This window comes from Actinomadura sp. 6K520, assembly GCF_004349245.1.
In the GTDB taxonomy this organism is placed as follows: Bacteria; Actinomycetota; Actinomycetes; order Streptosporangiales; family Streptosporangiaceae; genus Spirillospora.
In genome coordinates this window covers 1-57,671 of the sequence record NZ_SMLC01000018.1, presented here as the reverse complement: position 1 = coordinate 57,671, position 57,671 = coordinate 1, and the positions used below count along the sequence as shown (strand labels likewise).

Here is a 57,671-nt window from a genome sequence, read left to right as displayed (position 1 = left end):
ACAGGACCTCGCCGGGCTGACCCTCCAGCGTGTACGCCTGAAGCGACAGTTGGGAGTCCTTCATGATGCCGACGACGATGCCCTTGCCGGTGAACACCGCCGCGGTGCCGCCCTTGGGAAGGGTCATGAGGGCCTGGCTCACCCTCAGGTCACCCCCGGCACCACCCGTGTCGAGGGTGCGGACCTCGTGCTTGGTCTCCTTGACGCGCCCGCCCACCGACCGGACAGGGCTCCAGACGAACGAGAGCGTCGCGCCAGACCACGCGAGGCTTCCGATTCGGCCGGGCGACTTCGTCGTCCACACCTTGCGGGCACCGTCCGGGACGGACACGACGTCCACTCGGGCACGCATGCCCTTGTAGGTGACGTAGGCGATCCGGTTGCCGTTCGGGTTCACCGCGAGTTGCGACCACTCGGTGGACGCGCCGGGGACGCTGAACTTCGGGACGTCCTTGAGCCTCGGGACGTCCCCGATGCCACTCGGGCGCCCGTATTCGTCCAGGAAGAGGTGTTGGAACGTCACGTCGCGGCCGGCGTAGGACGCGACGACGTACGCGCCGTTGCGGGTCGCGGCGACGCGGTGGAAGCGGCGTCCGGGCGGCGCGGCGACACGCACGCCGACTTCGCGGCCGGTCTCGATCTCCCGGACGACGAGCGCGGCACCGGACTCGGTCACGCCGACGACGAAGCGCGCCGGGGTCTGCGCGACCTCCGACGACGCCTTGGCCTCACGCTCCTTCTTCGCGGCGCGCTGGTGGCTGCGCACCACGTCCACGCCCGCGCCGATGACCAGCGCCGTGGCGGCGGCGACGCCGATCGGGACGAGTCCCTTCCACGAGCCGAGGCTCGTCCCGGGGGGTGGATCCTCGCGCCTGTCGCTCATGGGGTCGACCCGCACCTGCCCTTCCGTTGCCCGTGCCCGTCGTTTCTACCTCATGGAGTCGCCGCTTCGCAGTGAAGTCGCGGGCGGCGTCAGCCGAGCGCCGCCCGCGCGGCGTCGACCAGGGAAGCACGATACGACGCGCCGAAGAGCGCCACGTGCACGAGGAGGGGATGCAGCTGGTGCAGCGGGACCCGTGCGCGCCAGCCGTCCGCCGGCGGCGCGGCCTCGTCGTAGGCGGCGAGGACGCGTTCCAGGTGCGGCGTCCCGAACAGCGCCATCATCGCCAGGTCGGTCTCGCGGTGGCCGCCGTGCGCCGCCGGATCGATGAGCATCGCCCGGTCGCCGGTCCACAGGACGTTGCCCGACCACAGATCGCCGTGGATGCGGCTCGGCGGCTCCGGCGGCCCGGCGAGCGCCTCGATGTCCGCCATCACCCGCTCGACCAGGCGGACGTCGCCCGCCGATAGGTGCCGGGCGCCAAGGCGGAGGAACGGTTCGAGCCGGCGCTCGGCGTACCAGCGGGGCCAGTCGCGGTCATCGGGCGTGTTGTCGAGGGGAAGGTCGGCGATGTAGCCGTCCCAGGACGCCCCGTAGGCCCGCGGGCGGGCGCCGGTGTGCAGGGCGGCCAGTTCGCGGCCGAGGCGCTCGGCGGTGGCGGGGGACGGCGGCGCGGACGGCAGCCACGGCAGGACGAGCATGCGGTCGTCCGCCGCGACGACCTCGGGGACGGGCGTCCCGGGGCCCGCCTCCCCCAGCCACCGCAGCCCGGCGGCCTCCGCTGCGAAGACACCATCCTGATCATCGGCGGCTTTCACGAAGACTTCGCGGCCGTCGGCCAAGGACGCGCGGTGCAGCGTCCAGGAGTGGCTGGACCCCAGGTCGGTCAGGTCGTCGACCGGCGTTCCGAGCAGCAGCTCAAGCGCGTCCCGCACCCGGCTCAGCCTCCTTGAGCGCGGCGCGGATCTCCTCCAGGAGGCCCGGCATGGCCGCCTCCACCTGCTCCAGGACGAGGTCGAAGTCGTCGCGGCCGCCGTAGTAGGGGTCGGGGACGTCGAGGTCGTGATCCGCGTCCGGGTCGAACTCGCGCAGCAGCCGTATCCTGCCGCGCGCCTCCCCGTCCGGCGCCATCGCCCGCAGCGCGCGCCGGTGGCCCTCGTCCAGCGCGACGATCAGGTCGTAGCGGTCGAACCAGCCGGCCTCGAACTGGCGGGCGATGTGCGCGGACCGGTATCCCGCCCTCGTCAGCGCGGCGACGGTCCGCTCGTCGGCGTCGCTGCCCACGTGCCAGTTCCCGGTGCCCGAACTGTCCACCTCGACGTCCAGCCCCTCCTCCTCGACGTGATGGCGAAGAACCCACTCGGCCATCGGCGAGCGGCAGATGTTGCCGGTGCAGACGAACGTGACTCGGTACGACATGCCTTCATCATGCCGGAGGCTTCCAAACCCGAGCCCCCGCATGCCCCAGGACCGAGGACGCGTCCTTACAAAGAACGCGGCCCCCGGCCACGTGGGCTGGGGGCCGCGTCCCTGGGGTGGGTCTCGGGCCAGAAGGTCAGCGGACGGCGTTCAGCGCGTCCACGATGCCGTTGCCGAAGAACCCGTTCCTCTCCTTCGAGCCTTCACAGGTCTGGGTCGAGGTCCGCTTCACCCATTCGTCACCCGACCGGGCGTACCAGACGTACTCCACCGTCCGGGGGCTCGGGCAGGGCTTGGCGGTGGCGGTGCCGCGCAGTACGTGCTCGACATGGCGCGGGCTGAGGGTGAGGCCACCGTTGCGACGGTCCCGGTGACCGTACTTGCTGACGATGAGCGCGGCGACGCCGACGGCGTGCGGCGCCGCCATCGAGGTGCCCTGGATGGACTGGTAGTAGGCGCAGTCGTCGCCCTTGCAGCTCTGGACGATGTACGGCACGTTGGGCGTCCCGTCGGCGTCCAGCTCGCCGCGGGCCTTCGCGAGCCGCTCGGGGTAGGCGGCCCAGATGCCGGCGCGGTCGTCCGGACGCTGGTCGGCGGTGTCGACCTTGTCGCCGCCGGGCGCGGCGACCGCGACGTAGCCGTCGCCGAAGCTGCTGAAGTACGACTTGCGGCCGCTCGGGCCGGTCGACGACACCGGGATGACGTGGTCGCCCTCGGACGGCATCGACACGCACTCCGGCGGGATCGTCCGCTCGTACGGCTCCTCGCCCGGCACGGACGGGAAGTCGGGGCTGCCGGTGTCGGTGTTCGTCTTCGTGTAGTCGACGAAGTCGTTCCCGGCCGCGGCGACCAGCGTGACGCCGCGCTCCTGCGCGAAGTTCAGCGCCCGCTGCGTCGCCTTGATGATGGTGCTCTGCTCAAGCTGGTTCTCGGGGCTGTCGGCCGGGTTGCCGACGCAGTTCCAGAGCCACGGGTCGATGTAGTAGCTCATGTTGACCACGTCGATGCCGGTCTTGCCCGCGTAGGTGAGGCCGTCGACGGTCGGCTGCAGGAAGAAGTAGCCGGAGTCCTGGCCGACGCGGAGGTTGACGAGCGACACGTTCGGCGCGACGCCCGCCATGCCGAGCCCGTTGCGGGGCGAGGCGATCGTGGACGCGACGTGCGTCCCGTGGTCGTTGTCGTCCCAGTCGTTGGGGTCGACGCACGACGTGAACTCGCAGGGCCCGTCGAGCTCCTCGCCGTTCCCGTCCGTCGGGATGTCGCGGGTGAAGTTGCGGCTGAGCTTCCGGTTGAAGTTCGGCTTGATGTCCGGGTGGTCACCGTCGACGCCCGTGTCGAGGACGCCGACCAGGACGCGCTTGTCGCCCGGCTCCTTCTTGTACGAGCCGTCCGCCGTCGCGTGAATCTGCTTCATGTCCCACTGCAGATCGGCCAGCGGCTCGGTGTCCTTCGACGGCTTGCCCTTGAGGGAGACCGTGGGTTTGGTGCCGACGGTCTCCTCGACCTTCTCGGCCTTCTTCTTCGGCGCCTTCGGCGCCTTTCCGATGATCCGGTTGTGCGCGACGCCCTCCAGCTCCCTTTCGCGCATCGCGGCACGAATGAACTGCGGATTCTTCGAACGGACGGTCGCGACGCCCACATCACGGTTCTCGTGGACGACCTTGCCTCCGGCCTCCTTCACCGCGTGACGCGCTTTGCCGGGATGCACGCCCTCCCTGTAGAGGACGACGTACTCCGACTCCTCGCCGTTCGCGTGTCCCGGATTCGGGGCCGCGGACGCGGGGAACGCGAGGGCCGTCACTGTGGTGACGGCACACGCGGCGGAAATCAACGCTCGCCGCAAAGCAGAACCTCCTAGGCCGTTGGGGGGATAGCCCGGTTCGGTCAATGATCAGCTCAGCGACGTTACTCGTGTGCCCGTTGAGAGCTGCGTACGGAAATGTAACGAATGGGAGCAGTTTTGGTAAGGCCCAGTCATCCGGTGCGCAGCGCGAGGGTGAGCGCTTCGACGGCCAGCAGCGGATTGACGTTCGCGTCCAGCCGCTCCCGGCACATCATGATGGCGTCGAGGCGTTTGAGCGTGTCCTCCGGGCGGCCGTGCCGCGCGGCCGTCCGCAGCTCCGGGGCCAGCTCGGTGTTGACGAGCTCGGCGCCCGCGCCGAGCTGGAGCGTCAGCACGTCCCGGTAGTAGGACGCCAGGTCGAGCAGCGTCCGGTCGAGGGCGTCGCGTTTGATCCGCGTCGCGCGGGACTTCTGCCGGTCCTCCAGCTCCTTGAGCGCCCCGGCCGTCCCCCTCGGCATCCGTCCCTTGGCGCTCTCCCCGAGGGCCTGCCGCAGCGCGGACGTCTCGGCCCCGTCCAGCTCCTCCGAGTGCGCCTTCGCCTCCGCCTCGGCCGCCTTGACCAGCGCCTCCGCCGCCGCGACCGCGGGACCGACCGACGTCAGCCGGCGCGGCACCTCCAGCACCGCGGCGCGGCGCCGCCGCGCGTCCGGGTCGGTCGCCAGCCGCCGCGCCCGGCCGATGTGCCCCTGCGCCGCCCGCGCCACGATGCCGGCGGTGTCGCGGTCCACGCCGTCCCGCAGGACGAGGACGTCCGCCACGGCGTCGACCGGCGGCGTCCGCAGCGTCACCAGCCGGCACCGCGACCTGATCGTCACCAGCAGGTCGTCCGGGGACGGGGTGCACAGCAGCCACACCGTCCGCGCGGGCGGCTCCTCCACCGCCTTCAGCAGGGCGTTCGCCGCCGACTCCGTGGCGCGGTCGGCGTCCTCGAACAGCACGATCTGCCAGCGTCCCATGCTCGGCGACGACGCGGCCCGCAGCACCAGCGCGCGGGTCTCCTTCACGCCGTACGACAGCCCCTGCGGGCGGACGACCTCCACGTCCGCATGCGTCCCCTGGAGGACCTGGTGGCAGGACGCGCAGTGCCCGCAGCCCCGCGGCGTCTCCTGGCACTGCAGCGCCGCGGCGAACGCCCGCGCCGCAGTGACGCGGCCCGAGCCGGGCGGCCCGGTGAACAGCCACGCGTGCGCCAGGCCGCCCGATCCGCCCGCGGCGGCCGACAGCTCCGCGACGGCGGGCTCCTGCCCCACCAGGTCATCCCAGACGCTCATGGCAAGAGGCTAACCGTGCCGCGGGAGTCAGAAGTCCCTGATGACCGGGAAGGTGCTCGTGGCGTCCTCGGTCCCGGCGGGGACGGGGTCGGGGAGGATCTCGCGGATGCGGTACTGGATCTCGCGGCTCAGCTCCGCCTGAGGGCGGCTCGCGTCCAGGATCAGGTACCGGTCCGGGTCGGCCTCCGCCAGGGCGCGGAACCCGGCGCGGACCCGCTCGTGGAACTCCTGCGACTCCGACTCGATGCGGTCGGCGGGCGCGGACAGCCGGCCGAGGCCCGTCTGCGGCGGCACCTCCAGCAGGACGGTCAGGTCCGGGACGAGCCCGCCGGTCGCCCAGGCGTTGACGCGGGCGATGTCCTCGACCGCCTGCTGGCGCCCGAACCCCTGGTAGGCGAGGGACGAGTCGACGTACCGGTCGCTGACCACGATCACGCCGCGCTCGATCGCCGGCTTGATCACGTTGGCGACGTGGTCGGCGCGGTCGGCCGCGTACAGCAGGCTCTCGGCGCGGTCGGACAGGCCCGTGGTGTCGCGGTCGAGCAGCATCGCGCGCAGCCGCATACCGATCTTGGTGGCGCCGGGCTCGTGCGTCGTGACGACGTCGTAGCCGTGGTCGCGCAGCCAGATCGCGGCGAGCCGCGCCTGGGTGGTCTTCCCGGCGCCCTCCCCGCCCTCGAACGCGACGAACACGCCGCGCTCGCGCCGGACGGGCTGCTGCTGCGCCGCGGCGGCGGCCTGCTCCGGCGGCGTGTAGATCTCGCCGTGCAGGGCGGCGCGCAGGTCGGGGCCGAGGGGGATGCCGCGCCGGTCGTCCAGCCGCCGGTACGCGACCGCGCCGAGCAGCAGGGCGACGACGGCCGCGGCGAGCAGCGCGGCACCGGACCCGTCGACGTCGTAGACGGCGCCGCCGAACTCGATGCGGTGCGAGCCGACCACCCCGGCGAGCAGCGGGACGGCGGCGAACGCGACCACGGTGGTCACCAGGACGACCGCGCGCAGGTAGGCGGACGGGCGGGTGTCCTCCGGGGCCTCCGCGTCGGCGGCGCCCTCGCCGACCGCGGCGGTGCCGGTCGACCAGGCGGCCCCCGCGAACACCCCGAGGAAACCGGTCACGAACACGACGACGACGAGGTTCTGCACGAGGGCGATCACGACGAGCGCGAGCGCGGCGGCGATGACCGCGAGGCCGTTCAGCCGCCGACGGCTGAACGGGACGAGGGCGCGGGGCCCGAGGAACAGCCCGAAGCCGAGCCCGAGCGCGAGACCGGCGAGGACGCTGCCGTAGCCCGCGTCGCCGCCGCCCAGCTCCCCGGTGTGCACGCGGGCGACGGCGACGACGGCCCCGGCGGTCAGGGACGCGGCGGCGACGGCGAGGCCGAGCCCGCGGGCGGTGGCCGTCCCGGGGCCCTGGAACAGCGACTTCAGCGGCGCCGGGACCGGATGCGGCAGCTCCGCGGGAATCTCCCGGATCATGGCGACGGCCGCGGCCGAGGCGAGGAACACCGCGGCGGTCACGTACAGGGCGAGATCGGCGCGGGAGCCGCGGCCGAGCGTCCCGTCCGCGACCAGCGCGAGGACGGCGAACAGCGGCGCGGCGACCAGGGCCGGGCCGAACAGGGCGCGGGTCACCCACCGGCGGGCGCCGGGACGCAGGTCGTCCTGCGGGACCATCGCGGGCAGCGACACGCGCGCCGTGGGCGTCCACAGCAGGTTCAGGCAGGAGACGAGGAACGCGGCGGCCAGCGTCCACGGCAGCAGGTCCAGCAGCGGCACCGTCACGATGATCACCAGCCGCAGCGCGTCGGCGATGATCAGCATGAGCCGGCGGTCGGCGCGGGCGGCGAGCGCGGCGCCGACCGGGGCGAGCAGCAGCGCCGGCAGCAGCAGCAAGGCCAGCACGCCGCCCACCGCCTGCGCGCGGGTGGCGGCGTCCTCGTCGCGGGTCAGCGCCGCGGCCATCGCGGTCAGCGCCGGGACGGCGAGCCACAGGCCGAGGGCCGACAGCGACAGCGCGAACCGCAGCCGTCGGAACGGCCCGCCCGCAGAAGGTGACGAATGTGACGAAACGCCCGGCGGCTGGGACGCTGCGGGGTACGGCCGGGGTGCGCCCGTTCTGGTCATGTCGGTCAGGGTATCGGCGTAGATGTCCCTAGGAGCCGGACTTTGCGGAGGTTCGGCGACGCGTTGTGGTCTTCTTCGCGGTCTTCTTCTTCCCACCGCTCGCCGCGACCTTCTCCCGCCGCTCCGCGAGCAGTTCCGCGGCCCGCTGGATGGTGATCGACTCGACCTCGTCGCCCTTGCGGAGGCTCGCGTTCGTCTCGCCGTCGGTGACGTACGGGCCGAACCTGCCCTCCTTCACCACGACCGGCTTCTCGCTGGCCGGGTCGGTGCCCAGCTCCCGCAGCGGCGCGGCGGCCGCCGCCCGGCGCCCCCGCTGCTTCGGCTGCGCGAACAGCTCCTTCGCCTGCTCCAGCGTGACCGTGAACAGCTCCTCTTCCGAGCCGAGCGAACGGCTGTCGGTGCCCTTCTTGATGTACGGGCCGAACCGCCCGTTCTGCGCCGTCACCGGCTCGCCGTCCAGCTCGCCGAGCGTGCGCGGCAGCGACAGCAGCTTCAGCGCGTCGTCCAGCGTGATCGTGTCGAGCGACATCGACTTGAACAGCGAGCTCGTGCGCGGCTTGGCGGCGTCGGCCTTCTTCGTCCGCTTCTTCTTCTCCCCCTCGGCGGGCGGTGCCGGCTCCGGCAGCGTCTCCGTGACGTACGGGCCGAAGCGCCCGGACTTGGCCACGATCGTGTGCCCGGTCTCCGGGTCGGTGCCGAGCTCCCGGTCGCCGGACGGCTGCGCGAACAGCTCCTCGGCCTTCTCGGCGGTCAGCTCGTCCGGCGCGATGTCGTCGGGGATGTTGACGCGCTCGCCGTCCCGGTCCAGGTAGGGGCCGTACCGGCCGACCCGCACCATGATGTCCGTGCCCTTGATCGGGAAGGAGCTGACGCCCTTGGCGTCGATGTCGCTGATGTCGCTGACGAGCTCCTTCAGCCCTTCCTCGGAGTTGTCGCCGTCACCGAAGTAGAACCGGGTCAGCCAGCGGACGCGCTCGGCCTCACCGCGGGCGATCTCGTCGAGACCGTCCTCCATGTGGGCGGTGAAGTCGTAGTCGACGAGGTTGCCGAAGTGCTGCTCCAGCAGGTTCACCACGGCGAACGCCAGGAACGACGGGACCAGCGCGGTGCCCTTCTTGAACACGTACTCGCGGCCCAGGATCGTGCCGATGATCGCGGCGTAGGTCGACGGGCGGCCGATCTCCCGCTCTTCCAGCTCCTTGACCAGGCTGGCCTCGGTGTAGCGGGCCGGCGGGCGGGTCGAGTGGCCCTCCGCGTCCACGGCGGCCGCGGTCAGCGGGTCGCCCTCCGCCAGGTTCGGCAGCCGCCGCTCCTGGTCGTCGCGGTCGGTGGCCGGGTCGTCCGCGCTCTCCACGTACGCCTTGAGGAAGCCGTAGAACGTGATCGTCTTACCGGTGGCGCTGAACTCGGCGCGCTCGTTCCGCGTCGACAGCCCGGTGACGCGGATCGTCACCGACTGGCCGGCGGCGTCCTTCATCTGGGACGCGATCGTCCGCTTCCAGATCAGCTCGTACAGCCGGAACTGGTCACCGGACAGGCCGGTCTCCGCCGGGGTGCGGAACGTCTCGCCCGCCGGGCGGATCGCCTCGTGCGCCTCCTGCGCGTTCTTCACCTTGGAGGCGTACACGCGCGGCTTGTCCGGGACGTACTCGCCGCCGAACAGCGCCGCCGCCTGCCGCCGCGCCGCCGTGATCGCCGTCTCGGACAGCGTGATCGAGTCGGTTCGCATGTAGGTGATGAAGCCGTTCTCGTACAGCTTCTGCGCCACCGACATCGTGTACTTCGCGGAGAAGTTCAGCTTGCGGCTGGCCTCCTGCTGGAGGGTGGTCGTCCGAAACGGGGGATACGGCTTGCGCGTGTACGGCTTCGGCTCGACGGACCGGACCTCGTACGGCCGGCCCCGCAGCCGCTCCGCCAGGCCGCGGGCGGCGGCCTCGTCCAGGTGCAGCGCGTCCCGCGTCTTCAGGGTGCCGTCGGACGCGAAGTCGCGGCCCTGCGCCACCCGCTTGCCGTCCACGGACACGAGCCCGGCCTTGAACACCTTCGGCTCTTCGTCCTTGCCGGTGTCGAACTGTCCCGCGATGTCCCAGTAGTGGGCGGGGACGAACGCGATCCGCTCCCGCTCCCGCTCCACGACCAGCCGCGTCGCCACCGACTGCACCCGGCCCGCCGACAGCTTCGGCATGACCTTCTTCCACAGGACGGGGCTGACCTCGTACCCGTAGAGGCGGTCCAGGATGCGGCGCGTCTCCTGCGCGTCCACCAGCCGCAGGTTCAGCGCACGCGGGTTCTCGGCGGCCTGCTGGATCGCGTCCTTGGTGATCTCGTTGAAGACCATCCGGTGCACGGGGACCTTCGGCTTGAGCACCTCCTGGAGGTGCCAGGCGATCGCCTCGCCCTCCCGGTCCTCGTCCGTCGCGAGGTAGAGCTCGTCGGCCTCGGCGAGCAGCTTCTTCAGCTTCTGGACCTGCTGCCGCTTGTCGGCGTTCACGACGTACAGCGGTTCGAACCCGTGCTCGACGTTCACGCCGAGCTTGGCCCACGGCTCGCCCTTGTACTTGGCCGGCACCTCCGAGGCGCTTCCCGGGAGGTCCCGGATATGGCCGATACTGGACTCCACGATGTAGCCACGACCCAGATACCCGGCGATCGTCTTCGCCTTCGCAGGCGACTCGACGATCACCAGGCGGGTACCGGCGCCGTTGCCCCGGCCACTGTTCGCGGTGCCGTTGTTGGCTGGCACAGTCGCTCCAACCTCGCTGTCTTGGTCCTCTAACACAAGCTCTTTCTTACCGGGCTTGGTACAACGTCGCAGGACGGCACGTTCATGCCCGCGGTCCGCTTCCGCCGCCTCACCACCGTCATTCCGCCCCGGGACGGGATTCTCATCGCCGCGCGCCCCAGACAGGATGACATGCCGCCGGACGCCGCGCGGACCGGGTCGCCACGGTACGGCGCCCCATCCCGGTAGACCAAGTCATAATGGTCCCAATGGCGGAGTACACCTACCTCGTCCTGTCACTGCCCCGCGGAACGACACGCGACACCGCGCGGCAGATCCTGACCGAGCACGCGGAGCGCGGCGGCTGGGAGATCGATCGGCTGCGCCTCTACCCGGACGGCCGCCGCCGTGTTCAGCTCCGCCGCAAGGTCATCCGCGCCGTCCGCACGTTCTGAACCGTTCCCGCCGGTCCGTCCGGAGCGTAGCACTACGTACGTTGCGAATGACGCAACGTAAACATAATTCCTGGTGAGAAGGCTTCGCCCGCCCCGGGCCGCGCCATCCGGGACGGGCGAAGCGTCTCTCACCACCGCATGGTGCGGCGGCTTCGGCTCAGCGTCGGCCGAGCCTGAGCCTGCGGGTCAGCCCCAGCGCCCCGGCCACGAAGGCCAGCAGCGACGCGGCACCGAACGTCCACGTCGCCCCCGGCGCGGCCCCGGTCCCGGCCCCGTCGGCGGACGCGATCGCCCGCTCGGCCGAGACGTACTTCACCGGCCCGATCCCGGCCGGCAGCCCGACACCGCCGTCCCCGGGCAGGCCCGCGTCGCCCGCACTCGGCAGGGTGTCGGTCAGCGGGAGGGTGGGCGGCGTGGTCGTCCGGTAGCCGGCGTGGTCTCCGTAGCCGGCGTGGCCGCCGTGGCACAGGGAGGATGCCTGGCCGGCCGGCGCGGCGGCGTTGCCGCACACGTTCGCGGGGGCCTTGGCCGGTGCGTGGGCCTGGTTGCCGCCGAGGATCCCGCCCGTTCCGGACGTGTACAGGCCGCCGCCCGACGGGCTGCGCACGTGGGAGCCGCCCGCGCAGAACGCGCCCGCCTGCCCGACGATCGCGGCGGCGTTGCCGCAGGCGGTCAGGGGGACGCTGACCGGGGCGTTGGCCTGGTTGCCCGCGATGACGCCGAGAGCGCCGTCGGTGACCTGGCGGCCCGTCCGGTGACCGCCGTTGCGGACGGACGCGCCGCCCGCGCAGGCCGCCGCGGCGTTGCCGACCGCGTTGCCGCAGATGTCGACGGGGACGGAGATCGGCAGGTTCGCCTGGTTGCCGCTGCCGACGCCGAGAACGCCGGACGTCTCCTGCCCCGAGCCCGTGTGCCCGCCGTTCTTCACCTTGGCGCCGCCCTCGCAGCCGGCGACCGCGGCACCGGCGATCGCCACCGCGTTGCCGCACACGTTGACCGGGAGGGAGATCGGCGCGTTCACCTGGTTGCCCGCCAGGACGCCGCCCGACCCGCCGGTGACCTGGTCGCCGCTTCCGCCGTCCTCGACCTTCGCGCCGCCCTTGCAGCCCGCGTCCGCGTGTCCGAGCACGGCGGCGCCGTTGCCGCAGACGTTCACGGGAAGGGAGATGGGGGCGTTGACCTGGTTTCCGGACGCGATGCCGTGGTTGCCGGAGGTCTGCTGCGCACCGCCGCCGTTCTTGCGGACCTTGGCGCCGCCCTTGGACGTGGCGTGGGTCGTCCCGAGCAGGGAGCCGCCGTTGCCGCTGACGTCGACCGGCGCGGAGACCGGTATGTCGATCTGGTTGCCGCTCAGCACTCCGCCGTTGCCGCTGGTGACGTCGGCGTAGGACGGGGCGGCGGTGACACCGAGGGCGACAAAGCCCACGGCGACCACCGCGGCCCGAGACATGCCTTTTGCTCGCGTTCGCATGATGCTCCGTTCAGTGGGACGCACGTTGCACGTGTGTCTGGGGGAATGCCGTGCGCGGGCACGGCGGATGACCGGATCGGCGCGCCCGAGCCGCACGGGCACGCGTCCGGAGACCGTCGGGTGTCAGTCGGGCGCGAAGGACGGCTCGTCCGCGGCGGTGCGGACGGCCGGGGGAACCGCGCCGATGGCGTGCAAGCCCGATGCGCGCGGCGGGGCCGGGGCCCACGCGGCGACGTTCGGGACGGCCGCCGTCACACCGGAGAAGGCGGAACCGCCGGCGGCCGAGGGGCCGTCTGGACGGTCCGGCGCCGGCGGTGGAGCCGGAGGATCCTGGACGACCGGCGGCGAAACCTCGTCCTGGGCCGCCGGGGCCGCGGCCTCCACGGCCGCTTTGGCGCGCCCACGCTCGGGGGCGCGGAGTTGCCTCTGGTGCCTTGGCGCGGCAGCGACCGAAACGCCGGCCTCGTCCGCTTCGGGGGCCGCCACGGAGGACGGCATGTCCCGTACCGCAGCCGGTTCGCGCGGCTTCTCCACCACGGCCTGGACGACCCGGGGCACCGGTTCGGCCCGGTGGACGGTCTTGACCGCGTCGCCCAGCACGGGCGCTTCTTCAATGATCTTCGCGGGCGCGACGGGCAGCTCGTCGGCGTGCGCGGGCTGCGCCGCGCTTCCGAGGAGCCAGGCCGCGATCAGCAGCCCGCCGAGGACCAGCAGCCGCCGGACGGCGGGCGCGGCGGCGACGCGGCGCAGCCGGTCGGGGACCGCCCCGAGCCGCGCCGCGCATCCCACCACCCGACAACCTCCGTTACGCCCGCACCACCCTCAACGAACGGTGACGATAGCACCACGCAACGCATTGGTGTCGGTAAATTCAGGAGCGATCCAGGAATTTGTCGAGGACCCTGACGCCGAATCGCAGCCCGTCCACCGGAACGCGCTCGTCGACCCCATGGAACATTCCGGAAAAGTCCAACTCTGGGGGCAATTTCAGCGGCGCGAAGCCGAAGCAGCGCATGCCCAGGCGCGCGAACGACTTGGCGTCCGTCCCGCCGCTCAGGCAGTACGGGACCGGCAGCGCACCCGGGTCCTCCGAGGTCAGCGCCGCCTCCATCGCCGCGACGAGCGCACCCTCGTAGTCCGTCTCGACCGCATGGTCATAATGGACGAAATCCCGCTTGACGTCCGGACCGAGAAGTTCGTCCACCACCGCGAAGAACTCCGCCTCATGGCCGGGCAAGAACCTTCCGTCCACCTGCGCCGTGGCGCTCTGCGGAATGACATTCGTCTTGTACCCGGCGTCCAGCCGCGTGGGATTCAGCGTGTTCTTGAGCGTCGCCCCGATCATCCGCGCCATCGGCCCGATCTTCTCCAGGCACTCCTCCGGCCGCTCCGGATCGAACTCCACCCCGTACGCCAGGCAGACCCGCTCCAGCAAGGCCCGCACCGACTTCGTCAGCCGCACCGGAAACTCGTGCGACCCGAGCCTGGCGACGGCCGCCGCCACGGCGGTCACCGCATTGTCCGGATGCACCATCGACCCGTGCCCCGCGGTCCCGCCGGCGGTCAGGTTCATCCACGCGATGCCCTTCTCCGCCGTCTCGATGAGGTACATCCGCCGGTCCCCGGGCACCGTCAGGCTGAACCCGCCGACCTCCCCGACGGCCTCCGTGCACCCCTCGAACAGCTCCGGATGCTCATTCACCAGCCACTGCGCGCCCCACTTGCCCCCGGCCTCCTCGTCGGCCAGGAACGCGAGCACCACGTCCCGCGGCGGCCTGCGCCCCTCCCGGAGCCGCTGCCGCACCACCGCGAGGATCATCGCGTCCATGTCCTTCATGTCCACGGCCCCGCGCCCCCAGACGCACCCGTCCGCGACCTCACCGCCGAACGGGTCCCGCGTCCAGTCCTCCGCCTGGGCCGGGACCACATCGAGGTGCCCGTGCAGCAGCAACGCGTCCCGCCCCGGGTCCTCCCCCTCGATCCGCGCCACGAGACTCGCCCGCCCCGGATGCGACTCGAAGATCCGCGACTCCACCCCGACCTCGCCGAGCCTCTCCGCGACGTACTCGGCCGCAGCCCGCTCCCCCGGCCCGGAATGATCCCCGGGGTTGCTGGTGTCGATCCGGATCAGCTCCTGGCAGAGCCGGACGACCTCGTCCTCAGCGGTCGGCTGCTGGCCCACATTGATCACCTTCGCGCCTAGTCTCCACACCTACGGTCCCCATGGTGCCCCTCGATCGACTTCGCCGCGACTCGTCTCCTTTGGTATGGTGAACCGGCCGCAGCGCAGCCTGCGGCCTGCAACCGGTCCGGGTGGCGGAATAGGCAGACGCGCTAGCTTGAGGTGCTAGTGCCCTTCACGGGGCATGGGGGTTCAAGTCCCCCCTCGGACACAGGATTACCCCATGGGTGACGCGAAGAGCTCGATCTGGGAGGTTGTTCCTGGAGCGGGCTCTTCTTCGTTGTTGCCGACCACGGTGCAAGATGACCTGTCGCAGACTATGGCGAGACCGTTGCGCTTGAGGTGTGCGACGAGTTCATGCGGGGAGCGAGCTTCGCCTCGTCGTGGTGAAAGCTGCCGCAGCAACTCGTCGAGCAGGTGGTCTTCTCGGAGGTAGAGGTTCTTCGGCGCGTCGCGAGAGCGCGGCTTGGTGCTGTTGTAGCCGTGGCGGCAGCGATAGCCGTTGCGTCCGTTGACCCAGTGGGAGTCCATCCGCCGACGGCACAGGCCGCACAGGAGCAGGCCAGCCAGGAGGTATACGCGGACGCTCCCATCGCGGGTGGGTCTGGCGGCGCGGATCGTCTGCGCGGCGACGAAGTCGGTGTCGGAGACCAGCGCCGGATGGGCGGGCTTCTTGGAGATCGCCCAACTCGCGGTCGTGTCGTCGAACCCGGCCTGCCGGTCCCAGACTTGACGGCCGGTGTAGCGGGGGTTCTCCAGGATCGTGGCGACCGTGTTCAGCGTCCAGCCCTGCCCCGACCGGTGAGGATTTCGCTTTTGATCGACACGGGACGGGCAGGGGACGCCGCGTTCGTTGAGTTCGCGGGCGATTCCGGCCACGCTCACGCCGGAGAGGCGGCGCGCGAAGATCCATCTCACGTGCGGAGCGATCAGCGGGTCGGGATCGAGGCGCCGCAGGCGACGTCCCCATTGGGCGTGGGCCTGGTTCGGGTGCGGACCGGCGTCCACGAGCCGGTACCCGTAAGGGGGCCGGCCGCCGAGGTAGCGGCCCTGCTCGCAAGCTTGGTTACGCATCGCGGCCAGGACACGGTGCCGTGCACGCAGCACCTCGCGCCGCGACTGCGCGCCCAGCATCATCATGAGCGCACGGTGCGCCGGCTCGTTCATGTCGACGGGACCGAGCGCCTCCGGTAGCCACAGCCGGATGCCGTGGGCGTCCAGGAGGGGAGCGAGCGCGGCGAACTGGTTTCCAGAGAACGCTCGTTCGTACTCCCCGACCACAATGGCATCGAAGGTGCGGTCCATCAGGGCTTCGAGTAGTGCCGCCGCCTGTGGACGTCGTGACCACGGCACCTCGCGTGAGCATCCGGCGTCGAAGTAGTCGGCCACGATCGCGCCTTCGCCGGTGATAAGGGAGTCGGCGGCTTCGCGCTGCCACCCGTACGATGTCCGCCGATCCTGGTGACCGGTGGTCGAGGTCCGCCCATAGAAGGCGAAGCGCAAGCCGTTCCGGGCCGGTCGCGCATCGCTGGTGACCTTCCGGCGGCCAGCCTGCCCCTTGCGCTTCGCCCACTCGCCGAACGGGTCATGAGACGACTGTTCTCGGATCGCCATCGTGGAGGCCTCCGGGGGATGAGGTGACACACCGATCTGACGACATGAATCGTCGGCTATGACGCCGAACATCGACGCCGTCCCGGACGCGGCGCCTTCCGCCTTGCTCGCCTGATCCGACCCCTGATCGCCGCAACGTCCCGCCCCTGCACTGCGGCTGCCGTTGCCGTCCTCCCCCACCCCTGACCATGCCGCGCCCGGCGGCTGCGCGAGTCAACGGGCGGAGGGCGCAGGCAAGTTCCAGCGTTTACGATCGACGGTCGTGGCGACGAAGCGAATGAACAAGGACGCGTTCTACAAGGAACTGGCCGGTCTCGACGATGACGCGTTGAGGAAGCTGCTGTGGACGTTGTACTGGCGGGGCACCAAGCAGTTCCGGGAGCGCATCGAGACCGAACTCCAGCCCGCCAACACCAAGCCGGCCGTTGCCGACAAGGAGCGGATCGGCCCCCAAGAGGTCTTGCGCGACGTCACCGACTTCGTGTCACTCGCCCGCGCGGGCGCCTACATGGCCGGGGATCGGCGCGTATCACCCAAGGAACGCAGTCGGTGGCGCTTCACCTTTCAGCGTCTGGCCAAGGACGCGCGCTCCGTGCTCGCTCTCGACGTCCCGACCGGCGCCGCCGCACTTGAGCAGCTCATCGACCTGGCCTGCGAAATCAAGAACTACGATCTGTTCCATTCCGAGGATCCCGTGGAGGCCGCCGGCTTCGTCGTCTCCGATGCCGTCGCCGCCCTGTGGCAAGGTCTGCGCGAACACCACGGGTTCACCGGTTTCGCGCGGCTGGCCGCGCCGCAGCTCATCCGCTGGGAGCAGGAGTACGGATGGACCCGTTCCGGATGGGGCCGCCTCAGCGAGAAGGAGACCACCCTCGCCACCGTTCTTGCCGGGCTGCTGCGGGGCAGCGACGCCTGGGCCGACTTCGCCGGCCACTACCTGACAGCACTCGACCAGGCCCGAACCGCCGCCCCCGGGATCTACGGCGTCGACGCCGATTACTCTCGTAGGGAGCGCGCCGGTGATCTCTCGGAGTGGCATCTGCTTCTACTCGAACGCCTGGAAGGCACTGATGCCGACCATCTGCTCGACCGGCTCGTCACCCATCCCCAGCTCGCCGGTCCCGAACTCACCTACATCCAAGCCCGCCGCGCGATCCAGACCGGCGCTCCAGACAGAGCTCGTGCCCTGATGCGTGACTGTCTGAAGGAGTTGCCCGGCCATGAGGGCTTCCTCGCGTTCGCGAAAAGGATCAGCACCCAGGGAAGCTCACCCACGTCGCCGACACGCAGCTGAGCGAACACCCCCCAAATGCAACTGAATCGACGGCAAATGTAACCCCACCTCCGTTACATTTGGCGCGTGAGCATGAATCTGGACGACCTGGTGGAACGTCTGCGCACAGCGGGCGGCGACTCGTCGGACGTGGAGGTCAAGTCGGCCGCCGGCGGGCTGCCGCAGTCGTTGACCTCGACACTCAGCGCCCTGGCGAACCTTCCGGGCGGCGGCACGATCATCCTGGGGCTCGATGAGGCGACGGGCTTCCGACCCGTACCGCTCACCGATCCGCAGAAGCTCAAGCAAGGCATCGCCGCAAAGGCACGCTCGTTCACCCCACCCGTCCGGATCACCGTGGAAGACGGGGTTGTCGAGGGAATGCCGGTCGTCGTCGCGCACGTTCACGAGTGCGATCCGTCGGCGAAACCGTGCCGCGTGACCGGATCCGGCACGGCCTACCTGCGCGGGTACGACGGGGACTTCGAACTGTCGGTCCTTGAGGAGCAGGCATTCCTCGCCGCACGGCAGCCGCCCCTGTTCGACCGGGCCCCGGTCGACGGCGCCACCCGCGATGACCTCGACAGTGATCTCGTTGAGGGCTTCCTGCGGTCGGTGCGCGAACGGGACCCCCACGGGCTGGGCCGTTTCCGCGACAGCGCGGAACTCCTCCGCCGCGCGGGGGTGACGACGCCCGACGGGACGCCCACGGTCGCCGGCCTGCTGTCCCTGGGCGTGCACCCGCAGGAATGGTTCCCGCGGTTCGTCATCCAGGCATCGGCCGAACCACTGCCGAACGACCCGGCGGGATCACGCGCCCGCAACCAGGCCACCATCACAGGCCCGATCCCCCTCATGCTCGACGAGGCACTCGCCTGGGCACGACGGACCTTCGACACCGCGATCGTCTCGGCACCCGACGGCACCGTCCACGACGAACCGGCTTTCCCCCTCATTGCCTTCCGCGAGATCATCGCCAACGCGCTCGTCCACCGCGACCTCGACCACTGGTCGGCTGGCATGGCCGTCGAGGTACGCCTGCGCCGTGACCGCCTCATCGTCTCCAATCCCGGTGGTCTCTACGGCATCACCGTCGAGAGGCTCGGCCGCGAGGCCGTGACCTCGGCCCGCAACGCCCGGCTCGTCGCCATCTGCCAGCATGTCCGCACCCCCGACGGCGGCGCCCGCGTCATCGAAGCCCTCGCCTCTGGCATCCCCATCGTGACCAGAACCCTCGCCGAAGCGGAGCTCCCACCTGCGCACTACATCGACGCCGGTATCCGTTTCACGGTCCTCCTCCGGAGGGCCGCCTCCACAACGCGGCCCGGCGACGACCTCAACCAGACAGAGCTGCGCGTCTACGACGCGCTGGCGACCGGCGCACGAACCGTGGCGGAACTCCAGCGTCAGCTGAACCTGACCGCCCCCAACATCCGCAAGGTCCTCCGCGAGTTGCGCCGCCGGAGACTCATCGAACAACACGGCGGAAGAGGTCAAACGACCACCTACCACCGACCGGCCGACTAGCCACCCGAACCTCCGACCGCGATCCGGCACGGACCACCGATCGGGCACCAGCAAGGCCAGGTGCCTTCAGGGCGTGCCGCTCGGACACAGGGTTGGTTGAGCGATGTGATCGCGAGCATGCGCATCGGGCGGCCCGGTTTCGCGCGTGCCGAGCTGCGCTCGCCGTGGGGGATGCGGTTCCCGCCAAACCCTGGAACCGCAGGGTTCACCGTGCTCCTCCGCGGGTCATGCTCGCTGCTGGTAGACGGCCGCGCACCGGTCGCCGTCGGACCCGGCGACGTGATCTTCACACCGCGCGGAGACGGCTACGGCATGGCCGACGACCCGGCCACACCGTTGGTCGAGGCCGCGCACCCGCCGCGGCGGCCAGCCGAAGACGGCGATGTGGTGACGCTGTGCGGCGGCTACCGGCTCGACCCGGACCGCACCCACCCGCTGCTGCGCGACATTCCCGCGGTGCTCCACCTGCCCGCGCAGGTCGGACGGCACGACGACCTGCGCACGACACTCGACGCTCTCGGCCGGGAGCTCGGGACGTCTCGTCCCGGCGGCGCGGCGCTCGTCCCGCTCCTGCTCGACATGCTGCTGCTGCACGTGCTGCGCGCCTGGTTCGAGGACCGGCCGCGCGATCCCGGTGGCGCGGGCTGGGCCGCGGCACTGGCCGACCCGCCGATCAGCTCGGCGCTGCACGCCATCCACCAGGATCCCGCGCGGGCCTGGACCGTCCAGTCGCTCGCGGATCAGGCGGGGCTGTCGCGGGCGGCGTTCGCCCGCCGGTTCACGGCCGCGACCCGCCAGCCGCCACTGGCCTACCTGACCTGGTGGCGGCTGACCGCCGCGGCGAGCATGCTCCGCGAGACCGACGACTCCCTGGAGCAAATCGCCGCCTGCGTGGGCTATTCATCCCAAGTCGCTCTCGCCAACGCGTTCAAGCGGCAGTACGACGTCCCACCCGGACGTTTCCGCCGCACCGCACGAACGTGACGCACCACATCAAACCAACGCAACGCGGCGCCGGGTGCGGTCAGAGGCTCGGCGCGCGGAGGGCACCACGCATAATCGGGGTGCCCCTCGGGGAGGCACCGCATGGGCGAGACGCCGAACGACCGGCCGTGGTGGCCCTGCCGCATCGCAAGGACCTGGTCGCTGCACCGCGCGCACGCCGCACGCGCACCAAGAACAGACCACCGACGGGCAGGACCGCGGAAGCGGCCCTGCCCGTCGGCGCGACCACGGTGAAGACCCCGATCGCGCCGATCACTCAGGACGATGTCCCCGAGCCCGCCTGAGGGGTCGAAGTAGCTCCTCCACGAGGTGATGACCTCGGGCGGCTCCCCAGGGCAAGCCTCGAGGGGACTGCCACGGTATGGCAGAAGTCGGCCGCGTAGGCGGGCGGCGCGGCGGCGTGTCGTCTGGCCGGTCGGGGACATCCTTTTCGCCGCTCACGACTGCCGGACCAGCACCACGACCACGGTCGAGCTCAGCGACGACGAGCGCGCGAGCCTAGCCGAGTTGGTCAGCGAACACATCGCGGCGTGGGTGAAGCGCGGCCAGGAGAACGCCGCGGCACCTCACCTGCGCTCGCTGCTCGTGAAGCTGGGCGGCTGACACGCCTGCACCGGGCAGCCCCCGACGAAAGTTCCGCCTCGCCGGCGATGTCCTGCCGGCCCCGCGCGGAAATGGTTATCACACCCCCCGCAGACGGAGCGTAACCAGATTGTCGGTCTCGTGCACGCGAGGACTGTTCCCCACCCTGACTCGATCAGAAATGCGGATGCGGGGTTGCCAGGCAGGCGTCTGGCGTGGATCAGCGGTTGGCGCTCGCTTGCGTACTTGATTCCAACCAGCGGCTGGTTCAGTTGGGCATGGCCCATTCCTTTGGAGTTGGCAGGCTCCTGGGGCGGCGAGGCGGCGATAACGTAGAGCTCGTACGCGCGCGCAACCCCGTACGGGCTCGAACCATCGCGACAGGGCATGGCACGCGGCTAGTCACCCACCGTAATGCGGTGAACGTCGCCGATTGGGGTTGTCGGCGGCATGTGAAATTGGTTGTGATCACCCCTCGGACACAAACCATTAGCACATGTGGAAGTCGGGAGCATCCTGGCTTCCACTGGCTGTTTCTGGGGTGGTACGCCCAGCGCAGCCTTGGTGGTTTGGCAGAGGGCGATCGTCCTTGCGCTGCTTGTTCCAGACCTGGCGGCCGGTGTAGCGCGGGTTGGTGATGATGATCCGCACGTCGACTTCGACCAGGCCACCCGAACCCCTGTGCTGGTTGCTGGGCCGCCGACGGGGACGGGACGCCTTCACGGGTGAGTTTCTCGGCGATGTCGAAGCTGACCCGCCCGCCTGTGAAACCGGGCACACGATCAGCGGATCCTTCGCCGGTCACCGCGATCATGTCCCGTAGCGGCAGGTCAGCGTCCCAGCAGGATCCGGGCCAGGGAAGACTCTAGCCATCGCTGGTAGCGCTGTGCCGACCAGCCGAGGTCACGTCGCATCTGCTGGTGGACCAGGGGGACGACGAGGGCGAAGGCGGCCATGGCCAGGTCTTCAGGGTCGCCCTCCAGCAGGCGATGCTTCACCAGGGAGTCCACGAACGCGCGGGTGTTGGCCCGGGTGGCGGCGGCGCCCTGGTCGGAGAAGCGGCGCAGGACGGGGTCCGCGCCGGCCGACTCGATCGCAACGTTGATCAGCGGGGCCGCGCGTTCCAGCACCTCGGCCGAGTAGGCGGCGTAGAGGGCCACCGCACGGTGGGGGTCGCGTTCGGTGAGCGCGGCCTGGAACTCGGGACGATCGGCCAGGGCGACCGGCTCCTCGTCGCCGGTGATCGCGACGGCGGCCACGTGCTCGAAGAGGGCCCCCTTCGTCGGAAAACCGTCGTACAGCGTCCGCTCCCCGACGCCCGCGCGCGCCGCCACCTCCTTCAGGGTGGTCGCGCTGTAGCCCTTCTGGAGAAATAGGTCCATCGCCGCCGTCCTGATGGCCGCCCGCTTCTCGGCCGCGGCCGCTGCTCGGACACGGGACTTGTACGGCCTCTTGACGGCGTCCTCCATGAGGCGGACACTAGCAGAAATTCACTGCAGTCAGACTGCGGTCAAATTGGAGGAGTGAGCATGTCGCCCGGACTCCACGGAATCCACGCCGTGAAGCTGCCCGTCCGAGACCTCGCGGAGAGCCGGGCATGGTACGAGCGGACCCTCCTATTCGTGGTCGAGCTGGAGTTCCCCGACGCGGACGCAGTCGTGCGGGGGGTCAGCGGGCACCTTCCCGGAATCGGCGGCACCTGGTTCGCACTTCGCGAGAGTCCCGGCCACGCGGCGGGCGTCGAAGAATTTAACCTCGTCAACCTCCTTGTTGACGACCGCGCCGCTCTCGAGGACTGGGCGGCCTGGCTCGACGAACTGGACGTCCCGCACTCCCCGATCATCGACGCCACGCTCGGGTGGATCGTCGTGCTCAACGACCCGAACGGGATCGAGATCCACCTCTACACCGAGCAGCCGCACCACATCGACCAGTCCGAACGACCCGGATACGGGCGTACCGCGCCACCTGCGACCCCAGGAGCACACCGATGACCAACACCGCCCACACTGTGCAGAAGCCCGTTCGACGGCACACCACCGCCTTCCCGTTCCTGGCGGGCCCGGCGCTCATCGTGGCGGGGTCGCTCGGCTTCATCGCGTTGAACGGTCTGCCGCCGAGGGAGGCCTACCACCATCCCGTCAACGTCGTCGCCAGCGCGCTCGCCGCGGTCGGCTGCCTGATCGTCTCACTTGCCCTGGCGAGGTGGCGGACGGCGCTCCCGCAGTGGGCGGTCCTGGCCTCGGCCGCCGGCGTGTGGTTCGCCGGGGCCGTCGCATGGGGCCAGGCCACGATCATCGTCGCCGCAGCCGTCAACACCGACAACGCGACGTTCGACGGGCTGTTCTTCGCGTCCCCGTGGGTCCTTGGCGGGATGGCTCCGAAGTCGATCCTGTGCCTGGTCGGCTTCCTCGGCCTGGCGATCGCCGGGTGGCGTCGCCGCTCCGTCCCGCGCAGCGCGGCGGTCTTGTTCGCCCTCGCCGCCCTGCTGTCGCTGGGGCCGCCGTTCCCGCCGGGAATGATCGTCGCTTCACTCGCGATCGTCATCACCGCCTGGACCGCTGAACAGCACCGTGAAACTGGTGAGCTCGCGTAACTGATGTGTGCGTGTTCGTCGCTGCTTAGGGGGTGGCGGTCGCCCCGCCCCTGGCCGAGGAGCCGTCCGGAGGATCTACGGCACCTCGGTCGGTCAGGGGGTCGCGTCCGGGTCGCGGCGCCGCGCGTTGCGCAGCACGTCGTCCAGGTCGCCGAGGCGGTCGAGCTGCTTGACGGCGCGAGCGGTGCGGTGGTTGCGCGCCAGTCGTTCGCGGTGGCGGTGAATGAACTCCCAGTAGCCGGCGGTGTAGGGGCAGGCCCGCTCGCCGACGCGTTCGGTGGGCCGGTAGGCGCAGGGGCCGCACAGGTCGCTCATGCGGTTGATGTAGGCGCCGCCGGAAGCGTACGGCTTGGTGGTGATGCGGCCGCCGTCGGCGTACTGGGACATGCCGATCACGTTGGTGAGCATCACCCAGTCGTATCCGTCGACGAAGCAGCGGTGGAACCAGTCGGCCACCGCCGCCGGATCCCAGCCGCGTTGGAGGGCGTGATTGCCCAAGATCATCAGCCTGGGTATGTGATGTACCCAGCCGCGGTCACGGACCTGCGCCAGAGTGGTCGACAGGCAGCGCGCCCGCACGGCGTCGGCGTCCAGGTGGGCGAACCAGTCCGGCAGCGGCGCGTGGTGCCCCAGGGCATTGGACTCGCGGTAGCGGGGCCCGAGGTACCAGTAGAGATTCCACACGTACTCGCGCCATCCGGCGACCTGCCGGATGTAGCCCTCGACGGAGTTGAGCGGTGCCTCGCCCGCACGGTAGGCGTTCTCGGCGGCCTCGACGCACTCCGCCGGATCCAGCAGCCCGAGGTTGAGCGAAGCGGAGAGCAGGCTGTGGCTCATGGCCCAGTCCTCGGCCAGCACCGCGTCTTCCCACCGGCCGAAGGTGGGCAGGCGTTTCCGCACGAATGCGCGCAGGGCTCGCCGGGCCTCGGCGCGGCCGGCGGGGAACCGGCGTGGTCCGTCCCGGCCGACGAACGCTACCTCCCCGCGCCGCTCCCACCGGTCCAGATCGGCCCTGACCTGGTGGTCGATGGCGTCTTCACGCGGCCGGTAGGGTGCCGGCACCGGCAGTACCGCGGCGTCCTTGGGCGGGGCCTCGCGGTTGTCGGTGTCCAGGTTCCACTTCCCGCCCGCGGGTTCTTCGCCGTTCATCAGCAGATCGTGGGCCCGGCGCACGTGCCGGTAGAAGTCCTCCATCCGCAGGTGCCCGGCGGAGTCCGCCCATCGGCCGAACGCGTCCGGTTGCACGAGGAATCCGCGCGGCGGCAGGACCTCCACCTGCTCCAGTTCCTGCACGAAGCGAAGGGCGCCGTGGGACGTGGGGTGATGGACGGTCACGGGCGCGTCGCCGACGGCTCGGTATAGGCCGTCACGGTAGGTCTCCGCCTGGATGTAGCGCACCCGGTCGCCGAGTTCGGCCGCGCGGTGCCGCATCGCGGACAGCAGCAGGTGCGCCTTGGCACGGTGAAAGCGGCGCCGGCGGAAGACCCCGCGCGACTCGATCATGACGATCTGGGCGTCGGGCCGCAGGAAGTGCGGGCCCAGTTGGTCCCCGAACAGCCAGTGGAACGCGGCCTTCGAGCGGTCGTGCGCCCCCATGCGCATCCTCCCCCGAGATGCCTGGACGGTCCGCTCAGTGTGGCGCACGAGCCACCCGGAGTGACCACGGACACGGCGGGCATGGTGCCCCATGAACGGATGTTGCCGAGTCGATCGCGCTGAGCAGGAGAAACCGGTGCCGGGTGGCCGGGACGGCCGCTCCGGGGAAGGGGAAGCGATGCCCGAAAACGTCATCATCGTTGGGGCGGGACTGGCCGGGTTGGCCTGTGCCGTGCGACTGCACCAGGCCGGTGTGCCGGTTCGGATGCTGGAGGCGTCCGACGGGATCGGCGGCCGGGTGCGCACTGACGTGGTGGAGGGGTTCCGCCTCGACCGCGGTTTTCAGGTCTTCAACACCGCCTATCCCGAGGCCCAACAGGTTCTGGACTATGCGGCCCTGGACCTCCAGCCGTTCTCGTCCGGTCTGCTGGTGTTCCACCGGGGCCGCCGGGAACGGGTGATGCTGCCGTGGAAGCATCCCGAGCACGCGTTGAGCGGTGCCCTCGCCGATATCGGCACCATCGGCGACAAGGCGGCGCTGGCGGCGATGACCGCCCGGGACCTGGCCGCCTCCGGTTCCTGGCTGCGGGACTGTCCCGAACGAAGCACCTACGACGAACTCCGGCTGCGGGGCCTGTCCGATGTGATGATCGACCGGCTCATGCGCCCGTTCCTGTCCGGCGTGCTGCTGGAACGCGACCTGGAGACCTCCAGCCGGTACTTTCACCTGATCTGGCGGTCGTTCGTCCGCGGCACCATCACCCTCCCCGCGCTGGGAATGGGCCGCATCCCCCTGCAGCTCGCCGACCGGCTGCCCGAAGGGACGATCTCGCTCAACACAGCCGTCCAGGAGATCACCGACGGCGGCGTGCGAACCGGCGACGGTTCCACCGTCCAGGCCCGCGCCGTGGTCGTCGCCACCGATCCCGTCCAGGCGGCCCGGCTGCTGCCCGAGGTCGAAGCACCCGTTATGCGCGCGGTGACGACCTTCTACCACGTGGCCCCCTCCTCGCCGCTGCGTGAGCCGATCCAGATCATCGACGCCGAGGGCGTCATCGCCGACACGCTGGTCCTCACCGACGCGGCCCCGCGCTACTCCCCGGACAGCCGCGCGCTCATCTCGACGTCCGTGCTCGGCCTCGACGCGGACGAATCACGCGTGCTGGAGCGGTTGACCGAGATCTACGGCGACACCTCCGGATGGCGGCTCATCGGGACCTATCCCGTCGAGGCGGCGCTCCCCGCGATGCCGCCCCCGCTGCGGATGCGGCAGCCGGTGCGGCTCCGGCCTGGACGGTACGTCTGCGGCGACCACCGTGACACCGGCTCCACCCAGGGGGCCTTGGTGTCGGGACGCCGCGCCGCGCAGGCCGTCCTCGCCGACTCCCGCCTGCGGACGACGGTCCGATCTCGGGATGAGCGAGGGCAGCCGGATCGACCGGGCCACCTGCGCGATCCGGCGCCGTGAGCCGGTTGTCCCGCACGGCGAGCCGGGGGGCGCCAGGTCAGCCCGTGCGGTGCGCGACGATCCGGCGGATCGGGACCGGCGCTTCGGCGTTCAGCCGGCTCAGTGCCCGCAGGTAGCCGCGGCCGCGGCGGCGGCTGGACGGCGGTCGGCCCGGCAGGTACAGCGACAGGGCGAACCGGTCGGCGTCCGCCGCGCTCCACAGCCGGTACCCGTAGCGGCGGCGCTCATCGCCGTCCAGCCGCAGCCCGGCCTGGACGAGCAGGTCCGGCAGGTGCCGCAGCGCCCGGTCGTTCGGATAGCCCAGGCCCCCGCCCAGCGCCGCCAGCAGACCGCCCGCGATCGCCAGGTCCAGCGGGCGCAGCGGACGGCGATCGGGCACCGTGGCGACCAGTGCCCCGCCCGGTACCAGCACTCGCGCGATCTCGGTCAGGACCCGGTGAAGCGGGGTGAGGATCATCAGTGCCATGGAGCAGATGACGACGTCCACGCTGCCCGGTGCCAGCGGGAGCGCGGACGCGTCGGCCCGCACCAGCGGAGCCGCCCCCGCCCGCTGGGCCGCGGCGAGTTCGGCGGGCGAGGTGTCCACGCCGAGATAGCGGCGGTCGTGAAGGGCGTGCCGCAGCGGAGCGCTGCCGCAGGCCAGATCAAGAACGCGCGCGCCGGGGGGAACGGCTTCCAACAGCCAGTCGTAAGGGTTCCCGCCGTCGCGGTCTGCGCAACGGCTGAGCACCTGCTCGGTGATCGCGGCGTGCTCACCGTGGAACTGCTTCAGGTACCGGTGCCAGGCCATGGCTCCAGTGTCGCCGTCTCACCGTTCGGGCCTGCGGGCGGTACGGCCACCGTAGGCGCCGAAGAACTGCGCGGCCGCCTGCTGGACGGCGATCGACCAGGTGGGGTAGGCGTGCACGGTCTGGGCGAGGCGCCCGGTGAACATGCCGGTGCGCATCGCCAGGGCCGGTTCGTGGATCATCTCGCCGGCGCGGGCGGCCACGATGGTGGCGCCGAGGACGCGTCCGCCGCCGCGGTGGCCGAGCAGCCGCCGCGGCCCGGCGACAAGCCGGACGAACCCGTCGGTGCGCCCGGCGGTGACGGCCCGGTCCAGGTCACTCATCGGCAGTTCGGCGACCCGCGCGTCCAGACCCGCCTCCACCGCCTCCGCCACGGTGAGCCCCACCTGGGCGACCTCCGGGTCGGTGAAGACCACCCGCGGTGTCGCGTCGTCACGGTAGCTCGCCTTCCGGCGGCCGCCGAGAGCGTTGCGCGCCGCGACCCGGCCCATCGCGTAGGCGGCATGGGTGAGCTGGAGCCGTCCGGTGACGTCCCCGGCGGCGTACACGCCCACCGCGGTGGTCGCCAGCCGCCTGCCAGTGATCACACGGCCCGTGTCGCCGGTCCGCACGCCCGCCGCGTCGAGCCCGAGACCATCGGTGACCGGGGTCCGGCCGACCGCCACCAAGAGCCGCTGCGCCTCGACCGGATCACCGCCGCTCAGCTCCAGCCGTACCCCGCCGGAGGCGGCGCCCGCGGCGACGACACCGGTTCCGGTGCGAACGGTGATGCCCTCCCGGGCGAACACGTCCGCGATGACGCCGGAGGCGTCGGGATCGGCCTGCGGGAGCAGCCGATCCGCCGCCTCCACGACGGTGACCTCGACGCCGAGACGGCCGAACGCCTGGGCCAGCTCGCAACCGGTCGTCCCGCCCCCGAGCACGGCCAGCGACCGCGGCGGGTCGTCCAGTCCGAACACGGTGTCGCTGGTCAGGTACGGCACGTCCGCCAGTCCCGGGACGGGTGGCACTGCCGGACGCGCACCCGTGGCGATGACGAACGAACCGGCTCGCAACTCACGCGCACCGACCGCGACCATGCGGCGTGAGCGGAAGGCCGCGCGCCCCGACAGCACCTCGATGCCCTCGCCGCGCAGCACCTCGGCCGTCTCGGTGGCGGCGATCGCCTGGATGGCGCCCCGTACGGCGGCCATGGCCTCGGTGAACGACGCGCCCCGCCCGGCATGCTCGATGAGGGTCTTGGACGGGACGCAGCCGGTGAACGTGCAGTCCCCGCCGATCGGGCCGTCGGCGACCAGCAGCGTGCGGGCACCGAGCCCCGCCCCGGTGCGCGCCGCGGCCAGCCCGGCGGCGCCGCCCCCGAGGACGATGAGGTCGTGGCCCGAGCCGGTGGTCATCGCGGCGTCAGCTCTCCACTCGCACTTCGCCCCAGAACGCCACATGCTTCTTGACGCCGCATCACCGGACGGTCCGTTTCGGCCAGCACGATGTCGTTCCAGATGGGTCGCGCCACGGCACCCTCCTTGATTGACCACGTGCACTTCCTATTCGAGCACGTCAGACGAGGACCGGCCTCGCGATGACCGCACGCGCGGGTAATGCCTCATGGCTGTCGGTCGCGCCGGATCCTGTCAGATACCTGGCAAACCACCCTCGGCGGCGCGCTGGGATGCCGTGGACCGCCAGGTGGAACCCGGCGAACTCGACGGCATGGTCCGGCGGGAGGCCGGGTATCCCGGCGTCGAGCCGTCCGGCGCGTTTCGGCGGCACCGATCGGAGAGCGGCCGTGGACGGCGATGAGCTGGGCAGCGAAGTGGAAGCGTGCCATCGTGAACCCCTGGGCGCGGGAGGCGGTCGCCGCCGTCCGGCACGGAAACGCGAGCTGGTCCACCGGCGAATGCCGACACGGCGAGTTGACCTCGGGCCGCGGGGGTGGCGGGCGGCTGCGGCCTTGCTCGCGGTGGCGCCGCCGAGATCACGGCGATCCGGTGGTCGTGTTGGCCCTCGACGGAGGTAAGGAGATCGATGATGGACGCGCCGATCCGGCTGGTGTTGTTCGACGTCAACGAGACCTTGAGCGACATGTCCCCGATCCGGGCGCGTTTCGAGGACATCGGCGCACCGGGCCACCTGGCCGCCACCTGGTTCGCCGGCGTCCTGCGGGACGGGTTCGCGCTCACCGCCGCCGGCGCCTACGCCGACTTCCGCGACGTGGCCGACGCCGGGCTGCGCGGCCTGCTGACCGGACTGCCCGGGTGGGACGGCGACGCGTCCCGCGCCGCCGGCCACATCCTGGACGGCTTCGCCGATCTCGACGTCCACCCCGACGTCGCCGACGGCGTCCGGGCGCTGCATGGGGCCGGACTGCGGCTGGCGACCCTGACCAACGGTTCTACCGCCATCACCGAGCGGCTGCTGTCGCGGGCCGGGCTGACCGGGTGCTTCACGGCGCTGCTGGACGTCAGCGCTCCCCGGGCGTGGAAGCCGGCCGCGGCGGCCTACCGGTACGCCCTCGACACCCTGGCGGCCGACCCCGCCGAGACACTGCTAGTGGCCGTCCATCCCTGGGACATCGACGGCGCTCGCCGCGCCGGCCTCCAGGCCGCCTGGCTGCGGCGCGGCACGGCCGCCTATCCCCCGGTGCTGACGTCCCCGACCCGGACGGCGCCGGATCTGCGGGAACTGGCCCGCGAGCTCGTCCCCGCGGCCGGCTGAGAGCCGCCACCGGTGCGGCGATCAGCGCCCGTCACGGCGTTCGGCGTGGTTGACCGGGGACAGCGTGACGCAGCCGATCTGGTCGTCCCGGCCGGCCGGCGCAGAGGCCGACAGTGTCTACCGGCTTCCGGGCAGGGCAGGAAGAGGCTGACCAGAGTGGTTCGTCTGCGGCGGAGGGGGGTTGGCGTGGATCGTGACGAGGTGTTCGTGGAGTACACCAAGTCGATCTGCCCGGTGTGCAAGGTCGTGGTGGATGCGCAGGTGAACCTGCGGGACGGGAAGGTGTACCTGCGCAAGCGCTGCCGCGAGCACGGGGAGTTCGAGGCGCTGGTCTACGGAGACGCCGACGCCTACATGGACTCGGCGCGGTTCAACAAGCCCGGCACGATCCCGCTGCGGACGCAGACCGAGGTCAAGGACGGGTGCCCGCTGGACTGCGGGCTGTGCCCGGAGCACAAGCAGCACGCGTGCCTGGGACTGATCGAGGTCAACACCGGCTGCAACCTGGACTGCCCGATCTGCTTCGCCGACTCCGGCCACCAGAGCGACGGGTACGCGATCACGCTGGAGCAGTGCGAGCGGATGCTGGACGCCTACGTCGCCGCCGAGGGCGAACCCGAGGTGGTGATGTTCTCCGGCGGGGAGCCGTCCATCCACAAGCAGATCATCGAGTTCATCGACGCGGCCAGTACCCGTCCGATCCGGAACGTGGTGCTCAACACCAACGGGATCCGGCTGGCCTCCGACCGGGACTTCGCCGCCGCGCTGGCCGAGCGCGAGGTGACCGTCTACCTGCAGTTCGACGGGTTCGACGAGGCGACACACCGCCGGGTGCGGGGCCGGGATCTGCGCGAGCACAAGCGGCGGGCGCTGGAGCAATGCGCCGAGGCGGGCGTGCGGGTGATGCTGGCCGCCGCGATCGAGCGCGGCCTCAACGAGCATGAGATCGGCGCGATCGTGGAGCACGGCATCGCGCATCCGGCCGTTCGCGGGGTGGTGTTCCAGCCGGTCACCCATGCCGGACGGCATGTGGAGTTCGATCCGCTGACCCGGCTGACCAACTCCGATGTGATCGAGGCGCTGTGCGAGCAGCGACCGGACTGGTTCCGTCCGTCCGACTTCTTCCCGGTGCCGTGCTGCTTCCCGACCTGCCGGTCCATCACGTACGCGATCACCGACGGCACCGACGTCGTCCCGGTGACCCGGATGCTCGACCCGGCCGACCATCTGGACTACGTCTCCAACCGGGCGCTGCCCGAGCCCGGCGTCCGCGCGGCGCTGGAGAAGCTGTGGAGCGCGTCGGCGTTCCCCGGCACGTCCACCACGTCGCAGAGCCTGAACGCGCTGGCCGAATGCGAGGCGTGCGGCATCGACCTGCCCGCCGACCTGCCCGATCTCGCCGGCACATCGTTCATGATCGTGTTCCAGGACTTCCAGGACCCCTACACCCTGAACGTCAGACAGCTGATGAAGTGCTGCGTCGAGCAGATCACCCCGGATGGGAGGCTCATCCCGTTCTGCGCCTACAACTCCGTCGGCTACCGCGAACAGGTCCGCGCGCAGATGTCCGGTGTCCCGGTCGCCGGGGCGGTGCCGAACGCGCTGCCGATCCAGCCGCTGCTCGCACCGTCCCCGTACGGGTCGAAGGTCGCCAAGGACGGTGTCGTCCCGGAAGGCCGCGATGCGACCAATGTGGGGGACAAACTGCGATGAGCAGGCCCGGAGGCGACGAGATCCCCGTGCCCGACGCCATCAAGGCGTGCTGCGCCGCCGCCTACCAGCACGACGCGGTCGCGCTGCTCCTCGGCGAGTCCTACCACCCCGGCGGCACTCGGCTGACCCGCCGCCTCGCCGAGGCCCTCGCCCTGACCCCGCGCGAACGTGTGCTGGACGTGGCCAGCGGCACCGGCGGGACCGCGCTTCTCCTCGCCCGTGACCACGCCGTGCAGGTCGACGGCGTGGACCTCGGTGCCGAGTCCGTGGCCAAGGGGGCCGCGGCGGCCGCCGCGGCCGGGCTGGACGGGCGCGCCCGCTTCCACCTCGGCGACGCCGAACGCCTCCCGTTCGAGGACGCGACCTTCGACGCCGTGGTGTGCGAATGCGCGTTCTGCACCTTTCCCGACAAGGCCACGGCCGCCGCCGAGATCGCCCGGGTCCTGCGCCCCGGCGGCCGGGCGGGCCTCACCGACATCACCGTCACCGGCCCTCTCGACGAGCGGCTCGCCGGCGTGGCCGGCTGGGTCGCCTGCATCGCCGACGCCCGCTCCGCCGACGACTACACCCGCATCCTCGCCGACGCCGGCCTGCGCACCACTCGCGTCGAACGGCACGACGACGCCCTCACCGCCATGATCGACATGATCGAGGCGCGACTGCGCGTCGTCCGGATCGTCCGGCCCGCCGCCCTCGCCGGCGTCCGCGTCGAGACCGTGCTGGAGATGACGGCGCTCGCCCGCACCGCCGTCGAGCAGGGCACGGCCGGATACATGCTGATGACCGCTCAGAAAGGCGAAACCCCAGATCAAAGCGGCAGTCCTCGTCCTGGCCGACGTGCGGACCCACGGTGACCTCGGGCGCGTCTAGAACGCGCTGGTCTCCGCCCGGGAGTTCAAAGAGGCCGGGGCCGACGGCTACCAGATCACTTCCTGCTGACCAGCCCGTCCCACGCCGGGCTCAGTGCACCAGGGCGCCCAGCCAGGTCGTCACCCCACCGGGGCCAGCACCGTCAGTCCCGCCAGCCGGAACCATCACGCGGATGTCAGCCGAGGGAGGTGATGATGTCGGCCACCTCGCCGGGCATCGAGAGGAATGGCGAGTGGGAGGCGTCGAGCGCGACGACGGAGACCGGGTTGTCCGGGAAGGCCGCGTCGGCCTCGGCGATGAACCTGGCCTGCAGCTCCGGCCCGATCGCCCTGTCCCGCGCGCAGGTGAGGTACGTGCGCCGCACCGATCCCCAGCCGTCGTGGGTCAGGGTGGTGGTGCCGAGCATGATGCCGAGCGGGCCGTCGGGCGTCAGCAGGCCGGTGGCGGCGTCGGCGAGGACCGGGTCCACGTCCGCATAGAACGCCTCGTAAAGCCGCTGCCGGTAGACCGCGTCGTCCGTCGCGAGGTCCAGCCGCAGCGCGCCTGTCTGGGCCGGGTCGCCCCGCAACAATGGCGCGACCTGGTCACCGGCGGCCTCGGGCATCCGCGTGTATGCCGCGGCCGGCACGTCGGATGCCGGCATGTACGCGGAAAGGTACGCCGCGTGCGCAACCAGTTCGGGTGCCTGCTGGGCCACTCGCGTCAGTACGGGGCCGGCCGCGCTATGGGCGACCACCGTGACCGGCTCGCCGCCGCCGATCCGCTTGATCTGCGAAGTCAGCAACTCGGCCACATCGTCGAGACTCACATCCGCGACGGGCGAGACCTCCGGGCCGACCGCCTCGGGGTTGTACGGCTGTTCGGTGAACCACCGGGGACGGCGGGCGTACAGCCCGTGCCCCGCCATGTCCACCGCAACGGCCAGACGACCGGCGGCTACCACCCGGGGGATGACTTCGCTCCAGCACCAGGAGCCGTGCCAAAAACCGTGAACGAATACCAGCGTGGAAGTGATGGACATTGATTCTCCCTGGTGGCATCTACGTCAAGGCCCAATGGGCTTGGTGGCGGCGGTGGATCGTGGGGGCGCTCGACACAATGACGACACGAGCGGACGGTTGGAGAACAGGCAGAAGTTGACGAGCAGGAAGTGACCGAGGTGGTTGCCCCGAGCGTGCGCGGTCGATCACGTCCCCAGTGTCCACCCCTCACACCGACTCAGCCAGGGAGAGGTAGTCCCCGGCTAAGAGAAGTCGGAGTTGTTGGACGTCATTCTCGACGAACAAATGGTCGTCCCGCGCTGCACAGCGATCGGATCATAGGGACCCGATGTCGGCCACCACCCTCACGGTCTGCCGGGCCCGCGCGGGTCATGGGCATCGGTGCCGAGGTGCCGAGGTGCCTCTCGTTCTGCTCGGTCTCGCGCGATGCGGTCGCGCAGGCTCGGTGGCTTCATACCGTACGGGCCGTGCTCCGGAGGGGCGGCTGGGAGGCTTTCCGGACCGGCCAGACCCGGCCCGGAGGGCTTCCCGGGCAATCGTGGATTCGGGTCTGGGCCCGGCGCGGGAGGCGCGGCCATGTCGCCGGATATGCGCCGGGACGGCCGCGTGGGCCTGGCCCGCTCGTGACGTGGGAGGAACCAGATGGCCGCGAAATTCAGCAGCAAACCGCCCGCCAGACTTGCCAGGGGCGCGGCTCGTGGCTCCCATCCGTGCCCGTACAGTGCCGTCGAAACGAGCAGCATTTGCGGGTTGGCCGTCATGATGACGAGGAATCCGACGATGAGCAGGCGGCAGCGCTGAAAGGCGATCTGTATCTGCCCCGCGGCCAGCGCGGTCGCAACGATGAACAGGTAGGGGTTCGGAGAAACGGCAAGGTCGTCGAGTGGGGTCTTGAGCGTCGCCATGCCCATGAGCGCGACCTCGGCCGCGCCGATCAGCATCCCGGTGCTGATCCCGTAGGTGATGCCGCTGAGCGGCCGTTCGTGCGCACCCTTGCGCCTTAGGTCGCTGACCAGGAAAAGGACGGCGGGCAAGGCGAGCGAGGGGGAGATCGCGGCCAGCAGCAACAGTTCCGCGGGTGCCTGGTCGAAGGAGTACGCGTTACCGGCGGCCCGGGCGTAGAGGACGATGGCCGCGGCGCCGAGCGCCATGCAGACCGCTTCGCGGCGGCCGAGCCGTTCGCCCAGGCCGATGCCTGCGATGAGGGGCAGGAACGCCAGCCCGGCGAGCATCGCCGGCTGGACGGCGGACAACGGGAGCACCGTGAGCGCGGTGAACTGCAGACCGAACCCCACGCCGATGACGGTGAGGCCGATCGCCCAGGTCGGGCTGGAGAGCATTGCGGCGGCGAGCGCGAAGGGCCGGGCGCCGTGCAGCGGAGGCATGTCGTTCGTGGCGGTCTTGAGGAATGCCATGCCGACGAAACAGGCGCCGGTCGACAGGAACGCGACGATCGTCGCCCAGTGCAGCAGTTCCATGCTGCGCCTCCCCTCGCCATTGAGGTTCCGGAAGCGGGCACCGGGCCGGGGAGCCCGGTATCGAGGATCGACCCTGGACGATCACCCCACCTCCCTCCGGGCGCCCATAACCTACACATGTGTCGGTTATTTGGACGGTAGCACCCACGGCAGGCGACGTGAAGGCCGGAAGCGGGGCGGCACAAAGGCCAAAGAGCGCGGATGTCAGTCAGGCGCCGCTAACTGGATCAGAGCGCAGGCGTCGAGAGCTTCGTCCGTCGGGTCGTCACGGCACGCCGCGATGAGTGAGAGCGCCACGTAACCGACATGTCTGTCAGTTAACGCCATGCTGACATTGTGCTGCCCCTTGGCGATCTCGTTCTGGGAGACTTCCGAGCCGCGTGGACCGGTCTTCAAGGCATCGGCTGAGTGCGCCGGCCGGGGTCAGGTTCCGGTGAGTGCCTGGGTGATGGCGAGGGCTTGTTCGGGGGTGAAGGCGCGGGGGTGTCGTGGGCATCGGCGGCTGTGGTACTCGTCGCAGACGAGAGCGCCGTTGGCCAGTTTCGTCCAGTGGGCGGGTTGCCAGTAGGCATGGTTCTTGCGGAGCAGGGTTTCGGCGACGTGCTGGGGCGCCGGGCTGGCGGTGGTGTGGGTCAGCGCCGCGGTGAGGGCGGGGACTGCGCTGTCCGGCAGGTCCGCGTCTCCCAGGGTGGGCAGCAGCAGGAGGAGTCGCCGGGAAGAGTCGGCGGTGCTGGTCGGAGCGGAGGTGGGTGCCTGGTGGGCGGTCGTGATCAGTTCGTGCCAGGACAGTCCCGGCCCGACGAAGCAGCCCTCTACGGCGGCCAGCCAAAGATCGTGTGGCCAGGCCGGGCCTGAGAGCACGTAGTCCAGGCCCATGTCGTCGGCCAGGTTGCGGTAGATGACGTGGAGGGCGGCTCCGCTGTGGAGCGGGACGGTGAAGACGGGCCAGTGGTCGGGGTCGAATAGCCGCTCGTCGAGTTCTTCGGCGTCCTCGGTGTCCACTCCGAAGTCGCGCCGGGGGTCATCGAGCCCGGTGGCCCCGACCATCAGGGCGTGGACGGCCCAGAAGGCCGGGTCGGTGAGGAGCGTGGAGCCGTCGACCAGCGGATGGTTCTCATAGCCCGTGATCAGCACGCGGCGATGGTCCCAGTCCGCCTCCGTTGCGGGCAATGAGTGCGTGCCCTGCGGCTCTGAGCAGGATCGGGTTGCGGAGCAGCGGCAGCCCGGCGCGCAACCGTCTTTTGATCACTCCTTGGTGACCGGGCGGGTCAGGCGCCGATGTCGGGGGCCGGTTCGACGGACTGACCGTGGCGGAACATGTTCAGCGGGTCCCAGCGGGCTTTGACGCGCTGCAGCCGCGAATAGGCGTCCTTGTAGTAGAGCTGCGACCAGGGCTGGGTGGAGGTGTTCCACTCGGGGTCGTTCAGGTCGAGGTCCGGGTAGTTGATGTAGCAGCCGTCGGCGCGTCCGCCGACGACGGGGACGCCGCCGGTGTCGGCGAAGGTGGCCTGGTAGGTGTCGCGGATCCAGGCCAGGTGCCGTTCCGGGTGGCCGGGGTCGGTGTCGTTCGGCCGTCTCCAGTAGACCTGGTACTGCATTTTGAGGATCGAGTCGCGTTGCGGTACGGCGGTGTCGCGGGGCGGACGGTTGACGGCCGAACCGTAGGAGTCGATCTGGATGAGGGCTTCCGGGTTGTCGTAGTCGCAGTGGGCCCTGTTGCCGAGGTAGTCCCACATCGCCTCGATCTGCCGAGGCGAGAAGGGGCGGCGCAGGTAGGCGGACTTGTACTTACCGCAACGGTTCTGTCCTGAGCCGTTGAGCGCCTGGGTGGCTGTGAGCCAGGGCATCAGCCGCGGATGCCAGGCGTCGGGAATCGGGCCGTGCTCGGCGGCCGACGACCGCATCGGCTTGGAGTCGGGGATTTTGGAGCTGTCGACGTACTCCAGGAACTCGCGCATCGCGGCGGCGCCCTCGTCGCCGGGATCGTCGCTTTCGGCGTCGACCTGGGCGACCAGTCCTATCTGGTTCCTGCCGCTGTTGCTGTGGGTGAGGGCCAGCAGGGTGAACAGCCGTCCGGACGCGGTGCCCGGGTCCTGGTGGGCGGCGAAGTACTCGCCGTAGGCGCCGACCAGGTGCGTGAACTGCTCCTGGGTGAAGCCCTTCCAGTCCCAGGAGCGGGCGGTGAGCAGCACGTGGCGAGGTGGGGTGGGAAGGTCGCGGAACCAGAACCGGGTGACCACGCCGAAGTTTCCTCCGCCGCCCCCGGTGTGGGCCCACCACAGGTCCCGGCGGTCGGGGTCGGGATCGTCCCGGGTGGCCACGACAAGCTCCACGGTGCGGTGCTCGGTGACCACGGCGACCTCGACGGCGTACAGGTAGTCCACGGTGAGCCCCGCCTGGCGTGACAGCAGCCCGTATCCGCCGCCGGTGATGTGGCCGCCCAGGCCCACCGAGTAGCACGACCCGGCCGGCAGGGCGCCCCCTGAGCGGGGGAACAGGTGACTGTAGACGTGCCAGTTGGTGGCCCCCGCCTCCACGCACCAGCCCTCCATGCCGGCGTCGTAGTACATGTCGCACATGGGACTGACGTCCAGGATCACCCGCACGTCGTCCCCGCAGACGAAGTCCTCGTAGCAGTGGCCACCGGACCGGACGGTCACGCGGGTGCGCGCCGGATCGGCGGCCGGCTGGTTGACCGCCTCCGACAGCGCGGCGGCCGCGCCCTGCGGTGTGGTCACCATCCGCACGTACTCGGGGACGGCGATCCAGCGCTGGTTGAAGCCGCGGCTCAGCGCCGGGTAGCGGACGTCGTCGGGCTTGACGGTGATGGCGGGTCGCCGCGCTGAAGGCGTGCTCATGCGTGTCGGTCTCCCTGGTCTGGAATCGGATGTGGGCAGGCAATGCCCGGGCCGGTGGGGACGCGGGACCTGCATCCGCCACCGGCCCGGTCACGAAGGGCGAGGCATGCCGTGCCGGCCCCGTGGCCGGCGACGGGTCACCAGGTCCGGGGGGCGGTCAGCGCGGACAGGTCGATCGGCTCTTCGGCCGAAAGCCCGGCCGCTTCGATGCGGGCCTCCGCGTGGGCGACGGCCCGGTCGACGGTGTCCTGATCGATCTCGAAGGTGGCACTGGCGAACAGCCCGTCGGCCGCCTTGCGCGGGTCCGGGTGCGGATTGCGGTAGAGGGCTTGGGCGCGGTCCCGCAGTTCGAGCATGACGGGAACGGCGTGCGCCATCTCGCGGGGCTTCCCGGTGAACGCCTTCTGCAGGAAGGCCAGCATCCTCGCGTAGGCGTCGTTGAACTCCTTCGCATGCAGATACACGGACTGGTCGGGCGAGGCCCGGTACTCCGCGACGGTCGACCCGCCGTCGATCCGATAGACGTCGTCCCATGCCACGTCCATGGGCTGGCCACCGGGGTCGTCCTTCGGGGTGTCCTTCGGGCCGTAGCGGCGGCCCTTGGCGATCTCGTTGAACCGGAAGTAGTGCGCGACCTGCCGCTGTTCCCCGAAGATCAGATCGTCGCTGTCCCAGATGGTCTTGTCGGCTCCCTCCCCCTGGTCACTGATCACACGCAGTGCCTTCTCGGCGTCGGCCGTGCCGGTGATCTTGAAGACTTCGCCGCCGGAGTTGTAGAAGTCCTCCGGCCCGACCTGCTTGTCCGGGGTGCCGCGGAACACCGACGCTGCACCGTGTTCGGCCACCAGGTTCGCCAGGCCGCGGCCGATGTACTCGTAGAACTGGCCGATCGAGGTCCAGCCCCGCGTGCCGGCCGGAGCGCTCAGCGAGCGTGGCTTCTCGATGTGCAGGAACGTTCGCAGCGCCGCCGGCGAGAAGTGCTGAAGCGGTATCTCGGCCGTCTCGGCGCTGAGCGGCAGAGTGGCCGGGTACTTCAGGACGAACTCGGGATGCGCCACGCAGGGGGTGCCGCCCACCGCGTTGAGCAGGTTCGCCACCAGCGTCATGTGCAGCATCTCCTCCAGCACGACGCTGCGGATGACGTAGAACGCGCTCCGGTTGGTCCCCGGCCGCAACGTGTACATCGCCGTGAGGTACGGCGGGATCGTGATGTGCTCGACCTGGAGTGCGTACTGGAGATACGTCCGGAGTTCGTCAACGGAACCCGGCGGCTCGAACGTCAGCTGGTGGGACTGGACGACCGCGCCGCCCGCCGATCTTTCGCTGGTCATGCGTTCACCTCCGTGGGGTGCGTGCGCACGTTGACCGGCCGGTGCAGCCCCGTCAGCTGCCGGTGGACCTCGTCGGCGCTGCGCAGGGTCAGCGCGGCCATCGTGAGCGAGGGGTTGGAGGTTCCGACGGACGGCATGCTGCCGCAGCCCACCGCGTACAGGTTCCGGTGCTCGTGGGTGCGCTGGTAGATGTCCACCACCGAGTTGCTGGGGTCGCCGCCCATGATGTGCGTGCCGGCGCCGTGTCCCGCTCCCCGATAGCCCAGGTCCAGCACGTCGAAGGACGTGTCCGGCGCGAAGGCGAAGTGGTCGAGTGGGTACGTGCCGTCCGGCGCGGGTCCGTGGTAGGTGTGGTCCTCGGCCCGCAGCGCCGCGAAGATGCGCGCGGACACCCGCCGGGCCGCGTAGATGCCCCGCTTGACGTGATCGTCGAGGTCGTAGGTGATCACCGGCCGCGGGTTGCCCATCGCGTCCCGGTTCCTTGGGTCGATGGTGACCGTGTTGGACGGGTCGGCCGGCTGTTCCACGGCGATCTGCAGGGAGATCTGGCGGCCGATCGTCTCGCCCAGCGAGTTGCGCAACGCGGGACCGAACCGGTCCATGCCGGGGTCGAGACCGAGTACGTCACCGTTGGGGTCACCGCCGAGGCGGAGCATGGCGGCGACATTGCTGAACGGCGCACCCATCGGCCATCCCCAGCCCCAGTTGCCGATCTCGATGCGGAAGGGCGAGCGCCGCCTGCGCGCCTCGCCGAAGCGGAAGCTCTCGTAGCCGGAGGTGTGCCCCGGCCCGCGGAAGGGCCCCACCTGATTTCCGGAATGCGCCAGAGCCCAGGCGAGGGTGGTCGGGTGGTCCATGAGATTGCGCCCGAGTTGCCCGCTGTTCGCGGCCAGTCCCGAGGTCAGCATCAGGCGGGCGTTCTCGATGGCGTGCCCGGCCAGGACGACGATGTCCGCTTCCGCGGTGTACACGTCGCTGACCGGTGTCGCCGGATCCCCGTAGGCCCGGTACTCCACACCGCGCACACGGCCGCCCTCGCCCAGCAGGACACGGCTCACCACACACCGCGTGGCGAGCGTGACCGAGCGCCCGAAACGCGCCTGCGCTCGCAGCGGTGTCCACTTCGCCTGGACGGGGCAGATCGGTACGCAGCTGGCGTTCCCCACGCAGCGCTCCCCGTAGTCGGGCAGGCCCACCGCCCCCTCCGGCCGGTACCCCGCCTCGCCGTCGTACTCCGGGTTCGGGGTGCTGGAGCGGGCCTGTGGCAGCGCGGTGACGTGCAACCTGACCGACTGGTCCCCCACGTCGTCGTAGATCTCGGTGTCGTCGATCCCGCGGTACAGCTCGTCGATGTGGCTCGGCGGGATCTTCTGCATCGGGTAGGAGTAGTGCCGGTCGGCGATGACGGACGGGTCGTTGGGCCTGCTCGGGTCCCGGAGCCACTCCCGCTGCTCGTCGGCGTCCCCGGCGACACCGAGCACGTGTTCGGCCTCGGCGTAGTACGGCTGCATCACCGAGGCGTCGATGGGCCAGTCCCGGCCGTAGTCGTACAGCGTGGCGGTCTGGAAGTCGGTCGGGTGCATCCGGGGGACGGCCCCCAGCCAGTGCATCGCGGAGCCGCCGAGTACGCGCAGATAGTCGGTGCCGTACGGCAGCCTTCCCCGCTGCACGAAGTAGCCGCCGGCGCGGTACCCGTCCCCGTGGGGGACGGGCGACAGATCGAGCACATCGGGTGACGGCACGGCGTTGTTGTGCCGGTACGCCGAGTTCGGCACTTTCACCGCCGCCGCGTGGAACGTGTCGAGCGAATCCAGGTAGCCCGGCCAGGTCTGCGTCCCGCCATTGCCGCCCTCCAGCACGAGGACGCGCCAGCCCTTCGCCCCCAGGCGCTCGGCCATCAGGCTGCCGGACATTCCCGCGCCCACGATGATCACGTCGTAGCGGCGGCCGTCGAGGTGACCGGGCGCGGTCACGGTGCCGGTCATGGCTGCTCCTGTCGTGGGGGCTCGGCGGCTCTGGGCTGGGTGGACGGGGTGGTGTAGCGCTCCGGGGCCGGGCCGGGCAGCATGGACGGATCGATGTCGGAGACCGACACCGGTGTGGTGAACAGGGCGTGCCGCCCCGTGAAGTCGGGCTCCAGTTCGCGGGAGATCTCCTCGACGGTCGGGACGGGCGGCGGCGCCATCGACCAGGTGCCGAAGCCGGGTGGTTTCGCGCCCGCCGGGTGCCCGTGGAACGTCCGCCACACCAGGCCCTCGGTGTAGGCGCTGGGCGAGACCACGAACTCCTCGTTGGCCATCTGCCGCCGCAGCCCGGCGTGCGCGGCCGGAGCCAGCCGCGGCCAGGCACCCGTGTACCACAGGTAGGCGATCGCCCTCACCGTCTCCAGCAGGGCCGGGTGCCCGGTCCAGTCCGGGTGCCGGAACCAGGTCTCCTCCAGGAGGGTGATCAGCGCGGCGTAGTTCGATGCGCCGATCTGACGCCGGACCGTGTCCAGATATGCCTCGGCCATCCCGGTTCCCCGCAGGTCGTAGCGGCTGAAACCGGTGAGCACCTCCGAGAGTTCGATGAACTTCGCCACGTCCTCGGACGCGACGACCGCTCGGTTCCTGGCGTGGTCTTCTTTGCTCGCGTCGTGCATCAGGACCTTGTCTCCATCCGCCTCTCCGTTCGCTTCTCCACGCATTGGTCGCGTCAGCCGATCCGGCGCGGTGAGCAGAAGTGAATGTCGTCGATGACATGGACAAGGCCAGGATGCTGCAACGCAATGCGGAGTTCATCGCACGGGGACGGAGGAAAGGCATCACCGACCGTCTGACAACTCTAACCTGAGCGCACGGAACAACTCGACAAAACGCACATTACCGGAGAAGGTAAGCGTTACCGACACCGAATGCGCTATGGCGTGCTGTCCGATTCGACGGTTAGCTCGGAAATGCTACGCAAGGGAGTGGCGGATTGACCGTACCGCCCCTGCCGGTTCGCCTTTCAGACGCCCGCCAGCTTGAGCATGTCCGCCATGGTGAACTTGCCTGCGCTTTGCCCCAACGTCGGCTTCCACGGCTCCCGCGGATGCTTGGAGTTGTGGCTGACGAACGACGACGGGTCAGCGCTGAGCAGGCCGAACAGGACCTCACCCACGATGACGCTGCCCACCCCGCCGAGCCGCATGCCGCCTTCGGTGAGCATGCTCTCGCGCATCACGTAGTACCACAGGGGCGCCTCGTCGAGACCGGCCACCTCCAGGCCCAGATCATGGTTGCCGTAGACCTTCGGAATGATCTCGCTGCCGTACTTCTCCTGGATGCGGCGGGCGACCGCCTGCCCGGAAGGAAGACCGAACGCCTTGCCCCGCAGCAGGTTGCGAATGGCGATCGAGCGCATCGGCGTGTACCGCTCCTCCGGCCGGCCGGGCAGCGGCACCTGCTCCGCGGGGTTGTCGATCCACTCGATCGGCGTGTCGATCGGCCCGGGGATATTGAGAAAGGTGTGCACCACCTTGGCATCGAACCTTTTCGCCTGCTGCGGAGCGCGCTGATCGGTCTTGAAGAAGAACGACCAGTCGATGACCTCGTCCGAGGGGATGGGCGAAAAGGGTTTGCGGAAGTGGAAGAGTCGTCCCGACTTGCGCTCGTTGAGATGGTACTCCTCCTGCACCAGCGGGTGCAGCCGGTAGCCCGCCACCGTGAACTCGACCGGCAGTGCCAGCGGATTCTCGGGCGTGGGCCGGAAGAAGTGACCGCCCTCCTTCGATATGGCCTCGAACACCTTCGGCTGTATGATCTTCTCCAGCCAGTCGTGCAGTACCAGCCACTGGTAGTGCCAGACCACGGCGTGCTGCGCCATGCTGAAGAGCTGCTTTTCGGGAACCTGCCTCTTGCGCAGCATATCCACCACCGCGTTGTGGAATTTCATGAATGCGAGGTGGAGCTGGATGGTGATGATGGTGTTGTCGTTGCGCGGATCGGCGATGATGGGCACGCCCTCGCCGTTGCGCGGGACATCGGAGGGGTGTTCCGGGTCGAACCAGAACTTCCCGGCGGCGTCATTGTCGAAGTACACGAACGACTGGGTCTGCGGGCCGAGCCCGTACACGTGCTCCAGGCTGACCCGCCCGCTGCGGTAGTTCGGGTTCTGCTCCGGCTTGTTTCCCGGGTCGAAGGTCGCGTCCGCCTGGAAGGTGATGTTGTGATCCAGGAACTGGCCGAAGTAGGTATAGCCGGACGGCAGATCCTTCATGAGCTGCCCGTCCGCGACCTTGGCGTAGCCCGAAAGGCACGCTCCCTTCTCAGGAGGATTGGCGTCCATGGGACCGCACGGTGCGCCGAGCTTCCTGAGCGCGTCGTCCGATGGGGTGAACGCTCTGAGGTCACCGAACATGCGGCTGTAATAGCCGGACTTCGACACCTGCGGGGTCTGGCCGTCCTCCTTTCTTGTCGGAACGCCTTGGAGCGGGCTCGTTATACCGTGGCCGGTGAGGGCCGGATCGGGCAGCGGGCCCTGGCGCCGCGGAAGGACGCCCTGGACGATCTGTTCCCGCAACCGGTCTCCCGCCTCCTCGCGGAGAGTCTCGACATCCTCGCGGAGCGCGGGGTCCTTGGCCGTGGTCATGTGCTTCCTCTCTGTTGCCGGTACGGGTCGTTCCTCCGCTCGCCGCCTTCTGCGGTAGCGGTGCGATGGCTCAGACGTCGGGCATCTTGTCCAGCAGCCAGCGCACGCCGTTGTCACCCCCGAGTTGGGGGAAGTCGGCCATGGCTTCGTTGCACAGGTGGCGGAGGTGGTCCTTCTTGCCGTCCGCGGGGAGTTCCACGTATTCGAAGGTCGGCCCGATGCGCCGGCCGGCCAGCGGCCCCTTGTGGATCTTGTGGGCGACCATGGTCTCGGCGAGGTTGGCGAGTACGCCCTGCATGGCCGAGATGAAGGTTCGCTCCAGGCGGTAGCGGTGGCTGCTTGCGCCGGGCACCACGTCGGCCCGGGATACCCCGTAGATCGTGTCGAGCAGGTGCAGGGTGTAGCAGTAGGCGGCGTTGAACAGGGTGTTGATGCTCGTCGCCGCGGGGTCGGAGACGTACTGCTCGCTCTTGGGGTTGACGGGCACGTCCCAGACCGGCCCGATCGGCTCGATGCCCTCGGCGATGCGGGAGAACTTGGTGTAGTGCGGCAGCTCGTCGTCACCCGGTCGCGGTTCGAGCGGGTCGATCGGCACCGTCGGGCGTTCGGGGTTGATGCCCTCGCCCTGGTCGACGATGAGCTTCATCGCCTGCTTGGCGGTGGACAGGTTGGTCACCTTGACCGGTTCGCCGCCGCCGTCCTTGTTCCAGTACCCCGACACGTACTGCCTGTCGGGCCGGTTGTCGCGCCACAGCTCGGGGCCGTGCTCGTCGGCCAGATCTTCCAGGCCCTTGATGACGGCCTTGTAGAACTGCCCGATCGTGGCGTATTCGCCGGGGCCGGGCTTGCTCTCCTCCGGCCGGGCCTTGGGGCGCTCGAACTCCATGAAGATGTCGGCGACGACCTGCCTGGTGCACGGCTGCAGCTGCAGTGTGAGCGGTGGATGGCGATGCAGCATCAACTGGGGGTAGGACGGCACGAACGTGCGGCTGCACAACCTGATGTCGTCGCCATGGCCGAGGGCCACCAGGATGTTGCGGACCAGGCACAGGTGCAGCATCTCCTCCACGACGATGCTGCGGATCAGGCGAGCGGCCCCCATCCCGGGGTCCCAGCGGGAGCGGCCGCGTCCCTGGATGGAGTACATCGAGTACAGGTACATCGGGATGGTCTGCATCTCCAGCGCCGCGGCCTGGAGCAGGTGGTTCTTCAGGTCCTCGCGCTTGCCGATGTCGGTGGTGGTGTCGATGGGATGGTCGGTCAGAACCTGTGCCGGCTCGACGCCGGTCCGGTCTCGAACGTCAACGCTCACTGGTGCGGGCCCTTCCTGATTTCATCTGCGCGGGTGTGCGGAGGGAAGCGTGCCGACCGGCGGGACGGGAGCCGGCTCGGTGTCGGTGACGGTCCGCGCGAGCCAGCCTCGTGCGGACCACCGGTCGAGCAGGCACCGGGCACCGGCCGGATCGAGGCCGGCCGCGCGGGCCACCGCCGGCCATGGCGAGGCGGCGGTGAGCGCGGAGGTCAGCAGGCGGTGTTCCGCCGCGGGCAGTTCGGTGCAGGTGACGCGGTAGTGGCGGCGGGACAGGACGAGGTGACACGGGCGGGGCGTCAGGGACGGCGGTGGCTCGCCGCGGCGGGCGGCGGAGTGGTACCGGTGGACCGGCGCCGACACCGCCAGCGTCCGCAGGCAGGCGACGAACCGCGGCGCGGTGCCGCCCGGGTGTGCCGGGGCCTCCGGCCGGTCCGGTTCCCGAGGTCCTCCGCCCCCGCTCTCCTCGGTTCCCGGGCCGTCGTAGACCTCGGCGAAGGTCCTCTCGTAGCGGGCGAGGTCGATGATGATCCGCACCCACGGTTCCGGCCGTGCCGCTGGATCAGGCCGCCGTCTCCACAGGTGGTCGGCGAACCCGTCGCCGAGGTGGGCCAGGTTGGGTGAGCGGGACGGACGGTCCTCCAGATGCCCCAGCGCCAACTCCTCGAACACTTCGGAACCGAGCAGGGAGCTGAGCACGGGGTACAGGGCACGCATGGCCTCCAGCAGCCGCCGCCGGTAGCCGTGGCGGTAGATGCCGAGCCTGTCTTCGGCGCTGAGCTCGGAAGTTCCGGCCAGCACGTCCGCCGCCGGTGTGCCGGGGCGCCGCGGGGACACGATGGCGTGCTGCATCCACGTCTGGAGCGCCGTCAGCCCGGGCGGCGGGCCGCCGGCATCCGGCCGTCCCCCGGTGTCACCGCCCTCAGCCATGACAGGTGACGCGGTGCGAGGCCGGCGGCCGGTCCGTGGCGGTGAGCCGCGCCTTGTCCAGTTCGGCCAGCAGCTCCGGCAGCGGCGGGATGCGGTCGTCCCACTCCAGCAGGGTGGGCACGGGACCGATGAGCGCGCGGGCCGCCCGGTACAGCCGCCACACCGGCTCGGCTACGGGACGGTCGTGGGTGTCGATCAGGTGGGTGCGGTGGTCGGCGTGTCCGGCCAGGTGCAGCTCCGCAACGCGGTCGTGCGGGACGCCCAGCAGATACTCGTCCGGGTCGAAGCCGTGGTTGACCGCCGAGACGTAGACGTTGTTGACGTCCAGCAGCAGGCGGCATCCCGTCTCCTCGCACAGCCGTGCGATGAACTCCCATTCGGCCATCGTGGACTGCCGGAAGGTCGCGTACGTGCTGGGGTTCTCCAGCACCAGCGGGCGCTCCAGCACGTCCTGGACGACCCTCACCCTGCCCGCCGTGTGCCGCAGGGCCTCCTCGGTGAACGGCAGCGGCAGCAGCTCGTGGGTGTTCACGCCGGCCACGCCCGTCCAGCAGACGTGGTCGGAGACCCAGCGGGCGCCGGTCTCCGTGGCCAGCCGCTTCAGCCGCCGCAGATAGTCCATGTCGAGCGGCTGGGCCGCGCCGATCGACATGGAGACGCCGTGCATCACCACGGGGTACCGCTCGGCGATCCGGCGAAGGTCGTGCCGGGCGCGGCCGCCGGAGTCCATGAAGTTCTCCGAGATGATCTCGAACCAGTCGACCGGCGGCCGCTCGGCCAGGACCTGTGCCATGTGCTGCGCGCGGAGCCCCAGGCCGAACCCCAGGTCATGGCCGGCGCCCCGTTCGGAATCCGGCCCCGGTCGTCCACCGGACGGCGTGGCCTCACTGCCCATGGTCGAACGCTCTGCACGGTTCGTAGCGCCGCTTGCCCTCGTAAGGGGGCACCAGGTCGTCGGGGGCTCCCTCTCCCGGAGCGGGACCGAACGGGACGCCGGCCTCGAACATGCGCTGCTCGAAGACCTTACGGGCCCGCTTCCACACACTCGTTCCCCGGAAGGGCCCGGCGGCGTGGACCCGGCTCTCGTTGATGGGGCTGGCACAGCTGCCGGACGAACGGCACTCCTGCGCCCCCGGCATGGCCTGTTCGGCGTCGCCCCCGCTGTAACCGCAGCCGCCCTGTCCCCGGCATTCGTTGGCGCCGTGGCAGACGTGGGAGACGGTGGCGCATTCCCCCATGCCGGCCATCTCCCCGGTTCCGTCCCGGCCGTGGCCGCAGCAGGAGTTCAGCCCCATGCACACATGCAGTTCCAACGGCCTCGCCCGCCTGGGATCTGGCCAGAAATCGTTCGGCTCATCGGTCGAGTCCGGCAGAATCGCCGTCCGCGCCTCATGCGCGCCGTGCCGCCGTTGCGCACCCTGCTCCCCGCCGACCACGAATTGGGCGACTTCCGCCGAACCCTGCCCGTCGGCATTGCCGTCCTGCTCCATCGACAAACCCTCTCCGCCATATCGGAATCCGTTCGCTCTCCGCTCATCCGATCGGCATCTGCCCGCGTGTGGTCGTCGACCTTCCTCCCCTGAGCAATTGGCGCCTACGTCGCGACTTCAGCAAAATTCTCGCTTGGTTCACCCCATTGGTCGGCAACCATGCCGGGCCGCGCGTCGACCACTCGCCGAATGCTCTGCCGTTCCGGGGATCAGATGAGTCGCGACCGCCACGCACCGCGAACACCATGTATCGGACAGAACTTACAGGCCAGGCATTAAGTAGAAATCGGCGGGAGCGCCGCCGGTACCGCCTTTTGGACGCCCATGGTGCCGCGCTTTACTTGGGGGCGTGATTGAGTTCTCTGCGGAAGGCAAGGAGGCTCGGGCGACGCCCGCCGCGCCAGTAGGGGGAAATATGCTTGATCGACGTGGAGTACTGCGGGCAGGCGCTTACATGTCCGCCGCCGGGATGGTCGCGGCACTGACAGGGCGCGACGACGCAGGGGCGGCGTCGCGCATACCCTCCACGCCGTCTCCGCAGCCGCCGGGAAACCCGAATTGGCAGGAACTGGAGAAGATGCTCGGGCCGGGTAGCAGGTTGTACCTGCCCAAGGAACCGAAGTTCCCGTCCCTGGCGCAGCCGTGGAATCTGCGGTACGAGGACAGGAAGCCGATGGGCATCGTGTCCTGCGCCACCGCGAAGGACGTGAAGGCGGCCCTCCTGTGGGCGCAAGATAATCACATGCCGCTGGCCGCACGCGCAGGTGGACACAATTACGCCGGCTACTCGACGACGACGGGCCTGCTCATCAGCGTGCGCCCGATGAGCGAGGTGACCGCGCTGCCCGGTAAGCGGCTCAGGATCGCCGGCGGCGCCACCAACGGCGATGTCGCCAAGGCCGGTGCCGGGAAGACGAACCTGTACGTCCCCGGCGGACGCTGCGTCGGGGTCGGCATAGCGGGCCTGACACTCGGCGGCGGCCTGGGCTTCAATGACCGCAAATGGGGCTTGACGTGTGACAACCTGGTCGAAACCGAAGTCGTGCTGGCCGATGGCAGGATCGTTCGCGCAAACGGCACCGATAGGCCCGACCTGTTCTGGGCCTGCCGTGGCGGGGCAGGCAGCAACTTCGGTATCAACACCTCGTTCGTTTACAACGCCGTCGACGTGTCCCAGACGACGGCCACGTTCTTCCGCCTCACCTTCCATCCGAGGGACGGGGTGGAGGTCATGAAGATCGTCCAGGAGGGACTCCTGGCTCGCGATCACGACAACAACCTGGACATCCGGATCGAGTTCGAGAATCCGGGCACCGGCCGCGACAACGTCAACGTCGCCGTCCTCGGCCAGTACCTCGGCGACGATTCCGCCACGCGCACCAAGCTGGGTGCCCTTCTCAAAATGGGCCCTGCCGAGCAGAGCATCGAGCAGCTCGGGTTCTGGGCGGCACAGGAGAAGCTGTCCATGGTCTCCGAGCACGAGACCGTGGCCTCCAAATCGCTCGTGCCCGCCAAGTGGCTGCCGGCCGAAACGGTGAAGGAGATCGTGGAGTGGACTCTCCGGTGGGAGCCGCACCGCGCGGGCAACAGCGGCTACGTCACCCTCTTCGCGATGGGCGGCAAGGCCGGTGAGCCCCGCCCGGCCGACACGGCGTTCCCACACCGCGGCGCCACCTTCGTCATCGACGTCGGCACCTCATGGCATCCGGAAACCAAACCCGAGGCCGTAAAACACCTGCTGGCCCAGACAAGGACCATCCATGGCCGCCTCAGTAAAGAGTTGAACACCTCCGCGGCCTACGTGAACTTCCCGGACCCGGATCTCACCGACTGGCATACCGCCTACTACGGCAACAACTACAGTCGGTTGACCCAGATCAAAGCCGAATACGATCCGCACCAGGTCTTCCGCTACGACCAGGGCATTCCTCCCCGGCCTTCTTCAGGAGCCGAGTGAGGGGCCTAACCCTTCATGGTCACTCGCCCGCACGCTGTTGCTTTCGATGTACTCGAGACCCTGCTGGATCTGGATCCGCTCCACGCGCGACTGGAGGAGATCGGCCAATCCCCGCAGCTGTTGCAGCCGTGGTTCATGCGCCTTCAGCGCGACTCGATGGCTCTGGCCCTCGCCGGGGACTTCGAGTCGTTCGAGTTGGTGGCAAGGCAAGCGTTGCGCACCGACACCCACCACACCGCCACCGAAAGCGACATCGACCACGTACTTGACGGGTTCGGCCACCTGCCCCCGCATCCCGACGCCGAACCGGCGTTGCGACGGCTGTCCGAAGCGGGGCTGCGGGTCGGCTGCCTGACGGTCGGCGGCGCGGAGAACACGGCGCTGTTCCTGGAACGAGCGGGCCTGGCGCGCCATGTGGACAGCGTGATCACGGCGGAGAAGGCCGGTATCTGGAAACCCGCGCCCTCGATCTACCGCGTCGCCGCCGGCGAACTCGGCACATCGCCGGACGACATGGCGCTGGTCGCGGTGCACGCCTGGGACTGCCACGGAGCCAAACGCGCCGGCTGTCTCGCCGGTTGGTGCGCGCGATTGGAGGGTCGCTACGGGGACGTCTTCACAGCGCCGGACGTGAGCGGTACGGACCTTGTCGAGGTCGCCGAAGGTTTACTGCGACTCCCCTCCAGTTGAGGTCGCCCAGGAAGACGCCGACCGGCCGGGGTTCCGCCGAATCACCAGGCGGGTGATCTCGGCCGGGATCAGCGGGTGATGGTGGCTGCGCGCAGGTGGCCGTCGCCGGCGCCGAAGTAGACGATCCCGCCGGACACCACCGCATTGGGCTCCCGGTCGTCCGCCAACCGCACCTTTCCCATAGGGGCGCCGTCGCCGGCGTTCAGCAGGTGCAGTTCGCCGGACTTCGTGCTGACGTAGACCGTCCCGGACGAGACGGTCGGGGACGAGTTCACCGCGGGAAGGTCACGGCGCCACTTCACCGCGCCGGTCTTCGCGTCGATGGCGAACACCTGGCCGTGGTCCTCCTGAACGTCCTTGCCGCTGACATAGAGGAGCCCATCGGCTACCACGGGGAGCTCTGAATCACCGAGGTCGCGGAGGCCCGTCGGAGCGCTCCACAGGCGCCTGCCGTCGCCCGGATCGTGGGCCGAGACGATGCCGCTGTCGCCCACCGCGTAGAGGACGCCGCCGATGACGGTGAGCGATTCCGGCCTGTCGTGGACCTCCTCGGCGAAAGGAACCTTCCACAACCGATCGCCCGTGCGCGCGTTCAGTGCGTGCAGCTGCGGGCTCGGCTCCTCGTCGCTGCTCGCGACGTAATAGACGACGTCGCCGTGGGCGGTCAGCTCCCACACGATCCCGGTTCTGTGGCTCCACACCCTGTTGCCGGTGGCGGTGTCCAGCGCGTCCACCGACGACCGCCGCTCCTCGGACGTTCGGCGAAAGAAGTAGAACTTCCGGCCGGAGAGCACCTCGCCGAGCAACATCGCCCGAGTCGGGTACTGCCACAACTCGCGGCCGGAACCGGCGTCCAGCGCGAAGACGCGTCCGCCGTCGAACGACGAGTCGTTGTATCCGTTGGCGTAGATTCTGTTCCCGGAAAGGAGCAGGGAGCTCCCGCTGCTCCACGCCTGGCGGCGTTTCCACCGGCGGTCGCCGGTTCGGGCGTCCACGGCGTGGACGGCTCCGTCGCCCTCCCCGAAATACACCGTCCCGCCCTCGACCACCGGCGTCCAGTTCGGCTGCGCTCCGTAGGACCACAGCTGCTTCAGGACCGGCGGGCTGGGCTCCGGGGAGCGGTCCGTCCCGCCTCCCCGGTCGGCGTCCGGTTCGCCGCCGGTGAGGACGAGCGTGGTGGCGACGGTGACGAGGACGGTGACGGCGGCGAGACCCGCCAGGGCACGGCCTCGCGTGAGCCACTGCCCGCCGCGCCGGGGAGGGAGTCCGGTGGGAGGGTCCGGATACGGCGCGGTCGCGACGGCCGTGGGAGCGGCGGCGGGAGCGGCGGCGGGAGCGGGGGGCGCGGGGACGACGCGGGTGATCTCGGCCGTCAGCGGTTCGGGCAGCCAGCCCGCTCCGCCGGGCGGCCACGCCCGCGACGCGCGGCCCAGTTCCCCGACCAGGCCGGGGACGGTGGGACGCCGGCCGGGGTCCTTGTCCAGGCAGCGGGCCACGACGTCCGCCAGCCCGGGCGGCACGCCGGTGAGGTCGGGGTCCCCGTGCACGACCCGGTAGTTCAGGGCGTGCACCGAGCCGCCACCGAACGGTCCGGCCCCGGTCGCCGCGTACGCCAGGACGGCGCCGAGGGCGAACACGTCGCTCGCCGGGCCGACCGCGCCGCCCCGCAACTGCTCGGGGGACATGAAGCCGGGCGTGCCGACCATCGCCCCGGTCACCGTCAGCCGGGTGCCCTCCGACGCCAGCGCGATCCCGAAGTCGATCAGGCGCGGGCCGTCCGCGGCCAGCAGCACGTTCGACGGTTTGAGGTCGCGGTGCACCACACCCGCGGCGTGCACGCTCTCCAGCGCCTCCGCGAGTGCGGTGCCCAAGGACCGGACCGTCCCGTCCGGCAGGGGGCCGTGCGCGTCGATCGCGCCCTTCAGCGACAGGCCCGGCACGTACTCGGTGGCCAGCCACGGCGGCGTCCCGTCCGGGTCGGCGTCCACCACGGCGGCGGTGAAGGGACCGCTCACGCGGCGGGCCGCCTCGACCTCCCGGACGAAGCGGCGCCGGAACCCGGCGTCTTCCGCCAGCTCGGCCCGCACCACCTTCACCGCGACCGCGCGGCCGCCCGGCGACGACGCCAGGAACACCTGACCCATCCCGCCGCCGCCGAGCCGCCCGACGGTCCGGTACGGCCCGAGCCGCTCCGGGTCGCCCGCCTCCAGCGGCGCGTACGCCTCCACTCCGCCTTCCCTCCCCATCAGCCGGCGTCCGAGAGCACGCGCAGAAGGTCGTCCTCCACGACGTAGAGTCGTCCGTCGATGACCCTCGGGCTTCCGCCCAGGTGCTCCTTCCACAGGCGGGTGCCGTCGCGGACGTCCAAGGCGTAAAGGTTCCCGGCCCCCTCGTCGTCACCGTCGCTGAAGAGCACCGTCCCGTTCTCGACCGCTCGACCGTCGACAATGCTCGGACTCCCGCCCAGATGCTCCTTCCACAGGCGGGTGCCGTCGCGGACATCCAGGGCGTAAAGGTTCCCGGCCCCCTCGTCGTCACCGTCGCTGAAGAGCACCGTCCCCTTCTCGACCGACAGAAGACGGGCCTCGGCCACTCCCGTCTTGTGCCGCCACAGCGGCTTGCCGGTGTCGGCGGCGAAGGCGCACACGTAGCCGTCGTTCTCGAAGTAGGCGACTCCGTCCGCGATGATCGGGGCGCCGGCTCCGCCGGCGATGGCGGGGTCCCAGGAGGCGCCCTCGAAGCTCTGCTTCCACGCGTACCGGCCCGTCGCGGCGTTCACCGCGTGCAGGGAGCCGTCCCGGACGCCGTAATAGACGACCCCGTTCGCGGCGACGGGCGATGTTTCGAGCTGGTCCCCGACCTGGAGGCGCCAGAGGTCCGCGCCGGTCTCCGCGTCCACCGCGCGCAGGGTGCCGTCATTGATCACCACGAAGGCGACTCCCCCGGAGACGGTCGGCCCCTCCTTCGAGAAGCCTTCGTAGGTGTTCCGCCAGATCTCCCGCCCGGTACGGGAGTCGCGTGCGATCAGCCGGACGTCCGACGTGTAGATCCGCTCGCCGACCATCGCGACCGACGGATGGATGCCGTGGTCCTTCCACTTCCACAGTTCCTCGCCGCTGCCGGCGTCCCGGGCGTAGGTGTACTCACCGGCGGCGTAGTACGCCACCGATTCGGTGGCCCCCAGGAACTGCGGACCCGTCGGGACGTCCTCGTCGAGGGGATGCGCGTGCTTCCAGCGCGGCCGGCCGTTCTCGGTGTTCAGGGCGTGCAGGCCGCCCTTCAGGTCATCGATGTACGCCGTGCCGCCGATCACCTGCGTCAGTCGCATGCCCTCCGCCAGGGGGAAGGTCCACAGCTCCTCGCGCTGCGGCGGCCCGGCCGCCTCGGCCTTCCCGTCGGCACCGGACAGCCGGACGGCGAGGACGACCGCCCCGATGGCGAGGACGACCGCCGCCGCGGCGGCCACCGCGGCCAGGATCCGGCGCCGCGCGGGGCCGGGCGCCCGCGCCGGTCCCCCCGGAACGGGCGCGCCGGGCGGGCCGAGGACACCGGGCGGGACCGGGGCGCCGGGCGGGGGCAGGAGCGGCGCGGACCGGACGCGGAGGACCTCCGCGGCCACCGGGGCGGGCAGCCAGCCCGCCTCCGTGAAGAAGCCCGCGGCCTGCCCGGTCCCCGCCAGGCGGCTCAGTTCCCCGACCAGTCCGGGGACGCTGGGACGCCGGGCGGGGTCCCTCGCCAGGCAGCGGGCGGCGACGTCCGCCAGCGCGGGCGGCACACCGGTCAGCTCCGGTTCCTCGTGGACGACCCGGTAGTTCAGGGCGTGGGCGTGCCCTGCCCCGAACGGGCCGGTGCCGGTCGCCGCGAACACCAGCACGGCACCGAGGGCGAAGACGTCGCCGGCGGCGGTGACCTCGTCGGCCACGAGCTGCTCGGGGGCGATGAAGCCGGGCGTGCCGACGACCATCCCGGTCTCGGTGAGCTCGGTGGCCTCGGCCGCCCGCGCGATCCCGAAGTCGATCACGCGCGGGCCGTCCGCCGCCAGCAGCACGTTCGACGGCTTGAGGTCGCGGTGCACCACGCCCGCGGCGTGCACGCTCTCCAGCGCCTCCGCCAGTGCGGCGCCCAGCGCGAGCACCGTTCCCTCCGGCCAGGCACCGTACGCGGCCACCGCCGCCTCCAGGGAGACCCCGGGCACGTACTCGGTGGCCAGCCACGGCGGCGTCCCCTCGGGGTCGGCGTCGACCACGGCGGCGGTGAAGAAGCCGCTCACCTGGCGGGCCGCCTCGACCTCCCGGACGAACCGGCGCCGGAACCCGGCGTCCTCCGCCAGCTCGGCCCGCACCACCTTCACCGCGACCGCTCGCCCGCCCGGCGACAGGGCGAGGAACACCGTGCCCATCCCGCCGCCGCCGAGCCGTCCCACGATCCGGTACCGCCCGAGCCGCTCCGGGTCGCCCGCCCGTACCGACGCGACACCACCGCTCACTCGGCTCCCTCCCCGGCCGCGGCGCCGGGGCCCGACACGGCCGTGCCCGGCATCAGGCGCATGATCATAGTCGTGGTTCTCCCTCGTCGGCGGGGCATCGGACGGCTCGCGTCCGAATAGACGCTTCTGTTCGGCGGAGAGTTCGCTCGTATCCGGATGCGGCGCACGGGGCCGAGCCCTTTCGCCACTCGAATGCTCACCGTTCGCCACGTGAATCTGTGGCCACCTCCCCCCGACTCCCGGTTCCGCATCGGCAGTCCCAGCTCCGGCCGCTCGCGTGCAACTCGTCATCTCCCAGGGAGAAGAGACGTTCGGAAAACTGCTGTTTCCCCCGTTGCGGGGGCAGGGTTGGCTGAAGAGTGAACGGGCGTGACGGCCCGGTGGCCGCACTTTCCACGGTGCATTGGGGCCGCTGCTTCGACCGGTTCGGAAGACCGATCCCGGCAGTCACCGAATTCATGCTCGTCGGGGAGTTCGGTCATGGACATCGACTCATCGATCATTCACCGCGGTTCACCGAAGGGCGGCGTGTGATGCCGATAGCCGGCGGCGTCGCGCTGCTGACGATCGGCGCGATCCTCACTTTCGCCGTCACCGGATCCATACGCGGTATCGACCTGCACGCGGTGGGCGCCATCTTGATGGCCGCCGGTGCGGCACTGTTGCTGCTTCCGCTGGTCTTCGGGGGCATGTCGCCCCCGAAGCGATGGTCGGCCCGCAGCCGCCAAGACGCCATCGACGAAGCGGACCAGGGCCACTCCGCCGCACCGCGGCGGCCGCCCGGCGCTGCCGGTCCGACCCGCCAAGACCGCGCCCCACATTGACCGGGTCGCGGGGTTAGACCGCAGGTCGTGAACGGCCTATTCTGCATATAACGGCGGCAGTCGTCTGTCGGGCCGCTCCAGACCCTGGCGGTGTAGGTGCACACGCTCCAGGGAAGGCTGTCATGACGGCATTCGAGTCATCGTCGTTGTCCCCCGTCCAGCAGGCACTGCGGGCGCGGCTGGACACCACGACCGGCGACCGCGGCCAAGCCGGGGCGCAGGTCAGTCTCCGGCGGACGGACGTCGCGTGCGGTGCCGGGTCGACGGCGATGCTGCTGGCGCTCACCGGGGAGATCGACGCCTCCAACAGCGGCTGGCTGACCACCCGGCTCATGACCATGCTCACCAGTGCGTCCACCGGCTACGCCGGCGCCGCGCCGAGCAGTGGTGTGGTCCTCGACCTCACGCGCCTCCGGTTCTGCGACGCCAGCGGCATCGCAGCCCTGGTCAAGGCATTCAAACACGCCCGGAATCAGCGGCTGGCCGTGACCCTGGCCGGAGCCACAGGGCGGGTCGACCGCGTCCTTCGCCTCACCGGCATCGACGACGTCCTCACCCTGCATCCGGAGCCGGCGGACGCGTTGGCGGCACTGTGCCCCCGACGGCCGACCGGGCCCTGCGCGGCGACCGACCGCTGACTACCGGGACCGGTCCGCCGACTCCCGTCCGCGCGCTCGTCGCTGCCTTTCCCGTCATCGTCCATGGTCAGCCGCGGTCGGCGCGGCGGTGGGGATCGAGGCGCAGGTGCAGGGAGCCCACCACGGCAGTGTCGTCGTCGATGACGGCCTGGGCGAGGTCGGCGAGTTTGCGGTTGGTGCCGCGGGCCTGCGTACGCAGAGCGGCGAAGGCCTGATCGAGTGAGGTCTGGTGGCGTTCGGCGAGCATGCCCTTGGCCTGCTCGATGATCACCCGGCTGTTGAGGGCGATCTGCAGTTGCTGGGACAGCAGTTGATGTTCGCGGGACGCGCGTTCGCCCAGGATGCCGATGGTGGCCACGTCGGCCATCGCCTGGCCGAGCGCCTGGATCGTGGTCGCCTCGTCGACGGCCAGGGCGGTGGAGGGGACGGTGAACAGGTTCACCGCGCCGATGATCCGCTCTCGCATCCGCATCGGCAACGCCAGCACCCCACCGTAACCGGCGTCGAGGGCCGCGGCGGCGAACAGCGGCCACCGGGAGGCTTCGGCGGCCAGGTCGGCGACCCTGACGGGCCGGCCGGTGGCGAAGCAGTCCAGGCAAGGACCCTGCCTGGACTGGAGCTGGAACAACTCCAGCAGCCGGGTCTGTTCGGAGGAGGCGGCGATGACCTGCAGCTCGTCGGCCTGGTCGGTGAGCAGGATGCCGGCCGCCTCCACCTCCAGCAGCTCCACGCAGCGTTCGGCCAGCCGGTGCAGGAACTCGATGAGATCGAAGTCCATCACCAGGGTGTCGGCCAGCTCGACGAACACCTCAGCGAGTCGTTGTTGCTCAGGCATGCCTGCTCAGTCCATTTCCTTGGCCCAGTAGCCGTAGCCGGGGTGTCCTGTCGCGTGACGCTGTCTCTCGTTGATCGCGATAGCCATCGTGTCGATCCATCGTGTCGTCATCCGTCGGGGAAGTCGTCGGGGTGGAACCGCAGCCGCCGGTCCACCACCCGGCGGGCCAGCCGGGCCAGCGGGACACCCTCGGTGAAGGCGCGGGCGCGCAACGCGGCGAACGCGTCCGGAAGGCCGACTCCGAGTTGGACCGCGACCATCCCGGTCGCCTGGTAGACCTCGATCCGGCCCTCGCCCGGCCCGCCCAGCGGCCACGCCGGCTGATCCGAGGCCATTCTGTCCGGCGGGGTCTGGCCGTTGGTCAGCATCACCGCCACCGCCGTACGGCACAGCGTCACCGCATCGGCGACCTGCTCGCCGGTCAGCCGCCCGGGCCTGACCCGGTACATGGTGAGGGTGCCCAACCGGATGGCCCCTACCTGCAGCGGGAAGGCGAACAACGCCCGAGCCCCGGCCGCCGTGGCCACCGGAGCGAACATGGGCCACCGTGCGGCGCTGGCGGGCGAGGACACGTCGACGACCAGTACCTGGCCCCCGGAGACGCCGGCCTCGATGCACGGCCCTTCCCCCAGGGCGAACTGCTGTTCTTCCAGGAGCGCGGCCACCGCGTCGGTGGCGTGCGGCCGCTGCCGCCGGTCCGGCCGAGAGGCAAGCGACAGCGCCGCCCCGTCCACCTCCACTGCCACCACGGCCGCCTGGCACACGTGCGCGGCCGATACCACCTCACCGTCCGCGCAGCCGCTGACCAGCTCCCATAACCGGGCCGCCCGCGCCTCGCCCGCCGCTGGTATCGCCGCTCACCGCCTCACCTGCGCTCGAGGCGACCAGGTTGGCCGTGCCCTCGCCCCCAGCCTCCCACAGCCTCCCGAACGGCACGGAAGAGGACGATAACCAGACCACTGACGCATGACACGGCATAGGCCCGCGCCCTTTTGCCCGGTAGGGATCGCGCACGAAGGCGTAGGGTGGGCAACGTCCCAGAGTCCCGGCCCTGACGTGTGCACGGCGCCGGGCGGCGGGGGCGGCATGCGAGCGGGGCGCTTGCACCGGGGAGCGGGG

Annotated in this window: 46 protein-coding genes and 1 tRNA gene (1 of these 47 running past the window's edge); 16 read left to right on the top strand and 31 right to left on the bottom strand. The window is 70.5% G+C overall.

The features are described 5' to 3' along the window. The 7 genes from E1289_RS07575 to topA form a co-directional block, all read right to left on the bottom strand. Positions 1–883, bottom strand: partial view of a hypothetical protein gene (locus E1289_RS07575; RefSeq protein ID WP_131976726.1) — the 5' portion only. It extends 149 nt beyond the left edge of the window; 883 of the gene's 1,032 nt are visible here — the first part of the coding sequence; it begins with the start codon at positions 881–883; its stop codon lies off the left edge, out of view. A gap of 89 nt (positions 884–972) precedes the next feature. Further along, the gene (locus E1289_RS07570) at positions 973–1,815 is read right to left on the bottom strand and encodes a fructosamine kinase family protein (RefSeq protein WP_207928848.1); all 843 of its coding nucleotides are present in this window, start codon (positions 1,813–1,815) and stop codon (positions 973–975) included. After that, complete coding sequence (locus E1289_RS07565; RefSeq protein WP_131976722.1) at positions 1,799–2,299, bottom strand: low molecular weight protein-tyrosine-phosphatase; 501 nt, start codon at positions 2,297–2,299, stop codon at positions 1,799–1,801. Before E1289_RS07565 ends, E1289_RS07570 begins: the two co-directional genes overlap by 17 nt. 136 nt (positions 2,300–2,435) lie before the next feature. Then, positions 2,436–4,100: a S8 family serine peptidase gene (locus E1289_RS07560; RefSeq protein WP_243712679.1), complete on the bottom strand. Its 1,665-nt coding sequence runs from the start codon at positions 4,098–4,100 to the stop codon at positions 2,436–2,438. A gap of 173 nt (positions 4,101–4,273) precedes the next feature. Next, positions 4,274–5,413, bottom strand: coding sequence for a DNA polymerase III subunit delta' (locus E1289_RS07555; RefSeq protein ID WP_131976718.1), 1,140 nt, complete (start codon positions 5,411–5,413; stop codon positions 4,274–4,276). 27 nt (positions 5,414–5,440) lie between these two features. Further along, positions 5,441–7,537 (bottom strand): dTMP kinase, encoded by a 2,097-nt coding sequence (gene tmk / locus E1289_RS07550; protein ID WP_131976716.1) that lies wholly within the window; start codon positions 7,535–7,537, stop codon positions 5,441–5,443. Between the two features lie 28 nt (positions 7,538–7,565). Beyond that, the gene (topA, locus tag E1289_RS07545; protein ID WP_243712678.1) at positions 7,566–10,280 is read right to left on the bottom strand and encodes a type I DNA topoisomerase; all 2,715 of its coding nucleotides are present in this window, start codon (positions 10,278–10,280) and stop codon (positions 7,566–7,568) included. A 248-nt stretch (positions 10,281–10,528) separates the two neighbouring features. Between topA and E1289_RS07540 the strand changes: the two genes are divergently transcribed. Then, complete coding sequence (locus E1289_RS07540) at positions 10,529–10,714, top strand: DUF5703 family protein (protein ID WP_131976714.1); 186 nt, start codon at positions 10,529–10,531, stop codon at positions 10,712–10,714. Between the two features lie 157 nt (positions 10,715–10,871). Here E1289_RS07540 and E1289_RS07535 read toward each other — a convergent pair whose 3' ends face one another. From E1289_RS07535 to E1289_RS07525, 3 genes are all read right to left on the bottom strand, one after another. Continuing rightward, complete coding sequence (locus E1289_RS07535; protein ID WP_165970384.1) at positions 10,872–12,140, bottom strand: chaplin family protein; 1,269 nt, start codon at positions 12,138–12,140, stop codon at positions 10,872–10,874. A 168-nt stretch (positions 12,141–12,308) separates the two neighbouring features. Further along, complete coding sequence (locus E1289_RS07530; protein ID WP_131976710.1) at positions 12,309–12,977, bottom strand: hypothetical protein; 669 nt, start codon at positions 12,975–12,977, stop codon at positions 12,309–12,311. A gap of 79 nt (positions 12,978–13,056) precedes the next feature. After that, entirely contained in the window at positions 13,057–14,376 is a 1,320-nt protein-coding gene (locus E1289_RS07525) for a M20/M25/M40 family metallo-hydrolase (protein ID WP_131976708.1), read from the bottom strand. Between the two features lie 116 nt (positions 14,377–14,492). Between E1289_RS07525 and E1289_RS07520 the strand changes: the two genes are divergently transcribed. Further along, positions 14,493–14,578: transfer RNA gene (locus E1289_RS07520), tRNA-Leu, on the top strand. A 5-nt stretch (positions 14,579–14,583) separates the two neighbouring features. On the opposite strand, the gene E1289_RS07515 is transcribed toward E1289_RS07520, so the two are convergent. Then, on the bottom strand, positions 14,584–16,053 hold the full coding sequence (locus tag E1289_RS07515) for a recombinase family protein (RefSeq protein ID WP_207928847.1): 1,470 nt from the start codon (positions 16,051–16,053) through the stop codon (positions 14,584–14,586). 190 nt (positions 16,054–16,243) lie between these two features. On the opposite strand from E1289_RS07515, the gene E1289_RS38905 reads away from it, so the two are divergent. The 4 genes from E1289_RS38905 to E1289_RS38045 all read left to right on the top strand — a co-directional run bounded on the left by E1289_RS38905 (position 16,244) and on the right by E1289_RS38045 (position 20,070). Beyond that, the gene (locus tag E1289_RS38905; protein WP_207928846.1) at positions 16,244–17,275 is read left to right on the top strand and encodes a hypothetical protein; all 1,032 of its coding nucleotides are present in this window, start codon (positions 16,244–16,246) and stop codon (positions 17,273–17,275) included. Between the two features lie 72 nt (positions 17,276–17,347). After that, positions 17,348–18,781 carry an ATP-binding protein gene (locus E1289_RS07505; protein WP_131976744.1) on the top strand — a complete coding sequence of 478 codons (1,434 nt, stop codon included), beginning with the start codon at positions 17,348–17,350 and terminating at the stop codon, positions 18,779–18,781. A gap of 105 nt (positions 18,782–18,886) precedes the next feature. Next, complete coding sequence (locus E1289_RS07500) at positions 18,887–19,765, top strand: AraC family transcriptional regulator (RefSeq protein ID WP_347813567.1); 879 nt, start codon at positions 18,887–18,889, stop codon at positions 19,763–19,765. A gap of 128 nt (positions 19,766–19,893) precedes the next feature. After that, positions 19,894–20,070: a hypothetical protein gene (locus E1289_RS38045; RefSeq protein WP_165970383.1), complete on the top strand. Its 177-nt coding sequence runs from the start codon at positions 19,894–19,896 to the stop codon at positions 20,068–20,070. A 1,128-nt stretch (positions 20,071–21,198) separates the two neighbouring features. Here E1289_RS38045 and E1289_RS07495 read toward each other — a convergent pair. Beyond that, on the bottom strand, positions 21,199–21,837 hold the full coding sequence (locus tag E1289_RS07495) for a TetR/AcrR family transcriptional regulator (RefSeq protein WP_131976706.1): 639 nt from the start codon (positions 21,835–21,837) through the stop codon (positions 21,199–21,201). Between the two features lie 60 nt (positions 21,838–21,897). On the opposite strand from E1289_RS07495, the gene E1289_RS07490 reads away from it, so the two are divergent. Together E1289_RS07490 and E1289_RS07485 are read left to right on the top strand one after the other, a co-directional pair. After that, positions 21,898–22,362, top strand: coding sequence for a VOC family protein (locus E1289_RS07490; RefSeq protein ID WP_131976704.1), 465 nt, complete (start codon positions 21,898–21,900; stop codon positions 22,360–22,362). Beyond that, positions 22,359–22,964 carry a hypothetical protein gene (locus tag E1289_RS07485; RefSeq protein ID WP_131976702.1) on the top strand — a complete coding sequence of 202 codons (606 nt, stop codon included), beginning with the start codon at positions 22,359–22,361 and terminating at the stop codon, positions 22,962–22,964. Before E1289_RS07490 ends, E1289_RS07485 begins: the two co-directional genes overlap by 4 nt. A gap of 93 nt (positions 22,965–23,057) precedes the next feature. On the opposite strand, the gene E1289_RS07480 is transcribed toward E1289_RS07485, so the two are convergent. Next, the gene (locus E1289_RS07480; protein ID WP_131976700.1) at positions 23,058–24,560 is read right to left on the bottom strand and encodes a cryptochrome/photolyase family protein; all 1,503 of its coding nucleotides are present in this window, start codon (positions 24,558–24,560) and stop codon (positions 23,058–23,060) included. 178 nt (positions 24,561–24,738) lie between these two features. Between E1289_RS07480 and E1289_RS07475 the strand changes: the two genes are divergently transcribed. Next, positions 24,739–26,028 carry an NAD(P)/FAD-dependent oxidoreductase gene (locus E1289_RS07475; RefSeq protein ID WP_131976698.1) on the top strand — a complete coding sequence of 430 codons (1,290 nt, stop codon included), beginning with the start codon at positions 24,739–24,741 and terminating at the stop codon, positions 26,026–26,028. Positions 26,029–26,065: 37 nt separating this feature from the next. Here the strand turns inward: E1289_RS07475 and E1289_RS07470 are convergent, their stop codons facing one another. Further along, positions 26,066–26,818, bottom strand: coding sequence for a class I SAM-dependent methyltransferase (locus E1289_RS07470; protein WP_131976696.1), 753 nt, complete (start codon positions 26,816–26,818; stop codon positions 26,066–26,068). Between the two features lie 18 nt (positions 26,819–26,836). Beyond that, entirely contained in the window at positions 26,837–28,213 is a 1,377-nt protein-coding gene (locus E1289_RS07465; RefSeq protein ID WP_131976694.1) for an FAD-dependent oxidoreductase, read from the bottom strand. Between the two features lie 631 nt (positions 28,214–28,844). Here E1289_RS07465 and E1289_RS07460 point away from each other — a divergent pair. The 3 genes from E1289_RS07460 to E1289_RS40055 all read left to right on the top strand — a co-directional run bounded on the left by E1289_RS07460 (position 28,845) and on the right by E1289_RS40055 (position 32,098). Then, positions 28,845–29,531, top strand: a complete 687-nt coding sequence (locus E1289_RS07460) for a haloacid dehalogenase type II (protein ID WP_207928844.1) — start codon at positions 28,845–28,847, stop codon at positions 29,529–29,531. Between the two features lie 186 nt (positions 29,532–29,717). Beyond that, positions 29,718–31,244 (top strand): radical SAM protein, encoded by a 1,527-nt coding sequence (locus tag E1289_RS07455; RefSeq protein WP_207928843.1) that lies wholly within the window; start codon positions 29,718–29,720, stop codon positions 31,242–31,244. After that, positions 31,241–32,098 (top strand): class I SAM-dependent methyltransferase, encoded by an 858-nt coding sequence (locus tag E1289_RS40055; protein ID WP_131976690.1) that lies wholly within the window; start codon positions 31,241–31,243, stop codon positions 32,096–32,098. The genes E1289_RS07455 and E1289_RS40055 overlap by 4 nt, the downstream gene beginning before the upstream one ends. Before the next feature lie 191 nt (positions 32,099–32,289). Here the strand turns inward: E1289_RS40055 and E1289_RS07445 are convergent, their stop codons facing one another. The 12 genes from E1289_RS07445 to E1289_RS07390 all read right to left on the bottom strand — a co-directional run bounded on the left by E1289_RS07445 (position 32,290) and on the right by E1289_RS07390 (position 47,122). After that, positions 32,290–33,135, bottom strand: a complete 846-nt coding sequence (locus E1289_RS07445) for an alpha/beta hydrolase (protein ID WP_131976688.1) — start codon at positions 33,133–33,135, stop codon at positions 32,290–32,292. A 324-nt stretch (positions 33,136–33,459) separates the two neighbouring features. After that, a complete protein-coding gene (locus E1289_RS07440) occupies positions 33,460–34,593 on the bottom strand; it encodes a hypothetical protein (RefSeq protein WP_131976686.1) in 1,134 nt (377 codons plus the stop codon). Positions 34,594–35,016: 423 nt separating this feature from the next. Beyond that, on the bottom strand, positions 35,017–35,727 hold the full coding sequence (locus E1289_RS07435; RefSeq protein WP_131976684.1) for a hypothetical protein: 711 nt from the start codon (positions 35,725–35,727) through the stop codon (positions 35,017–35,019). Between the two features lie 134 nt (positions 35,728–35,861). Next, complete coding sequence (locus E1289_RS07430; RefSeq protein ID WP_131976682.1) at positions 35,862–37,451, bottom strand: BBE domain-containing protein; 1,590 nt, start codon at positions 37,449–37,451, stop codon at positions 35,862–35,864. A gap of 137 nt (positions 37,452–37,588) precedes the next feature. Next, positions 37,589–38,782 (bottom strand): ferritin-like protein, encoded by a 1,194-nt coding sequence (locus E1289_RS07425; RefSeq protein ID WP_131976680.1) that lies wholly within the window; start codon positions 38,780–38,782, stop codon positions 37,589–37,591. Beyond that, on the bottom strand, positions 38,779–40,767 hold the full coding sequence (locus tag E1289_RS07420; protein WP_131976678.1) for a GMC family oxidoreductase: 1,989 nt from the start codon (positions 40,765–40,767) through the stop codon (positions 38,779–38,781). The genes E1289_RS07425 and E1289_RS07420 overlap by 4 nt, the downstream gene beginning before the upstream one ends. Beyond that, positions 40,764–41,423, bottom strand: coding sequence for a hypothetical protein (locus tag E1289_RS07415; protein WP_131976676.1), 660 nt, complete (start codon positions 41,421–41,423; stop codon positions 40,764–40,766). Before E1289_RS07415 ends, E1289_RS07420 begins: the two co-directional genes overlap by 4 nt. A 347-nt stretch (positions 41,424–41,770) precedes the next feature. Next, positions 41,771–43,393 (bottom strand): peroxidase family protein, encoded by a 1,623-nt coding sequence (locus tag E1289_RS07410; protein ID WP_131976674.1) that lies wholly within the window; start codon positions 43,391–43,393, stop codon positions 41,771–41,773. Positions 43,394–43,463: 70 nt separating this feature from the next. Beyond that, positions 43,464–44,705 (bottom strand): ferritin-like protein, encoded by a 1,242-nt coding sequence (locus E1289_RS07405; protein ID WP_131976672.1) that lies wholly within the window; start codon positions 44,703–44,705, stop codon positions 43,464–43,466. Between the two features lie 21 nt (positions 44,706–44,726). Further along, on the bottom strand, positions 44,727–45,632 hold the full coding sequence (locus tag E1289_RS07400) for a DNA-binding domain-containing protein (RefSeq protein ID WP_131976670.1): 906 nt from the start codon (positions 45,630–45,632) through the stop codon (positions 44,727–44,729). Beyond that, positions 45,625–46,527: a DUF692 domain-containing protein gene (locus tag E1289_RS07395; protein WP_131976667.1), complete on the bottom strand. Its 903-nt coding sequence runs from the start codon at positions 46,525–46,527 to the stop codon at positions 45,625–45,627. Before E1289_RS07395 ends, E1289_RS07400 begins: the two co-directional genes overlap by 8 nt. After that, entirely contained in the window at positions 46,517–47,122 is a 606-nt protein-coding gene (locus tag E1289_RS07390) for a hypothetical protein (RefSeq protein ID WP_131976665.1), read from the bottom strand. The genes E1289_RS07395 and E1289_RS07390 overlap by 11 nt, the downstream gene beginning before the upstream one ends. Positions 47,123–47,576: 454 nt before the next feature. Here E1289_RS07390 and E1289_RS07385 point away from each other — a divergent pair, with 454 nt between their 5' ends. Together E1289_RS07385 and E1289_RS07380 are read left to right on the top strand one after the other, a co-directional pair. Then, on the top strand, positions 47,577–49,079 hold the full coding sequence (locus tag E1289_RS07385; protein ID WP_165970382.1) for an FAD-binding oxidoreductase: 1,503 nt from the start codon (positions 47,577–47,579) through the stop codon (positions 49,077–49,079). 15 nt (positions 49,080–49,094) lie between these two features. Beyond that, the gene (locus E1289_RS07380; protein WP_131976661.1) at positions 49,095–49,769 is read left to right on the top strand and encodes a haloacid dehalogenase type II; all 675 of its coding nucleotides are present in this window, start codon (positions 49,095–49,097) and stop codon (positions 49,767–49,769) included. 68 nt (positions 49,770–49,837) lie between these two features. Here E1289_RS07380 and E1289_RS07375 read toward each other — a convergent pair whose 3' ends face one another. Together E1289_RS07375 and E1289_RS07370 are read right to left on the bottom strand one after the other, a co-directional pair. Next, positions 49,838–52,015: a serine/threonine-protein kinase gene (locus tag E1289_RS07375; RefSeq protein ID WP_131976659.1), complete on the bottom strand. Its 2,178-nt coding sequence runs from the start codon at positions 52,013–52,015 to the stop codon at positions 49,838–49,840. Then, on the bottom strand, positions 52,015–54,255 hold the full coding sequence (locus E1289_RS07370) for a PQQ-binding-like beta-propeller repeat protein (protein ID WP_165970381.1): 2,241 nt from the start codon (positions 54,253–54,255) through the stop codon (positions 52,015–52,017). Before E1289_RS07370 ends, E1289_RS07375 begins: the two co-directional genes overlap by 1 nt. 359 nt (positions 54,256–54,614) lie before the next feature. Here E1289_RS07370 and E1289_RS07365 point away from each other — a divergent pair, with 359 nt between their 5' ends. Both E1289_RS07365 and E1289_RS07360 read left to right on the top strand, forming a co-directional pair. Further along, a complete protein-coding gene (locus E1289_RS07365; protein ID WP_131976655.1) occupies positions 54,615–55,079 on the top strand; it encodes a DUF6458 family protein in 465 nt (154 codons plus the stop codon). Between the two features lie 122 nt (positions 55,080–55,201). After that, on the top strand, positions 55,202–55,717 hold the full coding sequence (locus E1289_RS07360) for an STAS domain-containing protein (RefSeq protein WP_131976653.1): 516 nt from the start codon (positions 55,202–55,204) through the stop codon (positions 55,715–55,717). A 67-nt stretch (positions 55,718–55,784) separates the two neighbouring features. On the opposite strand, the gene E1289_RS07355 is transcribed toward E1289_RS07360, so the two are convergent. Next, positions 55,785–56,552, bottom strand: a complete 768-nt coding sequence (locus tag E1289_RS07355; protein WP_131976651.1) for a GAF and ANTAR domain-containing protein — start codon at positions 56,550–56,552, stop codon at positions 55,785–55,787. Between the two features lie 107 nt (positions 56,553–56,659). Beyond that, positions 56,660–57,298, bottom strand: a complete 639-nt coding sequence (locus tag E1289_RS07350; RefSeq protein WP_131976649.1) for a GAF domain-containing protein — start codon at positions 57,296–57,298, stop codon at positions 56,660–56,662. Between the last annotated feature and the right edge of the window lie 373 nt (positions 57,299–57,671).

Bases quoted from the DNA above. Each gene is read 5' to 3' on its own strand.
- E1289_RS07495 (WP_131976706.1), bottom strand. From the start codon at position 21,837: ATGGAGGACGCCGTCAAGAGGCCGTACAAGTCCCGTGTCCGAGCAGCG.
- E1289_RS07565 (WP_131976722.1), bottom strand. From the start codon at position 2,299: ATGTCGTACCGAGTCACGTTCGTCTGCACCGGCAACATCTGCCGCTCG.
- E1289_RS07415 (WP_131976676.1), bottom strand. From the start codon at position 41,423: ATGCACGACGCGAGCAAAGAAGACCACGCCAGGAACCGAGCGGTCGTC.
- E1289_RS07505 (WP_131976744.1), top strand. From the start codon at position 17,348: ATGAATCTGGACGACCTGGTGGAACGTCTGCGCACAGCGGGCGGCGAC.
- E1289_RS07355 (WP_131976651.1), bottom strand. From the start codon at position 56,552: ATGCCTGAGCAACAACGACTCGCTGAGGTGTTCGTCGAGCTGGCCGAC.
- E1289_RS07410 (WP_131976674.1), bottom strand. From the start codon at position 43,393: ATGACCACGGCCAAGGACCCCGCGCTCCGCGAGGATGTCGAGACTCTC.
- E1289_RS07420 (WP_131976678.1), bottom strand. From the start codon at position 40,767: ATGACCGGCACCGTGACCGCGCCCGGTCACCTCGACGGCCGCCGCTAC.
- E1289_RS07540 (WP_131976714.1), top strand. From the start codon at position 10,529: ATGGCGGAGTACACCTACCTCGTCCTGTCACTGCCCCGCGGAACGACA.
- E1289_RS40055 (WP_131976690.1), top strand. From the start codon at position 31,241: ATGAGCAGGCCCGGAGGCGACGAGATCCCCGTGCCCGACGCCATCAAG.
- E1289_RS07375 (WP_131976659.1), bottom strand. From the start codon at position 52,015: ATGGGGAGGGAAGGCGGAGTGGAGGCGTACGCGCCGCTGGAGGCGGGC.
- E1289_RS07440 (WP_131976686.1), bottom strand. From the start codon at position 34,593: ATGGAACTGCTGCACTGGGCGACGATCGTCGCGTTCCTGTCGACCGGC.
- E1289_RS07460 (WP_207928844.1), top strand. From the start codon at position 28,845: ATGGACGCGCCGATCCGGCTGGTGTTGTTCGACGTCAACGAGACCTTG.
- E1289_RS07395 (WP_131976667.1), bottom strand. From the start codon at position 46,527: ATGGGCAGTGAGGCCACGCCGTCCGGTGGACGACCGGGGCCGGATTCC.
- E1289_RS07470 (WP_131976696.1), bottom strand. From the start codon at position 26,818: ATGGCCTGGCACCGGTACCTGAAGCAGTTCCACGGTGAGCACGCCGCG.
- E1289_RS07425 (WP_131976680.1), bottom strand. From the start codon at position 38,782: ATGACCAGCGAAAGATCGGCGGGCGGCGCGGTCGTCCAGTCCCACCAG.
- E1289_RS07555 (WP_131976718.1), bottom strand. From the start codon at position 5,413: ATGAGCGTCTGGGATGACCTGGTGGGGCAGGAGCCCGCCGTCGCGGAG.
- E1289_RS07380 (WP_131976661.1), top strand. From the start codon at position 49,095: ATGGTCACTCGCCCGCACGCTGTTGCTTTCGATGTACTCGAGACCCTG.
- E1289_RS07465 (WP_131976694.1), bottom strand. From the start codon at position 28,213: ATGACCACCGGCTCGGGCCACGACCTCATCGTCCTCGGGGGCGGCGCC.
- E1289_RS07390 (WP_131976665.1), bottom strand. From the start codon at position 47,122: ATGGAGCAGGACGGCAATGCCGACGGGCAGGGTTCGGCGGAAGTCGCC.
- E1289_RS07475 (WP_131976698.1), top strand. From the start codon at position 24,739: ATGCCCGAAAACGTCATCATCGTTGGGGCGGGACTGGCCGGGTTGGCC.
- E1289_RS07515 (WP_207928847.1), bottom strand. From the start codon at position 16,053: ATGTTCGGCGTCATAGCCGACGATTCATGTCGTCAGATCGGTGTGTCA.
- E1289_RS07385 (WP_165970382.1), top strand. From the start codon at position 47,577: ATGTCCGCCGCCGGGATGGTCGCGGCACTGACAGGGCGCGACGACGCA.
- E1289_RS07400 (WP_131976670.1), bottom strand. From the start codon at position 45,632: ATGGCTGAGGGCGGTGACACCGGGGGACGGCCGGATGCCGGCGGCCCG.
- E1289_RS07360 (WP_131976653.1), top strand. From the start codon at position 55,202: ATGACGGCATTCGAGTCATCGTCGTTGTCCCCCGTCCAGCAGGCACTG.
- E1289_RS07485 (WP_131976702.1), top strand. From the start codon at position 22,359: ATGACCAACACCGCCCACACTGTGCAGAAGCCCGTTCGACGGCACACC.
- E1289_RS07445 (WP_131976688.1), bottom strand. From the start codon at position 33,135: ATGTCCATCACTTCCACGCTGGTATTCGTTCACGGTTTTTGGCACGGC.
- tmk (WP_131976716.1), bottom strand. From the start codon at position 7,537: ATGACCAGAACGGGCGCACCCCGGCCGTACCCCGCAGCGTCCCAGCCG.
- E1289_RS07430 (WP_131976682.1), bottom strand. From the start codon at position 37,451: ATGAGCACGCCTTCAGCGCGGCGACCCGCCATCACCGTCAAGCCCGAC.
- E1289_RS07480 (WP_131976700.1), bottom strand. From the start codon at position 24,560: ATGGGGGCGCACGACCGCTCGAAGGCCGCGTTCCACTGGCTGTTCGGG.
- E1289_RS07490 (WP_131976704.1), top strand. From the start codon at position 21,898: ATGTCGCCCGGACTCCACGGAATCCACGCCGTGAAGCTGCCCGTCCGA.